This is a genomic window from Amycolatopsis sp. NPDC049252 (genome assembly GCF_043197175.1).
Lineage (GTDB): Bacteria > Actinomycetota > Actinomycetes > Mycobacteriales > Pseudonocardiaceae > Amycolatopsis.
Genome location: NZ_JBICSQ010000025.1, coordinates 55,886 through 107,636, shown reverse-complemented (window position 1 = coordinate 107,636; position 51,751 = coordinate 55,886). Strand labels below are relative to the sequence as shown.

Sequence of the window (51,751 nt, the reverse complement as noted above, 5' to 3'; positions counted from 1 at the left end):
GGGTATGGGGGCGGGGGGGCGCGGGTCGCCGACTGCCGCTCCGTGCGCCGCGCGGACGGCCCCCCCCGGGCGGGGGGGGCGCCCTTCCGCGCGTTCAGGCCAAGCCCGGTGGCCTGAGCCTCGTCAGCCCACGCGGATGCGGGGGTCGAGGATCCCGTACATCAGGTCGGCCACCAGGTTCGCCACCACGACGCTCGCCGCGATCACCACCAGCCAGCCCATCAGCACCTGCGGGTCGTTCTTGCCGACCGCCTCCACCAGCAGCGTGCCCATGCCGTGCCAGTTGAAGACCGTCTCCGTGATGATCGCGCCCGTCACCGTGGCGCCGAAGTTGACCGAGAACAGCGTCATCACCGGGATCAGCGCGTTGCGGAACGCGTGCCGCCAGATCACGCGCGTGTTCGTGACGCCCTTGGCGCGCGCTGTGCGCACGTAGTCGGCGTCCAGCACCTCCAGCATCGACGCGCGCTGGAACCGGCTGTAGGCGGCGAACGTGATGGCCATGATGGACAGGGTCGGCAGCAGGAACGCGCCGACGTACTTGGCGAGCGCGTCACCGACACCGGTGGCCGAGAGGCTCTCTGGGCTCGTCGTGCGCAGCCACGGGTCGCCGAGGACGTCCGCGAGGCCCAGGTCGCGCACCCAGCCGTTGGCGCGGATCGCGTAGCCCTTGAGCACGATGGCGACGCAGAAGATCGGCATCGAGAACATCAGGAACGCCACCGTCGTGGCGAGGTAGTCCCAGAGCGAGTACTGCTTGACGGCGGCGAGCACCCCGACCAGCACCCCGAAGACCAGCGCCAGCACCGAAGCCGCCAGCACGAGTTCGAGCGTCACCTTGAAGGCCGCCAGCACCTTCGGCTGCACCGGGGCGAGCGCGTTGCCCTGGGCGATCGAGATGCCCCAGTCACCGGTCAGGAAGTGGCCGAGCCACGTGAAGTACCGGGCGAACACACCCTGGTCGAGCCCCAGCCTGTGCTCGCTGTCGGCGATCGCCTGGGCGCTGATGCCGGGCTTGCCGCGCAGCTCGCCGAGCGGGTCGCCCGTGTTGGAGACCATGACGAAGCAGAGGAACGTGCCGACGAGCAGGACCGGGACCGAGATGACCAGCCTGCGGAGCACGTAGAGCACGAGATTCATCCGTAACCCCCACCACCGTCAGGCCCGCGAACAGCATCCGGCTCCGTCACGTCCGGGCCAACGTTTCGGCAGCCGCCGAATCCTCGAACGCGGTTGCGTCACCCTTCGCCCGGGGAGGACGATTCCCCCATCCAACGGCGGGTCGAGGGCCTGTGATCACTTTTGTGCTGAGTCCGGACGTGCTCGGGCGGACGCGGTTCTGCTTCTCACCGCTGGCCGAGGCGACGTCGAGCCTGCGGTTGCTGGGCCTGCCCCATCCCGCCCACGTGCACACGCCCTGGCTGCGGGAGGCCCGGACCCGGCTGGACGGCGTCGACCTGGCGCTGTTGCTGGCCGTGGTCCCGCCCGGGCGCTACATCGCCTCGTGCCTGGTGCCTCGTGGGCGGATCCCCCAGCCGTCGCTGGAGGATCAGCTTTCCGCGCTGACCGCCGTCACCGCCGACGAGCTGGAGCGCGACTTGCGCGAAGTCTGGTCCGGCCGGACCCCGCCCCGGCAGGTGGCCGACCTGATCGCGTCCGGCGCGCGGGCGACGGCCCGGCTGGCCGAGGCCCTCTGGGACTACTGGGACGCGGTGATCCGGCCGCACTGGCCCCGCATGTGCGCGGTGCTCGAGGACGACGTGAGCCGGCGGATGGCCGCGCTGGTCGACCACGGGTTCTTCGCGCTGTTGCGGGACCTTCATCCGGAGATCAGCGTCGAGGGCAACCTCCTGCGCATCGACAAGCCGCACTTCGCCGACGCCGTGTACGAGGCGTCGGAGATGATCCTCACCCCGTCGGTGTTCACCTGGCCGGGCCTGATCCTCGAGGACGGGGAGACGGGCTGCTTCGGGCTGACCTACGCCGCGCGCGGCATCGCCCGGGTGTGGGAAGGGGCCGACGCCCTGGCGCCGAAGACCGCCGAGCCGCTGGCCACGCTGCTCGGCCGGACCCGGGCGGCCATCCTGCGCCGCACCGACGTGCCGATGTCCACGACCCGGATCGCCCGCGAGCTCGGGCAGAGCCCGGCTTCGGTCAGCGAGCACCTCGCGGTCCTGCGCGACGCCGGCCTGGTGACCAGCCGGCGGTCGGGCCGCAGCGTCCTGTACCGCCAGACCCCGCTGGCCGAGTACGTCCTGCGCGCCCAGCTCGGCGGCACCCGGGACGAATCGGCCGGACCCTGAACGCGAACGCGGGGGTGACCGATCCGGTCACCCCCGCGTCGCTCGTTCGGGCCTTCAGGCCTTCATCCTCCGCTGGCGCGGGTCGAAGGCGTCGCGAAGACCGTCACCGATGAAGTTGATCGTCAGTGAAATCAGCACGAGCACGACGAACGGCCCGAAGAACAGCGCCGGCCGCGTCTGCAGCTGGGCGTAGTTCTCCAGGATGACGCGGCCGAGCGAGGTGTCCGGCAGCTGCACGCCGAGGCCGATGAACGACAGCGCGGCTTCCGCCAGCACGGCCTGCGCGACCGCGAGGGTCGCGTTGACCGTGATGCTGCCGACCATGTTCGGCACCAGGTGCTTGAAGATGATCCGGAACGTGCCGGCACCGGAGGCGCGGGCCGCGTCCACGAACTCACGCTGGGACAGCGACATGGCCTCGGCCCGGGTGATCCGGGCGATCTGCATCCAGCCGAACGCCGCCAGCACCAGCGCGACGATGTACCAGGAACCACCGCCGAACACCTTGGCGAGGATGGCCGCCGCGGCGATCTGCGGGATGATCAGGAACAGGTCCGTCACGCGCGAGATCGCCGAGTCGGAGAACCCGCGCAGGTAACCGGCGACCGCGCCGAACACCACGCCGATGACGGTGGCCAGGATCGACACCGTGAGCGCGATGAGCAGCGAGTACTGCGTGCCGCGCAGGACCTGCGACACCATGTCCTTGCCGACCTGCGTCGTGCCCAGCGGGAAGTCCCCGCTCGGCTTGGCGAAGGACGGGAAGGAGCTGTCCTCGTAGTTGTGCTTCCAGACGAGCGGCAGCACGATGCTGAGCAGCACGATCAGGATGAGCACCGCGGACGACGCCATCGCCAGCTTGTGGTGCAGGAACTTGCGCAGGACCAGCTTGCCCTGGCTCCGCGGCTCCGGCAGGGCCTCCGGCGGCAGCGTGCCGTCGGCCGTCTTGGTTTCGCTCGCGAGAAGAGAGTTCAAGTCAGCCAACGCGAATCCTCGGGTCCAGGATGCCGTACATCATGTCGGCGATCAGGTTGGCAACGATCACGCTGCTGGCGATCACCACGAGCCAGCCCATCATCACCTGAGTGTCGTTCTTGCCGACGGCTTCGACCAGCAATGTGCCCATACCGTGCCAGTTGAACACCGTTTCCGTGATGATCGCGCCGGCGAGGACCGACCCGAAGTTCACCGAGAACAGCGTCGTCACGGGGATGAGCGCGTTGCGGAACGCGTGCCGGAAGATCACCCGGCCGTTCGGCAGGCCCTTGGCGCGCGCGGTGCGCACGTAGTCGGCGTTCATGACCTCGAGCATCGACGCGCGCTGGAACCGGCTGTACGCGGCGAAGCTGATCGCCATGATCGAGAGCGTCGGCAACAGGTACGCACCGATCGTGCTCGCGATGAAGTCGCCGACTCCGTCGGTCTTCAGCTGCTCCGGGCTGGTCGTGCGCAGCCAGGGGTTGCCGAGGATGTCGGTCAGTCCGAGGTCGCGCACCCAGCCGTTGATCTCGATCGCGTAGCGCTTCAACACGATCGCGACGCAGAAGATCGGCATCGAGAACAGCAGGAAGGCGAGGGTGGTCGCGATGTAGTCGATGATCGAGTACTGCTTCACGGCGGCCAGGACACCGACGATGATGCCGATGATCAGCGCGAGGACCTCGGCGCCGACGACCAGCTTGAGCGTGACGCCGAACGCGGCCATCACCTTGGGGGCGACCGGCGCGAGGGCGTTGCCCTGGGCGATCGAGATCCCCCAGTCACCGGTGAGGAAGTGCCCGAGCCAGTCGAAGTAGCGGGGCACGATGCCCTGGTCCAGACCGAGCTTGGAGGCCGTGGCGGCCAGTGCTTCCTTGCTGATCAGCGGGTTGCTCTTCAGCTCGCCCAGCGGGTCGCCCGTGCCGGCGACCATGACGAAACACAAGAAAGTCCCGACCAGCAGGACGGGAATCGATATCGCCAGACGGCGAAGGATGTAGATCACCAGGTTCAACGAACTGCTCCTCATCCGGGCCTGGTCTTCAGAAGTGCGCTGGACCGCTACCCGGTTGTCTACCGTAGTGGGGGTCACCCTACGGTCAACAGCTACTTCCGGTGGGTACCGGGGCCCGGCTCGTGGCCGGGCCCCGGTACCCCCAGGTCATCTGGAGCGAGGGGAAAGAAGAGGCGGGCAGAGCCCTACTTCTTCTGCTCCCACTCGCCGGCGTTCCACAGGGCACCGTCGTACGACTGCATGTACACGCGGTCGATTCCCTTGAACGCCCACATGCTCGGCGTCTGGAACAGCGGCAGCGTCGCGTACTGGTCCGCGATCGCCTTGTCGACGTCCTGGTAGGCCTTGAGCTTGACAGCCTCGTCGGTCGCCTTCACCGCGATGTCGTAGTTCTTGTCGATGTTCTGGTCGCAGAGACCCTGGTAGTTCTGCTCACCACCGTTGGCCTTGCAGACGTAGATCGACCGGGACTCCGACTTGCTCGGCGAGGAGGACCAGCCGAACAGCGCGACGTCGTAGTCACTGGCGGCCAGGCGGCCACCCTTCAGGAAGTTGGCGTCGGTCTCGTCCTTGACCTCGATGCCGGCCTGCTTCGCCTGCGAGATGATGATCTCGACGGTCTGGCTGCGCCGCGCGTTCTGGTTGTGCGTGATCTTGAACGAGGCCCGCTTGCCGTTCTTCGCGAAGATGCCGTCGCCGCCCTTGACCCAGCCGGCGTCGGTCAGGGTCTTGGCCGCCGCGTCGGCGCCCAGGCCCGCCTTGCTGCTGTACTGGTCCTGGTAACCCTCTTCACCCTGGAAGAACTCGATCGAGTTCAGCGGCGAAGCGTCGGCCTGGACCTCCTTGAGCAGCTTGTCGGTGATCTCCTTGCGGTTGACCGACTCGAAGAACGCCTTGCGCAGGTCCTTGTCGGAGAACATGCGCGCGTAGTTCAGGTCGAGGTGCTCGAAGGTGAGCTGCGGAGCGGAACCGTAGGTCACGCCCTGGGCCGCGAGGCCCTTCAGGGTCTGGGCCGCGGTGGCGTCCGGCTGGGTCGACGCCGCGACGTCGATCTCGCCGTTCTGCAGCGCGGTCGCCATGGCCTTGGTGTCTTCCATCGCCCGGATGACGATCTTCGACGGGCCACCCTTGCCGCCCGACCAGTTCGGGTTCTTCTCCAGCGTGACGGCCTTCTGGTTGGCGTCGAACGCGGTGATCTTGTACGGGCCCGACGACGGCATGATGTCCGCCTTGAAGCCCTTCCACTCGTTCGTCCAGAAGTCACCGGCCTTCTTGAGCTGCGCCGGGTCGCCGGTCGGGGCCAGCTTGGTGATGTCCGCGATGCCGGTCTTGGCCTCGAGGACGTGCGCCGGCATGATCGCCGCGCTGTTGAACAGGCCCTTGTAGTCCAGGTACGGCTGGTCGAAGTCCGCCTCGAAGGTGAGGGCGTCCTTGCAGGTGGCCGTCTTGATGCTGGAGTACCCGGTGGTCGACGCCGCGTTGAACGGGGTCTTGCCGTCCGGGCCCTTGGCCAGGCCGCTCTGCGACAGCCACGCCAGGTACAGGTCCTTGCAGTCGAAGGCCTGGCCGTCGGACCACTTCTGGTTCGGCTTGAACTTGTACGTGACGATCTGCGGGTCCTTGGAGGTGACCTCCGCCGACTCGAACACGTCGCTGTTCAGCAGCTGCTTGTTGTTGCCGTCGAGCTTGAAGACGCCGGAGAGCACGGACGTCAGGACGTAGTTGTTGTACGACGTGTTGGTGTCGGTCGTCTGGTTGTTATACCCAGAGTAACCGTCATCGATACCAACAGTGACCGTGCCGTCGTACCCCGGGGTGTCCGCGAGCTTGAACTGGTCAGCGGTTTCGGCCTTGCCGACAGCCATCGCCTTGACGTCGGTGGACGATCCGTTCTGGTCGGTGTTGCCCGAACCCGAATCGCCGCCGCTGCAGGCGCTCAGCAGCAGTGAAGCGCCGGCGACGAGCGACAAGGCGGAGACAGCTTTGGATCTCCTCATGAAGTGTGCCCTCCTAGCACTGAACCCTTGAATATCGGGACAAGGGCCCACACCGCTCCGGTTTGGATGGGCCGGAGCCTACGACACGCCAAGCGACACTCAACTGGCGCACTGCGGGAGCACGCTAGAAAGGAAAAGCACCGACAGTCACCAGTTCAGGGTCGATCGTGACCAAAGGGTGACTTCCAGTGGACATCCAGAAATACGACGGTTACCTCATGGAATCAATGCCCCCCACCCGAAGGCGTCGGTAAAGATCACTCGGTAGTACTGAATGCGTAGCCGAGTGATTACTTCGGGCCGCGAGTCCAGTTCACGGCGGACCCGAACGGGCCCACCATGGGGGGACCCGGCGTGACGCCCGAGATGCCCGAACCAATCGCCAGTGTGTCAGCCATCTGGAACAACGGAATCACCACGTTCTGACGCCAAAGTTCAGGCTCAAGGGTGGTCAGGGCTTCGGCGATGGGGGTCGCGCCGGAGAGCGCGGCGTCGATCGAGGGCTGCAGCGCCGGGTCGCAGAACCCCGCCGAATTGCCCGGAACAACCGGTTTGTTCTTGTCCGCGCCCACCGCCGTCTGCTCGGGGCGGCAGCCGAAGGTCGACGCGAGCACCGACGCCGTGTCGCCGCCGACCGCCTGCGGCACCACCGCGATGTCGACACCGACGTTGCCGGCCGAGTCGCCGGCCGGCTGCTGCACGCCACCGGCGACCGGCATGGCGAGCAGGCCGCTGAACAGGTCCCGCGGCGGCGGCGTGATCGCGTTGACCTCGATGCCCTGCGCGACCAGCTCGCCGGTGAGCTCCTTGGCGATCGACGCGTACGGCTCCTGGGTGGCGGGCGAGGCGATGACCAGCGAAAGCGCCTTGCCGTTCTTGCGCCAGGTGCCCGCGGTCTTGGTGTACCCGGCCGCCTTCAGCGACTCCTCGGCCTTCGCGACGTCGGGCGCGGTCGGCGGGCCGGGCGGGATGGTCGCGGTGTACCCGGCGACCGACGGGGCCTTGACCTGGGCGTCGGCGTGCAGCGTCGCCGACGGGCCGCCGTTGACGCCCTCGGTGATCAGCTTGGTCCGGTCGACCAGCGCGGCGATCCCGGCGCGGACCTGCGCGTCCTGCAGCGTGGCGCTGACCGGGCGCAGCAGCACGTCGGCGACCAGCGGCCGGGCCACGGTGTGCAGCTGGACGGCCGAGCCGAGCTCGCCGAGCAGCTTGAGCTCGTCGCCGGTGGTCCGGGCCAGCGCGAACTGGTCGTTGCCGCTGCGCAGCGCGGCCAGCAGGGTGCTCTGGTCCGACCGGCGCAGCACGATCCGGTCGACCGCGGCCGGCTTCTCCCAGTAGCGCTCGTTGCGCTCGAGGATCACCTCGCCGCGGGCGGTGTCGAGGCTCTTGATCGAGAACGGGCCGGCGATGGCCGGGAAGTTCGAGGCCAGCGCGCCGCGCCAGCCGTCGGGGGCGTCCTTGAGCAGGTGGGCGGGCAGCAGGTCCGAGAACAGCGTCTGCCAGCCGGGGTAGGGCTTGGCGAAGGTGACCTCGACGCGCTTGCCGCCCTCACGGGACTGCAGGTCGGTGATCTGCCGGTAGCCGGCCGGGCCGATCACGCCGGGCTGGTCGCGCAGCTGCGTGCGCAGGTAGTCGAAGTCCTCGGCGGCGATCGGCGCGCCGTCGGACCAGGAGGCGTCCGGCCGGATCTCGTAGGCGACGACGAACGGCTGCTGCGAGATCACCTGCGCGGACTTCATGAGGTTCTTGTCGAGCTGGGTGCTGCCGTCGTCCTTCTGGCGGAACACCGAGGGCAGCAGCAGCTGCGAGAGCGCCGAGGTCACCTGCGAGGAATCCGCGAGGTTGTGCGGGTTGTACCCGCCGAGCACGTCGTCGACGCCGACGACGATCTGCGACGGCGTCTTGCCGGTGGTCGAGGCCGGCGCCACCGACGACGACACGACCGGGGGTGGCGGGGTGTTCGAGCAGGCGGCGAGCAGTACGGCCGCGAGTGCCAGTACCGGCCCCACCTTGCGATTCACCCGCACGCCCTGTTCCTTCCGGATTCTCACCGATCGGGTGAGCCATGCTCCCATGGCCCCCTCCGCCGCCGGAACCGAGATTCCCATACCCGGATCGGCCGGGTCCGGCGCCCCTTGGTGGCGCTATGGAAAAGGACGCGCGGACCGCCGTCCGGGTTCCCGGACCGTTCCGGAACGGCGGAACGAACACGGGCCGGACACGGGACGGCGCCGGGCGGAGGTGAACACCAGGCGGGTCGCCTATAAAGATATAAGGAGAAGCTCGGTCGTTTCGGTGACGCTGGGCCCCGGTATATCGGACACAGGGTCACGGGCGCAATCGAAAAAGGGCCTCCCGGCGGTCACCGGGAGGCCCTTTTCGGATTCGGATCAGGCGTTGTCGCGGCTCTTGGCGCGCGAGCGCTCCTTGGCCCGGGTGTTGATGTCCAGCGTGACCTTGCGGACGCGGACGACCTCCGGGGCCACCTCGACGCACTCGTCGACCGAGCAGAACTCCAGGGCCTCTTCCAGGCCCATCTTGCGCGGGCGGGCCAGCGTCTCCATCACGTCGGCGGAGGACTGACGCATGTTCGTCAGCTTCTTCTCCTTGGTGATGTTGATGTCGAGGTCCTCGAAGCGCGGGTTCTCGCCCACGACCATGCCCTCGTAGACGTCGGCGCCCGGCTCGACGAAGAACGTGCCGCGGTCGGCCAGCTGGATCATCGCGTACGCGGTGACCGGGCCGGTCCGGTCGGCGACCAGCGAGCCGCTGTGGCGGGTGCGGATCTCGCCCGCCCACGGGAAGTAGCCCTCGAACACGTGGTTCGCGATGCCGGTGCCGCGGGTCTCGGTGAGGAAGTCGGTGCGGAAGCTGATCAGGCCGCGCGACGGGAGCACGTAGACCAGCTTGATCCGGCCGGTGCCGTTGCCGCTCATGTCCTCCATGCGGCCCTTGCGGGACGCGAGGAGCTGCGTGATCGCGCCGAGGTGCTCCTCCGGCGAGTCGATGTACAGGCGCTCGAACGGCTCGTGCAGCTTGCCGTCGATCGTGCGGAGCACCACCTGCGGCTTGCCGACGGTCAGCTCGAAGCCCTCTCGCCGCATCTGCTCGACGAGGATGGCCAGCGCCAGCTCGCCACGGCCCTGGACCTCCCAGGTGTCGGGGCGCTCGGTCGGCAGCACGCGGATCGAGACGTTGCCGATCAGCTCGACGTCGAGGCGGGCCTTGACCAGCCGCGCGGTGACCTTGTCGCCGCCGTTGCGCCCGGCCAGCGGCGAGGTGTTGACGCCGATGGTCATCGAGATGGCGGGCTCGTCGACGGTGATCCGGGGCAGCGCCACCGGGTTCTCGGAGTCGGCGAGGGTGTCGCCGATGGTGATCTCCGGGATGCCGGCGATGGCGACCAGCTCGCCCGCGCTGGCCTCGGTCGCCGGGACGCGGGTGAGCGCCTCGGTGACCAGCAGCTCGGAGATCCGGACGTTCTGCACGGTGCCGTCTTCGCGCATCCAGGCCACGGTCTGGCCCTTGCGGAGCCGGCCGGCGTGGATGCGGATGAGCGCGATGCGGCCGAGGAAGTTCGACGCGTCGAGGTTCGTGACCAGGGCCTGCAGCGGCGCGTCCAGGTCGGCCGCGGGCGGCGGGACGTGGCGGAGCAGGGTGTCGAACAGCGGGTCGAGGTTCTCGCTGTCGGGCAGGCCGCCGTCCTCCGGCTGCGCCAGGCTCGCCTTGCCGGCGCGCGCGGAGGCGTAGACGACCGGGAGGTCGAGGATCGCGTCGAGGTCGGCGTCCTCGATGTCGCCGGCCAGGTCCAGCAGCAGGTCGTGGGTCTCCTCGACGACCTCGGCGATCCGGGCGTCCGGCCGGTCGACCTTGTTGACCAGCAGGATCACCGGCAGCTTGGCCTCGAGGGTCTTGCGGAGCACGAAGCGGGTCTGCGGGAGCGGGCCCTCGCTGGCGTCCACCAGCAGGACGACACCGTCGACCATCGCCAGGCCGCGCTCGACCTCACCGCCGAAGTCGGCGTGGCCGGGGGTGTCGATGACGTTGATCGTCACCGAGCCCTCGGGCGTCTGGCGGTGGATCGAGGTGTTCTTGGCCAGGATCGTGATGCCCTTTTCCCGCTCGAGCTCACCGGAGTCCATCACCCGGTCGACGAGCTCGGCACGCTCGGCGAAGGCGCCGGACTGGCGGAGCATGGCGTCGACCAGCGTGGTCTTGCCGTGGTCGACGTGGGCGACGATCGCGACGTTGCGCAGGTCGGGCCGGGTCTTACCGGTCGGCCGGCCGGTTTCGACGGTAGCGCTTACTGCGGGCACGCGAAGACTCCTGAACTTCAAAGGTGTGGGTGGCCGCGTAAGCCCGTTCGGCATCCCGTGACCGGCTCTGGTCACACGCGGACCTCACCCAGGATACCTGCACCCCCATTGTGAGCAGCCCCACGCCCCACAAACGGTTAGGCTCTCCTAACCTGGAGAACCGGTCAGCGTCGCCGATCCGAGGAGCATGCGCGTGGGCAAGAAGCCGCCGGACGACCCCCGCAAGGTCGTGCGCAAGCTGATGAAGGCCGGCAAGGTCAAGAAGAAGTGCTGCCGGTCCAAGCCGCGCTGCAAGAAGTGCCCGGTGCTGGCGCTGAAGAAGGCGAAGCTCGACCTGGCCGCCTAATGCGGGATGGCCTCGTTGAGGTCCCGTAGCTCCGGCGCCGTCTTGGTCGGCGAGAACTCGATGACCTCGTACTTCGCGAGCTTCCGCACCGCGAAGGGGTCGCTCGCCAGGATGGCGTCCAGCTTCCCCTGCGACATCGGGCGCGTGATGATCACGCCGCCGACGCGCGGCTTCCGCGCCCCGGACGCGAGGAAGAGACCGCGCTCGTACTGCCGGTCCAGCCACTCGACGTGGTCCGGCAGCGCCAGGTCGACCTCTTCGATCGGGGCGGTGTAGGTCAGCACTACGGCGAACATGGTTACGACGGTAGTCCCGCTCGGTTATAGTCGCCGTGTGCATGCGCAGACGTCCCAGTGGTGGCCGCCCCCGGCGGCCCACTGACCCTGCGCTGAAACCAGCAGCGGCCGCCCCGGACGGGCGGCCTTTTTCGTGCCTTCGCCGGGGTGGTCCCCGTCGAAAGGACCCACGATGAGCAAGCTGTCCGGGATCACCCCGTCCGGTCACGTCCACCTCGGCAACCACCTCGGGGCCGTGCGCCGCTGGGCCGCCGAGGGCGGGCCGGAGGACCTCTACTTCGTCGCCGACCTGCACGGCATGACGACGTCGCACAACCCCGCCAAACTCCGATCTTTGGCGGGTGAGCAGCTCGCCGTCCTCATCGCCGCCGGCATCGACCCCGAGCGGGTGTTCGTCCAGTCCGATCTCGCCCGCGAGCTCGGCGCGCTGACCTGGGTCCTGGAGTGCACCTGCAACTACGGTGAGGCGGCCAGGATGATCCAGTTCAAGGAGAAGTCCAAGGGCCAGGCCGGGGTGCGGCTGTCGCTGCTGACCTACCCGGTCCTGATGGCCGCGGACATCCTGCTGCAGGGCGCGGACGAGGTGCCGGTCGGCGAGGACCAGCGCCAGCACGTCGAGCTGGCCCGGACGCTGGCCAAGCGCTTCAACGGCACCTACGGCGACGTGTTCACCGTCCCCGAGGCCGTGCTCCCGCCCGCCGGGGCGCGGGTGAAGGACCTCACCGACCCGACGCGCAAGATGTCGAAGTCGACGCGCGACGAGGCCGGCGTGGTGTTCGTGTTCGACGAGCCCGACCAGATCCGCCGCAAGATCCGCCGCGCGGTCACCGACGGCGGCTCGGTGCCGGTGCACGCGCCGGACACCCGGCCGGGCATGGCGAACCTGCTGGAGATCCTCGCCGCGTGCCGGGGCGGTTCGCCGGCGGACCTGGCCGAGGAGTTCTCGTCGTACGGCCAGGTGAAGGACGCCGTCGCCGACGCCGTCATCGAGGAGCTGCGGCCACTGCGCGAACGCGCGTCGACGCTGCTCGAAGACGTCGCGGAGCTGGACCGGATCCGCAAGGCGGGCGCGGCCCGCGCCGCCGAACGCGGCTCCCACCGGCTCTCGGCGGCGTTGCGGATGATCGGCGCGAATTGAAGAGCCGTGAATGTCGCATTGAGGGACTTGAAGTCCCTCAATGCGACATTCACGGACTTTTCAGGAGAGCAGCTGGCGGAAGGCCGGCAGGAGGATGCGGTCGGCGGGCAGCCAGTCGACGTCGTCGAGGTCGTCGGGCCCGAGCCACCGCACGGCCAGGTGCTCCACCGCCCGCGGCTCGTCCCCCGGTGAGACCAGCGACGCCGCGTAGATCCGCAGGACCTTGTCCCCGGGCAGCGGGATCTCCTGCCCGACCCGTTCGCCGACCTCGATCACGACGTCCAGCTCCTCGCTGCACTCGCGAGCCAGGGCGAAGGCGTCGGACTCACCGTCTTCGACGCGCCCGCCGGGCAGCTCCCACTGCCCCGCGTGCCCCGGTGGCCAGGCCCGCTGCTGGGCCAGCAGCTTCCCGTCGCGCACCAGGGCGGCACCCACGATCACACCGTTCACAGCCCCGGAATCTACCCGGAAGCCCGTACGGGGCCGCGCCGTGCCGACCCTCCGGACACGCCTTCCGCCGGTCGTGCGTGTTCGGCCGGGTCAGAACCCGGCCAAACCCTCACGAGACCGGCGCCGCACGCCAGGTGACCTGAAAGCGAGCCCCGCCGTCCGGCGACTCGCCCACCTGGACCCGGCCGCCGCGACGGCGGACCGTCTCCGCCACCATCGCCAGCCCCAGTCCCGTTCCCCCGGTGATCCGGGCCCGGTCGTCCGACACCCGGTAGAAGCGGTCGAACACCTTCTCCCGATGCTCGGGCGCGATGCCAGGGCCGTCGTCGTCGACCACGACACGCACCGACGAGCGGGACGCCAGCACCGAGACCACGATCTCCCCGCGCGCGTAGCGGCAGGCGTTGCGCAGCAGGTTGTCCAGCACCAGCTCGACCTCGCCGTGCTGCGCCCACGCCCAGGCCTGCGCGACCGCGTTGCTCACCCGCGTCTCCGGCGCTCCCGCCGGAAGCCGGCCGACCGCCGCGCGGACCTCGCTGACCAGCTCGACCGGCTCCGCGGGCGGCACCTCCCCCGCGTCCGAGCGGGCCAGCGACAACAGGCCGTCCAGCAGCGACGAGAGCCGCTCGGCCTCGGTCAGGATGTCGCCGAGGGTCTCCTGGGCCAGCTCCGGATCGGGGTTGGTGACGGCGACCTCGGCCTGCACCCGGATCGAGGCGACCGGCGAACGCAGCTCGTGGGCGGCGTCGCCGGTGAACCGCCGGAGCCGTTCGCTCGCCTGTTCCTGCCGCTCCAGCAGCGCGTTGAACTCGTCCGCCAGCGCGCGCAGCTCGTCGTGCGAGTCCGGCAACGGCAGCCGCGCGCCCGGCGGCAGCACCCGCACCGTGCCCCGCATCCGCGCCACCGGCCGCAGCGCCAGGCGCACCACCAGCCACGTCGCCAGGCCCGCGACCAGCGCGCCGACCGACGCGACGACCACCAGCCACACCCCGCCGTAGTGCACGGCGGCGGCGAACCCGACCAGGCCGGCGCCCGCGACGACCAGCCGCTGCGTCCCGTCCGGCGTGCTGACGACGGCGCCGAGATAACGGGCGCCGTCCTGCTGGACCGGCTGTCCCGCCTTGAGCAGCCCCACCTCCGCGGGGTCCAGCCCGGTCGGCGTGCCGCCGTCGACCGGCGCGCCCGAGATGTCGAGCACCCGGACCGTCACCGGCGCGGAGCCCGGCAGCGGACGTCCCGCGCTCACCTCGGCACTCGCCGGGCCGAGTGCGCTCGTCAGCTCGCGGTCGACCGACTCGATGAGCAACGGCGACAGCCGCGCCGCGGCCAGCGCGGCGAGCCCGAGCAGGCAGGCGAGGGTGATCGTCGCGGCCAGCACGGTGATCCGGGCCTGCAGGGACCGCCCGCGCCACCAGCCGATCACGGGGTGATGACCTCGTCGAGCTGCGCGTCGGAGGCCAGGTAGCCGTGCCCGCGCACGGTCCGCAGCAGCGCGCCGGCGCCGACGGCGTCGAGCTTGCGCCGCACGTACCCGACGTACACCTCGACGAGGTTGCGCGTCACGGCCTGCTCCTCACCCCAGACCGCGCGCAGCAGCTCGTCCTTCGTGACGACCGTGCCGGCGCGGCCGACGAGCACCTCGAGCAGCGCGAACTCGCGGGGGCTCAGGCCGACCTCCTCGCCGTTCCAGTGCACCTGGCGCAGCCCGCGGTCGACCTCCAGCGCGCCGAGCCGCAAGGTGCCGCGGCTGGCCTCCGGCCCGGCGCGGCGCAGCGTCGCGCGGACCTGCGCGACCAGCACGACGAAGGAGAACGGCTTGACGAGGTAGCCGTCGGCGCCGAGGTCGAGGCCGTCGGCCTGGTCGACCTCGCCGTCCTTGGCCGAGACGAGCAGCACCGGCGTGGTGACGCCGTCCTTGCGCAGCCGCTCCAGCACGCGGTAACCGGACAAGCCGGGCAGCATGATGTCGAGCAGCACGACGTCGAACGAGCCGGTGCTCGCCAGCTGGAGCCCGGTGGGGCCGTCCGCGGCGGTGACCACGTCCATGCCCTCCGCGCGCAGCCCGCGTTGCAGGGCCTTCCGCACGCCCAGCTCGTCGTCGACCACCAGAACCCGAGGTTTCACGATGCTCATCATGGCGGGTTTGCCCAGGTCCCGCGGGATCTCTCAGCACGATCTCAGCGTTCGGGGGAGAACCTTCAGGGGTATCTCAGCCTCGAGAGGGAAGCGTCGGAGCCGGGAACCGAGCACACTCGGGTTCGGGAACACAGGGAGAGACGCATGAAACCGAAGACGAAGGGCATCACCGCGGCGGTCGTGGGCACCGCTCTCGGTGCCGGCGGGCTCGCGTTCATCGCGATGCCGGCCAGCGCCGACGACAAGCCGGCCTTGCCGCAGGTGAGCGCCGAGGACCTGGTCCAGTCGGTCATGAAGGCGAAGCCGGGCGCGTTCGACGGCACGCTGAAGGTCAGCAACGACCTCGGCCTGCCGGCGGTGGGGAACGCGATCCCGGGGGCGTCCGCGCTGAACATCGACTCGGCGCACATCTTCACCGACGGCGCCGGCAAGAGCCGGCTGGCCGTCACCCAGGGCGCGGGCCAGGAGACCGTGGTCCACGACGGGACGACCGTCTGGGATTACAGCTCCAAGACCAACACCGCGACCAAGGTGACCATCCCGGCGGACGTGGCCAAGCAGAAGGGCGCGGGCAGCGAGAAGACGCCCGACCCGGTCGCGACGACCACCGAGCTGCTGGCGAAGGTCCGCGAGAGCAGCACGGTGTCGGTCGACGGCACCGCGACGGTCGCCGACCGCCCGGCCTACGAGCTGGTCCTGACGCCGAAGCCGACCGAGCGCACGCTGCTGCGCGAGATCCGCGTGGCCGTCGACTCGCAGACGCGGATGCCGCTGCGGGTTTCGGTGCTGAGCAACGGGACGTCGACGCCGGCCCTCGAGGTCGCGTTCACCGACATCCAGTTCACCCAGCAGCCGGCCGACCTCTTCGCCTTCACCCCGCCGAAGGGCGCGAAGGTGCAGGAGAAGACGCCGACGGTCGACCAGAAGGACAAGAACCTCGCCGACCAGGCCAAGCAGGACACCAAGGTCGTCGGCGACGGCTGGGACACCGTCGTCACCGGCAAGGTCCCGGCCGACGCGCTGAACGCGGCGCCGAAGCAGCAGGGTGACCGCCAGGGCCGCACCACCGACCCGCAGGCCCTGCTCGACCGGTTCACCAAGAAGGTCAGCGGCGCCTGGGGCAGCGGCCACCTCATCACGACGAAGGTGGGCAGCGCGGTGCTGACCGACGACGGCCGCTTCGCCGCCGGTGCGGTGCCGGAGCAGGTTCTGTACGAAGCGCTGGGTCAGAAGTGACCAGTACGACTGTCGAGTCCGGGGCGGACGTCTCCACGGAGGCGTCCGCCCCGGCGGTTCCCCTGGCCGCGCGCACCAGGGGGCTGCGCAAGGTCTACCGCGGCACGGTCGCGGTGGACCACGTCGACCTCGACATTCCTGAGGGCGCGGTCGTCGGGATGCTCGGGCCGAACGGCTCGGGCAAGACGACCACCATCCGGATGCTGCTGGGCCTGGTGCGCCCGACCGAGGGTGAGGTCGAGCTGCTCGGCCGCAAGATGCCCGAGTCGGCCGCGCACGCGCTGCCGGACGTCGGCGCGCTGGTCGAGGGGCCGGGTTTCCACCCGTTCCTCTCCGGCCGGGACAACCTCCTGCGGTTCGCCGCCGCCGAACCGCGGCTGGCGTCGTCGGGGATCCCCCTCGCGGTGGACTCCGCGCTCGAGCGCGTCGGGCTGACGGTCGCCGCGCGACGGCGGTACAAGGGGTACTCGCTCGGCATGAAGCAACGGCTCGGGCTCGCTTCGGCGTTGCTCGTGCCGCGGAAGTTGGTCGTGCTCGACGAGCCGACCAACGGCCTCGACCCTGCTGGTACCAGGGAGATCCGCAGGATCGTGGCCGAGCTGCACGCCGAGGGCGTCACCGTGCTGGTGTCGTCGCACCTGCTGGCCGAGGTGGAGGCGACCTGCACGCACGTGGCCGTGCTGCAGGCCGGCAACGTCGTCGCGCAGGGCGAGCTGGCGGAGCTGCTGGAGTCCGGGAACGCGGCCCTGCTGGTCCGCACGCCGGACGCCGAGCAGGCCGTGGAAGTGCTGCGGGAGAACCGGATCGGCGCGCGGCTGACGCCGGACGGGATCCGTGCCGACCTCACGGCGACGGAAGCACCGCGGGTGCTGCAGGTCCTGGTGGGCGCGGGGGTCGCGGTCCACGAGGCGACGCGGGCCCGCACCGGGCTGGAAGACCTGTTCGCCCGGCTGACCGAGTCTTCTGTTTCCGAGGAGGGATCGCCATGACCGCCGTCCTCGACGCACCCGCGGTCCGCACGGGCCACGACTCGGTGCCGCTGCCCCGGCTGCTGGCCGCGGAGCTGCGCTGGATCTTCCGCCGTCCGCGCACCCTGGCGGTGCTGGGCCTGCTGGCGTTGATTCCGGTGGTGATCGGCATCGGCCTGACGCTGGTCAGCGACAACGCGCAGGCGGGCGGCGGCCCGGACGACGGCGGCGGCGCGCTGCTGGCGTCCGCGGTGAACAACGCCTTCGTGTTGCCGATCGCGGCGATCGTGATGACGCTGACCCTGCTGCTCCCGCTGGCCTCGGCCATGGCGGGCGCGGACGCGATCGCGGGCGAGACGTCCCACGGCACGTTGCGCGGCTGGCTGATCGCGCCGGTCGGCCGCGGCCGGCTGCTCGCGGTCAAGGCGTTCGGCGTCGCGACGGTGTCGGTGGTTTCGGTGCTGGCGATGTGCTTCACGGGCGTGGTGACCGGCCTGATCATCAACGGCACGGACTCCCTGTTCACGCTGTCGGGCACGACGTTGTCCCTGGGCGGCGCACTGGCGCGGATCCTGCTGGTGGCGGCCTGGGTGGTCCTGCAGCTGTGGGCGGTCGGCGCGGTGGCGCTGGCGCTCTCCAGCTGGACCGAGCACCCGATGCTGGTGGTGGCGTCCGTCCTGGCGGCGGACATCGTGTTCACCATCCTCGGGTTCCTGACGTCGCTCGACTGGCTGCACCCGTTCCTGCTGACGCAGAATTGGTCCATGGCCCCGGCGGAGGTGCTGCAGGACCCGATGGGCACGCAGATGCTGGGCGAAGGGGCGCTGCGAGCGGCTTGTTACATCGTGATCGGGCTCTCGCTGGCCTACGCGCGGTTGTCCACCCGCGACGGCTGACCCTGGTCGGCTGGTTTCCCGGACCAGGTCGGTAGCCTGGCCCGGGCAACCAGCACGAAACGAGGAGCGGGATGGCTTCGGACCAAGCTGCCGCCGCCCGGCTCGCCCGGTTTCTCGACTGGCGAACGGAACCGGCGCCGCAGCTGACGTGGGAGCAGGTCGAAGGCCGGCTGGCAACTGACGTGCCCAGCGGTATCAAGGAGTTGTCCCGCCACTTCCCGACCGGTTCGTTCGGCGGCTGGATCCACTTCTACAACCCCGTTCAAAGCGAACGGTCGCTGGAAATGTTCCTCGGCACCGCCAAGAGCAAGAGTGAGACCTTCAGGCACGCACGGCAGATCGACCACTCTTGCTTTCCCCACCCCTTCCATCCCGAAGAAGGCGGTCTCGTCGCCTGGGGACACGGCGACCAGCACACCTACTTCTGGAGTTCTCTGCCCAGCACCAAGGGTGTCCTGTACTGCGACAACCACGGCGACGGCTGGGGACACCACCCGGGCACTGCTCCGGAGTTCTTGCTCGCGCTGTTCAAGGACGAACTCGAGACCGAGGTCCTCTACGACCAGTGGGCCGGCTGCCGTTTCTTCTCGCAGTTTCCGGACTACGGCTCCTAGCCCACCAAAGCCACACCATCCGGGTCCAGCTCCAACGTCACCGCGTCCCCCGCCCGGAAGTCAGCCGCCGCCGGGGCTACCGCGTCCACAGTGGACTCCGCCAGCCGGACCACCAGCCGGACCACCAGCCGGACGTGCTCACGCCGGTGCACCGCCGCCACCACTTCGCCCGTGACACCGGAAGCGGCCACCCGCAGCGCGTGCGGGCGCAGCCCCAGCCGCACCGGACCGTCCTCGACGTCCGGCACCGCGACATCCCCCAGTGACGTCCGGACCACGCCGCCCGTCGCGGCCCCGTCGGCGAAACCGGTCACCCCGAGAAAACGCGCCACGTCGTCGTCCACGGGATTGCGCCACACCCGCCGGACCGCGCCCTCCTGGCGGACTTCGCCGGCGTCGAGCACCGCGACCCGGTCGGCCAGGGTGAACGCCTCCTCCTGGTCGTGCGTCACCAGCAGCGCCGTGATCTTGCTGCGCCGCAACAGGTCCGCCAGATCCATCGCCAGCTGCTCGCGCAGCCCGGCGTCCAAACCGGACAGTGGCTCGTCGAGCAGCAGCAGCCGCGGCTCCGGCGCGAGCGCGCGGGCCAGCGCCACCCGCTGCGCCTGCCCACCCGACAGCTCCGTCACCCGCCGGCGCTCGAAGCCGGACAGGCCGACCAGCTCCAGCAGTTCGGCGACGCGCGGTGCCCACGCGGCGCGTGGCACGCCGTGCATCCGCAGGCCGAACGCGATGTTCGCGGCGACGTCGCGGTGGCCGAACAGCTGGCCGTCCTGGAACACCAGCCCGAACCCGCGCCGGTGCACCGGCACCGCGCCGAGGTCCTCGCCGTCCCAGCTCACCGTGCCGCGCGCCGACGCCTCCAGGCCGGTGATCGCGCGCAGCAGCGTCGACTTCCCGGAACCGGACGGGCCGAGCAGGGCCAGCACCTCGCCGTCGGCGATGTCCAGCCGGACATCGCGCACCGCCGCGAACGATCCATAGTGGACGGTCAGGTCCCGCACCGACAACGCCATCAGAACTCTCCCACCCGGCCGCGCGCGGCCCCGAGCCGGTCGATCAGCGCGACCGCCAGCACCGTCACGAGCATCAGCAACGCGCACGCGGCGTACGCCATCTGGTTGTTCAGCTCTCCCGGGCGCCCCATCAGCGACGCGATCGCGACCGGCAGCGTCGGCGCCGTCGGCCGGGCCAGGAAGCTCGTCGCGCCGAACTCGCCGAGCGCCACGACGAACCCGAACCCCGCGGCCGCGACCAGCGGGCGCAGCGCCAGCGGCAGGTCGATCTCGCGCCAGACGCGCAGCGGGCTCGCGCCGAGCGTCGACGCGGCCTGGCGCAGCCGGACGTCGACCGAGCGCAGCACCGGCAGCACCATCCGCACGATCAGCGGGATGATCACCAGCGCCTGCGCCAGCGGCACCAGGTAGGGCGACGTCCGCAGGTCGCCGGGCAGCGCGTCGAGCGTCACCAGGTACCCGAACCCGACGGTCACCGCGGACACCCCGAGCGGCAGCATCAGCGCGGCGTCCAGCGTCTCCCCGAGCCCGCGCGCGGCCCGCGCGGGCGACCGCCGCAACGCCACCAGTACCACGGACGCGAGCACGGCGACCAGCAGTGCGAGCAGCGTCGCGTCGATCGCCACCTTCAGCGAGTTCAGCGCGGCGTCCCAGCCGGACACCTGCAGCGCGCCCTTCTCCCCGGTACCCGAGAGCGCCCGGTATCCCGCGAGGCTCCAGCCGTCCGAAGTGGACACCGATTCGGCGAGCAGGGCGACGATCGGCGTCAGCAGCAGGACCAGCACGACACCCGCCGCGCCGACGACCCACCACTCGCCGCCACGAGGACGTCGTGCGGCACCGGAACCGATCCTGGCGCCTTCCTTGCGCCGCCGCGCCAGCCCGCCGACGACCAGCGCCGCGACGACGGCCGCGAACTGGATCAGCGAAAGCGCCGACGCGCCGGAGAGGTCGAGCAGGTCGACCGTGCGCAGGTAGATCTCGGTCTCGAGCGTCCGGTAGCGCGCGCCGCCGAGGATCAGGACGACACCGAAACTGGTGGCGCAGAACAGGAACACCACGGCCGCGGCGGACGCGATCGCGGGCGCCAGCGCGGGCAGCGTCACCGACCGGAAGGCCCGCCACGGCGACGCGCCCAGCGCCCGCGCGGCGTCGGTGGTCCGCGAGTCCAGCCGGGCCCACAGCCCGGCGACGGTCCGCGCGACGACGGCGACGTTGAAGAACGCGTTGGCCAGCACGATCGGCAGCACCCCGCCGTCCGGCCACAGCGCGCGGAACGCCAGCCCGACCACGACGGTCGGCAGCACGAACGGCACCAGCACGAGCGTCCGGACCAGGCCGACGCCCGGCAATTTCACCCGCGCCAGCAGGAACGCCACCGGCAGCCCGGCCAGCACCGCGACGACCGTCGAGCCGGCCGCGGTGGCCACCGTGAAGGCGGCCAGCTGCCACGTCTGCGCCTCGCCCAGCACGATGTCGAGCCCGCCCGCGGCGAACCCGCGGCCGATGATCGCCAGCACCGGCCAGGCGAAGAACACCACCAGGAAACCGATCGGCGCCACGCCGAGCAATGCCAGGCCGAGGCCGCGAGCCGTCCGAGGTGGGGTTACGACTGCTGCTTTTCGGGGGCTCCGGGTGGCGGAGCCCCCGGACCGGGGCGGAGGCCCGGATGTCACTGCACGAGCGTGCGCCATTCGCCGATCCACTTCTCACGCCCGGCCTGCACCTGGTCCGGGGTCAGCGCCTGCGGTTTCTGCGGCAGCGGCGCGACCTGCGCCCAGCCCGCCGGCAGGTCGACCCCCTGGCGCGTCGGGTAGACGTACATGTTGGCCGCCACGGTCGCCTGGAACTGCTGCGAGAGCAGGAAGTCGACGACCTTGCGCGCGTTCTCCTCCTGCTTGCCGCCGGCCAGCACCCCGGCGTACTCGACCTGTCGGTAGCAGGTGTCGAGCAGCGCCTTCGTCCGTGGCTTCCCGTCGTCACCGACCTCGGCGGCCGGCGACGACGCGTACGACACGACGATCGGCCGCGGCCCCTTGCCGGACGAGCCCGAGAAGTCCTTCGTGTAGGCCTCTTCCCAGCCGCTGACCACCTTGAGCCCGTTGGCCTTCAGCTTAGTCCAGTAGTCCTTCCAGCCGGCTTCGCCGTACTTGGCCACCGTGCCGAGCAGGAAAGCGAGCCCGGGTGACGCCGTCGCCGGGTCCTCGGCGACCAGCAGGTCCTTGTACTTCGGGTCGGCCAGGTCGTCGTACGACTCCGGCGCCGGGATCCCCTTGGCGGTGAAGTAGTTCGTGTCGACGTTGACGCAGACGTCACCGACGTCGACCGCGGACAGCCGGTGCTCCGGGTCGACGGCGTAGCGCTGCGGCCCGCGGTCGGCCTCCGGGCTGGTGTAGGGCTCGAAGACGCCCTCGGCGAGCGCACGCGAGGCGAAGGTCGAGTCGACGCCGTACGCGACGTCGCCGACCGGGTTCGCCTTGGTCAGCACGAGCTTGTTGGTCAGCGAACCGGCGTCGCCCTGCTTGAGCACGGAGATCTTGATGCCCGACTGCTGCTGGAAGGCGTCGAGCACCTCCTGCGGCGCCAGGAAGGAGTCGTGCGTCACGAGGGTGACGGTGGGCGTCTGCTTCGCGTCACCGGAACCGTCCGACAGCGAGCACGCCGCTGTGACGACGCCGACGACGGTGATGGCCGTCGCGGCGCGAACAGCACTGCGTTTCATCTACCCTCCTGCACTTCGCCGGACGAGGAGGGAAAGCCCTCCCTTCGCCGGCATGATCCGGGATCAGGTGCTAACGGTCGCGGGTCACCCCGCCTCTCAGCCCGGCTCACCGGACTCCCGTGGCAACCGTGCAGCGTAGTCCAGGACGTTGGACGATGGAGGCATGACGGAAATCTTGAGCGACGACGAAGCCGACCGGGCCCTGCTCCACGGCTGGGTCCGCACGGGCAAGGTCATCCGGCGCGAGGTGGAGCTCCCGAGCTTCCCGAAGGCGATCGAGGTGGTGGACCGCGTCGCGGTGCTGGCCGAGGCCGCCGACCACCACCCGGACATCGACATCCGCTGGCGCACGCTGACCTTCCACCTCAGCACGCATTCGGCCGGTGGCCTGACGGAGAAGGACTTCGCGCTGGCCAAGCAGATCAACGAGACCCTCGACGGACTGTGATCCCGGCTACTCTGAGTGCACGAAAGCCCGCGTTCGGCGTCTCTCGGTAAAGGACTTCGGACTCGAGAGGCAGAAATGACGCAGGCGATCGTGGTCGGCACAGTGGCATTCGCGACGATGGTGGCGGCGGCCGGCGGGGTGCTCTGGTTCACCGTCCGCAGCCACCGTCACTCGGACGGCTGAGTGCCGTTTCCGCTGGTCAGCAGCATGATCGGGTGAGCTTCGTCACAGCTGTTAACACTCGGCATGGTCAACGCGCTGAACCCGCGGAAGCATCGGCCCGCCCGTAGGGAAATCGCCATGAACAGCACCCCCGCCACCGCCGCCCTGACCGCCACCCAGCGCGCCTGGATCAACGCCCTCGCGCCCGCGGTCGTCCTGATCGCGATCGCGCTGATGGGCCTCCTCGGCTAGTCCGCCCGGTCGTAGGCCTGCCGGGCTTCGAGCAGGCTCGGCAGGTACTCCTCGGCCCATTCGCGGCAGCGTTCCATGGGCTCGAACAGCGTCCGGCCCAGGTCGGTCAGCGCGTACTCGACGCGCGGCGGGTTCTCGTCGTAGGACTTGCGGGTGATCATCCCGTCGCGCTCCAGGGACCGCAGCGTCTCGGTGAGCACCTTCGGACTGACGTTTCGAAGCGGCACCCGCAGCTCGGAGAAGCGGCGTGGCCCGTCCTTCAGGCAGATGACCACCATCCCGCCCCACTTGTCCCCGATCCGGAACGGCGTTTCGGCGGACGGGCATTGCGGCGCGAAGAGATCAGCGGTCAGCGGCTCCACCAAGCCGACGTTAGGCCACGCCGTCGACGAGCAGCAACCGCCGCCGCAGCGCGGTCTTACTGAGCTCCAGTGCCTCGGCGTACTCGGCGGAGGCGTACCAGCGTTCGGCGGTCTTCCGGTCGGGGAACTCGACGACGACCACACGCTGGCGTTCGTCGAAAGTGCCTTCGAGGACCGCGGGCGCCGCGCCCCGGACGACGTAGCGCCCGTCGTACCGGGCGATCGATTCCTGGGCGAGTTCGCGGTACCGCTGTCCGTGCACTTCGTCGAGGATTTCGACCTCGGAGATGACGTAGACGCTCACGACTCCGAGGGTGGCAGAACGCCGGGTCCCTCACGTGGTGCCGTCACTACCCGGATGTCCTCGGGCGGCGGGAACTCGGCCGGGGTCTCGTCGCCCACGCTCCAGTATTCGAGCCCGGACAGGCGCCCTTCGTCGGCGAACACGATGAGCCCGCCGTCCGCGACGTCGACCTCCACCGCGACCCGGTCCTCGATGCCGGCGACGGGTGCTGTTTCGTCCACCGCCAGGTCGATCGTGGGACACCCGCAGGCACAGCGGCCGGTCACCCGGGCCGTGTGCGCCTGGATGCGAAGCTCCGCCGCGCCGGGAAAGTCCTTGCCCAGCAACAGGTCCAAGACCGCTCTCTCGCGCGGAGTGAGCGCCCGGCGTTCGGCGGTCAATAGCGTGACATGTTCGGGATCGCCTTTTCGGCGACCTCGATGAGGGCCTCGACCTTCACGACGTCGGAGGTCACGTCCTCCACGGTCACCGCGGGCGCCTCCGACGACCGGTAGGCGACTTCGTTGCGCCGGGCCCGCATCCGGTTGAAGGGCCGCAAAACCGGCCCCAGCGGCGGATCCAGCTGAGCGAGAACCGCTTCGTAGACGGTGACGTGCCCGCCCCGGCTCGTCACCCGCAGGCCCTGGTTCTGCAGCACGGCGGCCAGGGCACGCCGTGCGCTGTCGTAGGCCAGCGTGTAAGCGCCTTCCGGATCCGTCTCCTGCAGCTGCCGCGCCGAAGCGAGGTGCGTCCGGGCCCGGACGAGCTCGGCCTCGGCGGCCTCCCGCGACGCCGGGACGTGCTCGATGGCGCCGCGCGCGATGAACGCGTCGATCCGTTCGCGGCCTTGGTTCCACCGGGTCATCGAGCCTCCTGGCTGAGTTTCACCAGTGGACGCTCGCGCACGCTGGTGAGGAACGGATCGGTGGTGCTCGCGGCCCACGACTCGGGCGACACCCGGTGGACGTTGACCTCGCGCCCCAGCCGCCGGGAAACCCGTTCGGCCGAGTCGAAGAGCGCGTCCGGATCCGGCGAGCCGACCACGAGGACGTCGACGTCGCCGGGGGGTGGCCCGGGTTCGCCGTTGTAGCGCGCGGCCCACGAGCCGTAGATGTAGGCCTCGCGCACGCCCGCCAGCCCGGACAGGGCCTCGGCGAGCAGCGGCATCGGCCCGAAGGTGACCGCCATGAGATCGCTCAACGGCTGGTAGAGCGGGGTGTCCGTGCGGGCTTTGACCAGCCGGCTCCGGCCCACGCGCCGGTCTTCGAGAATGCCCCCACCGGTCAGCCGCTCGACCTCCCGCAGCACGGCGGTGGCCGTGACACCAGTAGCCTCGGCGAGCTCGGTGAGGCTGTACTCGCGGTCCGGGTGCAGGAGAACGAGCGCGAGCAGCTCACCCTGCATGCGCGAACGCAGCAGGGGCAGCAAGCTCGGCGAAGCTTTCATTGGACGCAGCATATCCTGCGTCCAATGAAAACAACAACCAGTGACTGACGGTCACTCAGACGTTGAAGCGGAACTCCACGACGTCGCCGTCCGCCATGGTGTAGTCCTTGCCCTCCATGCGGACCTTGCCCGCCGCGCGGGCCGCCGCCATCGAGCCGGCGGCCATCAGGTCGTCGTACGAGACGATCTCCGCCTTGATGAAGCCACGCTCGAAGTCCGTGTGGATGACGCCCGCGGCCTGCGGGGCCGTCGCGCCCTGGGGGATCGTCCAGGCGCGCGACTCCTTGGGGCCGGCGGTCAGGTACGTCTGCAGGCCCAGGGTGTGGAACCCGGCGCGGGCCAGCGAGTACAGGCCCGGCTCCGGCTGGCCGACCGACTCGAGCAGCTCGCGAACCGACTCTTCGTCGTCCAGCTCCAGCAGCTCCGCCTCGACCTTCGCGTCGAGGAACACCGCGTCCGCCGGGGCGACCAGCTTGGTCAGCTCCTCGCGGCGGGCTTCGTCGGTGAGGATCGCCTCGTCGGCGTTGAACACGTACAGGAACGGCTTCGTGGTGAGGAGGCTGTGCTCGCGAAGCAGCTCGAGGTCGACGTCCTTCTGCGCGGAGAAGAGCGTGCGACCGCTGTCGAGGATTTCCTTCGCCTTCTGCGCGGCCTCGAGCGCGGGCTTCGCTTCCTTCTTGGTCCGCGCTTCCTTCTCCAGGCGCCAGACGGCCTTCTCGAGCGTCTGCAGGTCGGCCAGGATCAGCTCGGTGTTGATCGTCTCGATGTCGCTCAGCGGGTCGATCCGGCCGTCGACGTGGATCACGTCCGGGTCGTCGAACACGCGGATGACCTGGCAGATCGCGTTGGCCTCACGGATGTTCGCGAGGAACTTGTTGCCCAGCCCGGCACCCTCGGAGGCGCCCTTCACGATGCCCGCGATGTCCACAAAGGACACCACGGCCGGCACGATCTTCTCCGACTTGAACAGCTCCGCCAGCTTGTCCAGCCGCGGGTCCGGCAGCGGCACCACGCCGACGTTCGGCTCGATCGTCGCGAACGGGTAGTTCGCGGCGAGCACGTCGTTGCGGGTCAGCGCGTTGAACAGGGTGGACTTGCCGACGTTGGGCAGGCCGACGATACCGAGGGTGAGGCTCACGACCCCGAAGTCTACGTGGCCGGTCCGCGACCGCCGCCAGGGCTCACGACCAGGGCGAACGCCGTGTCGGATTTTCGCCAGCAACGGCGTTGACCTGCTGGCATGCTCGGATTCATGGTCACCACAACCGAGGCGCCCGGGCTCTGGCGGGACGCGGAACGCTGCTACCGCGTGGTCACCGCCCGCGACCCGCGCTTCGACGGCCAGTTCATCATGGCGGTCCGCACCACCGGCATCTACTGCCGCCCGTCGTGCCCGGCGTCGACGCCGAAGGTGCAGAACGTGCGCTTCTACCCGACCTCGGCGGCCGCGCAGGCCAACGGTTTCCGCGCCTGCCGCCGCTGTCTGCCCGACGCCGTGCCGGGTTCGCCGGACTGGAACCTGCGCGCCGACCTCGCGGCGCGGGCGATGCGCCTGATCTCCGACGGGACCGTCGAACGCGAAGGCGTGCCTGGTCTCGCACGACGCCTCGGCTATTCCGAACGTCAGCTCGGCCGGGTGCTCACCGCCGAGCTGGGCGCGGGCCCGCTGGCGCTCGCCCGGGCGCACCGCGCGCACTCGGCGCGGCTGCTCATCGAGATGTCCGGGCTGCCGCTGACCGACGTCGCGTTCGCAGCGGGGTTCGCCAGCGTGCGGCAGTTCAACGAGACCATCCGCGAGGTGTTCGCGACGACGCCTTCGCAGCTTCGCGCGGCCAGCCTGCGACGCGGACGCCGTGACGCCGACCAGGGTGCGACGCGGCTCAGCCTGCGGTTGCCGTTCAGGGCGCCTTTCGACGCCGCCGGGCTGCTTCGCTTCTTCGCGGACCGTGCGGTGCCGGGCGTCGAGAACGTCACCAACGGGTCGTACGCCCGGACGCTGCGGCTCGCGCACGGCACCGGCGTCGTGCGGCTGACGCCGGAACCGGACCACGTGCGCTGCGAGCTGCACCTCGCCGACCTGCGTGATCTCAGCAGCGCGGTCAGCCGGGTGCGCCGGCTGCTGGACCTCGACGCCGATCCGGCCGCGGTCACCCGGGTTCTCGGCGCCGACCCCGCGCTGGCGCCGGTCGTGGCGGCGGTGCCGGGGATCCGGGTGCCCGGCTCGGTCGACGGGGAAGAGCTGCTGCTGCGTGCCTTGCTCGGCCGAGACGTCACGGCCGTCCTCGGCGACGAGGTGCCGGCGGAAGCGGGTGTCACGCGGCTGTTCCCGACGGCGGCCCGGATCGCGACGGCGGATCTGCCGGGCGAAGTCACCGGCGTCGCGACCGCGCTGGCCGAGGGCCGGCTGGACGTGCACGTCGGCCGGGACGCGGCGGAGCTGCGGGCCGAGCTGCTCGCGTGCCCGGGCATCACCCCGTGGACGGCGGACTACGTGCTGATGCGCGTCCTCGGCGCCCCGGACGTCCTGCTGACCGGCGACGCCGCCCTGGGCCGCGGCGCGGCGGCGTTGGGCATCACCGACGTCGCGGACCGGGCCCGGCGGTGGACGCCGTGGTGTTCCTACGCCGGCATGTACCTCTGGCGCGCGAACACCTAGCCCTGCTCGCCTTGCCAGAGCAGGGCTTGCGCGACGATCACCTGGTTGCCGTCGAAGGTCGCCGCCGGTGAGCCGTGCAGGCGGTAGCCGAGTTCCAGCGCCTCGCTCACCCGGTGACAGAACTTCGCGTCGTCCGGACCGGTGAGCAGGCGGTAGCGGGGCAGGCCCTCGGGCGACTGTTCCGTCATGCCTTCATCTTGGCCGAGCGCTCAGCCCGCGCGCACCTCCAATGTCGAGCCCGTGCGGGCCTTGCGGACCCGCAGCCGGGTCGGGATGCGCTGCCGCAGCTCCTCGACGTGCGACACCAGCCCGACCACCCGGCCGCCGGCGCGGAGCTCGTCGAGGATGTTCATGACGACGTCCAGGGTCTCGGCGTCCAGCGTGCCGAAGCCCTCGTCGACGAACAGCGTGTCCAGCAGCGCGCCGCCGGTCTCCCCGGCGACGACGTCCGCCAGGCCCAGCGCCAACGCCAGCGACGCCAGGAACGACTCGCCGCCGGACAGCGTCTTCGCCGGGCGGATGGTGCCCGAGTAGTCGTCCAGCACGTCGATGCCGAGCCCGCCGCGGGTGCCGCGCGCCCCGGCCGCGTCCGAGTGCACGAACGCATAGCGCCCCTGGCTCATCGTGCGCAGCCGGTGCGTGGCGGCGACCGCCACCTCCTCCAGCCGCGCCGCCAGCACGTACGAGCGCAACGACATCTTCCGGCTGTTCTGCCCGCGCCCGTTGACGACCTCCGCCAGCGCGCGCAGCTCGGTGTATTCGGCTTCGGCCGGCGCCAGCCCGGCGAGCGCCTTGCGCAGCAGGCCCGCCAGCCGGGCCAGCTCCTCGTGCTGGGCCGTCGCGACCCGCAGCGCCGCGTACGCCGAGTCGGCGCGCGCCCGCGCCAGCTGCGCCGCGTCGGTCGCACGGCCGACGTCCGCGACGTCGTCCGGTGAGATGCCGAACAGGTCGGGCTCGGACAGCAGCGCCCGCGCGCCCGCCGCGGCCGCTTCGGCCTCGGCGATGCCCTGTTCCAGCTTCTCGATCTGCTCGTCCGGCAGCATCGCCGAGCGCGCCTTCTTCAGCGACGCGAAGCCCTTGGCCTGCACCGCTGCGTCGACCAGCGCGCGCTGCTGCGCGACCCGTTCCCGCGCTCCCGCGACGGCCGTCCGCGCTTCGGCGACGGCTTCGAGGGCCTCGGCCAGCCCGATCAGGTGCGTCCGCCGCGCGCCGACGTCCGCGAACTCACCCCGCCCGGCGACCAGCCGGCGTTCCCGCTCGGCCAGCCGTTCGTCCAGGGCCCGGACGTCGGCGGCGGCCTCGGCCACCGCCTGCTCGGCCCGGTGACGCCGGTCCGTCCGCAGTTCCAGGTCCCGCTCGAGCAGCACGACCTGCTGGCCGAGTTTCGCCTTGCCCGCCGCCTGCTGGGTCAGCGCCGCGACCGCGGTGCGGGCTTCGGTCAGGTCGGCCGCGACGGACTCGGCCGTGCGTCCGTCAAGCCGCTCGATCAGCCCGGCCAGCCGTGCTTTCGCCTCTTCCAGCGCTTTGACGACCCGCTGCCGTACCGCGTCCGCCGCCTGCTCGGCTTCCTCTGCGGCCCGCTCTTCAGCCGGGTCGACCAGTTTCGCGTCCCGGTTGGCCGGCGCCGGGTGCTCCGCCGAACCGCAGACCGGGCAGGGCGCACCCTCGGGCAGCGCGGCGGCGAGTTCGGCCGCCATCCCGTCGAGCCGCCGCTCGCGCAGGTCGAGCCGCCGTTGCCGGGCGGCCTGGTGCGTGTCGACGACTTCGCGCAGCTTCGCCTCGCCGCGGCCGACTTTCGCCTGCGCCTCGGGCAACTCCGCCGCGTCGCGCGCCACGATCGTCAGTTCGCCGACGCGGGCGCGGGCCCCGTCGAGCTTGGCTTCGGCTTCGGCCGCCGCGAGCGCGTCCGCCCGCAGTTTCGCCAGCTGGCCGGGGATCGCGGCCAGCTCGGCGGTGAGTTCTTCGACCTGCTTAGCCGCGGTGACGGACGCCAGTTTCAGGTCGTCGCGCCGCATGACGTCGATCTGCTGCTGCTCGGCCTCGGCGACCAGCTCCGCGACCGCGCCCGCTTCTTCGCGCGCGGTCGCCGCCCGCGCCTTCAGGTCGCCGGTCGCGCGAGTGCCGAACTGCCGCAGCTCCGCACCGCAGGCCTTCTCCGCCTGCTCGGCCTCGGTCAGCTCCGCGGTCCGCCGGTCCAGCAGCTCCGATTCGACGGCCACGCCCGCCGCCCGCCGCGCCGCCGCGACCTCCTGGGCCCACTCGGCGCGCTGCGGCGCCTGCTCGGTGATCTCGAGCAGCCGCAGGTGCGCGGTGCGGACCCGGCGGATCTTCTCCGCGCCGGCTCGCTCCTCCTGCAGGTAGACGTCCGCCCGCTGCGCCGCCGACCGCGCCCGCTCTTCCTCGGCGGTGACCTGCCCGACGCGTTCGGCCGCCGCCGCCAGCACCGCGTCCACCCACTCGGCCGGCTCCGACTCGGGCGGGTCTTCCTGCGCCTCCTGCGCGTACCGCGCCAGCAGCTCGCGCACGGACTGCTGGCGTGCCTCCAGCTCCCGGCCGCGCTCGGCCCGCAGGTCGGCGAACCAGCGTTCGACGTCGGCGAAGCGCTCGGTGCCGAACAACCGCTCCAGCAGCTTTTCGCGCTCGGCGGTGTCCGAACGCAGGAACCGGGCGAACTCGCCCTGCGGGAGCAGCACGACCTGGAAGAACTGGGCCGCGGTCATGCCGAGCAGCCGTTCGACCGTGCGCGCGACCTCTTCGATCCGGATCAGGCCCTCCGGCGCCAGCCCGGCCGGTGCGGTGCCGATCCAGCTCAGTGACACCTTCGCCTGCTGCGTCGTCGTGCCCTCGCCGCGGCGCTTCGGCCGCTGGTACTCGGGGTTGCGCACGATCTTCAGCCGGTGCCCCTGCACGGTGAGCTCCAGCGCGACCTCGGTGACCTGGTCGGGCTCGGCCAGATCACAGCGCAGCCGCTTGGCTTCGTTGCGCGCGCCGGGAACCACGCCGAACAGCGCGAACGCGATCGCGTCGAGCAGCGTGGTCTTGCCGGCGCCGGTTTCGCCGTGGAGCAGGAAGAGCCCGTCCGCGCCGAGCACCTCGAAGTCGACCACTTGGCGCTTGAGGTACGGCCCGAAGGCTTCGACCTCCAGCCTGTGCAGCCTCATTTCGCGAGCGCCCCCCGGTCGGCCGCTTCCAGGGCGTGGAACAGGAGTTTCTCCTCGCGCTCGCTCGGTGGGGCGCCGCGGCAGTCGTCGAGGAAGCTGCGCGAGATCTCGATGTCGGAGCGGCCGCGGACGGCGTCGGAGTACCGCAGTGGTGCGCCGGTGTATCCGCCTTCGGGCTCCCACTCCAGGTGCACCGCGTACGGGAACCGCACGCGCAGCCGCCGCATCGCGTCGACCGGGCGCACCCGGTCGGTGACCGTGACCGACAGGAAGTGCGCGAGGACCGCGTCGTGTTCCGGGGCCACCAGCAGGTCTTCGAGTTCGCCGCGCAGGGTGGCCAGCGCCCGCGGCACCGGCAGCTCGTGCCGGCGGACCTCGGCGAGCCCGCCGGCGTCCACGTCGACCAGCCAGACCGATTTCCGTTGCCGTGCCTCGGAAAACGAGTACGCCAGCGGGCTGCCGGAGTAACGCAGGTGCTCGGCGAGGGTCTGCGGGCCGTGGAGGTGGCCGAGGGCGACGTAGTCGACGCCGTCGAAAACCGAGCCCGGCACCTGTTCGACGCCGCCGACGGCGATGGTGCGCTCGGATTCGGTCGGCTCGCCGCCGGTGACGAACGCGTGCGCGAGCACGACCGACCGGACGCCGGGGCGGGTGGCGAGGTCCGCGCGGATCCGGCGCATGGCCTCGGTCAGCACACCCGTGTGGCCACGGGCGTCCGGCACGCCCAGCGCGTGCCGCGACGGTTCCGGTTCCAGGTAAGGGATTCCGTAGCAGGCGACCGGGCCGTGCTCGTCCGCCAGCAGCACCGGTTCGGCCAGCCCGGCCACGGTGGTGCGCAGGTGCAGCCCGCCCGCCGCGGCGAACTCGGCGAACGCGCCGAGCCGGGGCGCGGAGTCGTGGTTGCCGGGCGTGACGATCAGCTGCGCGCCGGCCGCGCGGATCCGGGCGACCGCCGCGGTGGCCACCCGCACGGCCTCGGCCGAGGGCACCGCGCGGTCGTAGATGTCGCCTGCGACGAGGACGGCGTCGATCGCCTCGCCGGCCACGAGGTCGGCGAGGTGCCCGAGCACCGCTTCCTGTTCCGCCAGCAGGTCGGCACCGTGGAAGGTGCGCCCGACGTGCCAGTCGGAGGTGTGCAGGAATCTCACCGGGCCAAGGTACGACCCGGCCCCGACGAAGTCGCGAAGGCTCGCCGCTTCCTCACTCGAACGTGTGTACTAACACGACAGTGCCCGAGCTTCGCAAGATCGGACACGCCCTGCGCGAAGACGAAGTGTTTGCAGGTCAGCTACCCAGAGCGACGGGTCGGGTGCGTTTTTTGTCGGTGGGGTCCGCCATGATGTCTCCGCGGTCCGATCCAGACGGCCCGGAGGGAGGAGAAACAGGTGGCGACGGTGCTGACCACCGCGGCGGTCGTGCTCGCGGTCCTGCTGCTGATCGCGGTCGCGGTGCTGTGGCGGCTGTACAACGACGGGATGCGGCGCGCGGACGCGGCGGCCCGGCTGGTGGCGGCCGAGCGCGCGAAGGCGGATCAGCAGCAGCTCGCGCTGCGCCGGTACGAGGTGGCGTTCGCGTCGATCAGCGGACGCGGCGAACTGGGCGAGCAGGTGCTGGTCGAAACGGCGCGGGCGCTCGGGTTGCGCGAGGACCTGCACTTCACCCTGCAGACGGACCTGGCCGGCGGCGGCGCGGCGAAACCGGACATGGTGCTGAGCGTGGGCGGCGGCCGCACGGTGCCGGTCGACGCCAAGGCGAGCATGGCGACCTGGGCCGAGGCCATCGAGACGGACAACCCGGAGGAACGGCTGGACGCGTTGCGCGCGCACGTCCGCCAGATCCGCTCCCGGGCGGCCGAACTGGCCGGCAAGGGCTACCAACGCTGGGCGGACGCGATCTACGGCACGATCATGTTCGTCCCGTCCGACGCCGCGGTGGTCGCGGCGCTGGACACCGACCCGGAACTGCTGCGCTGGCTGATCGACCGGCGGGTGTTCCTGTGCGGCCCCACGGGTTTCGGCGTACTGGCATCGGCGGCCCTGTTCGCGGCGACCGACCGCACGCTGGAGGCGGACGTCGAGCAGGTCCGGGCCGGCGCGGCCGCCGCCCACCGGGCCGCGGGCGGCGCGGTCGAGGCCCTCAACCTGTCCAGCACCCACCTCCAGCGCTTCCTCTCGGCCCGTCGGCGGGAGCTGGAGGCCCTGGAGACGTTCCGGGCGACGGTGGCCCCCCTGTCCGAGGCGTCCGGCAGCCCGGCGGCGGTCCCTCCGGTGCGGAAGGGAGACGAATTGGCAGCAAGCTGAGAGGACTCGTGCCATCAAGCCGCTTCACGGCGAGAGGCGCCGGGGAAGGCGCGCCATCGACTTGCCGACCTGATGAGCATGGCCCGCGGCGATCGAGTGGCACCGTGCGCAACGACCGCGAGGGCGCGTGGCGAAGAGCGGGGCCTGGCGGTGTCGAGCTGACTCACGGTCACGGCGGCGCGCCCTGGTCGGCACGGCGAGACGCGCCAGAACGGGCCGCGATCGCCTGGCCGGATTGGTGAGTGAGGCCACCGGCGGGCTACCGGAACCGAGGCGGAGCGACCTCGGCGGCGGCCATGGGAACGGGCCTGTTCGGCAGGCGTGAGACCCGGGCAGGCGGAGTCGGACAGCGTCAGCGGCCTGACTTGGCGCGGTTGACGCTGCCTCGGACGGGTATACCCGAGCAGCAGCGTCACATTGCTCGGCACGGTTACCTGCGGCGTAGGTGAACACGGCCGTTCGGCCCACCCGGCCGAGCGCTGTCCGGAAGGTGGCCAACGGGTGACCAGAACCCGTCTCACCAGCAACGATGCCCTCAACGGTGAGCGACGTCCCACCTCGGTAGAGCACGCTGGGAGATGGCCCGGCGGTCGTTGCCCGCAGCCGTTCGGCTCATGCCGTCCGGTGGCAGTACAACCATGTCAGCGGCGGTGCTAGCAAGATCTTCACAACCACGAGATACGGTGTTGTCTCGTGACCGCGATTCGCGATCGCCAGAGCGATCCAGATGCCGACGACGTCCCCGTGCCGTGGGACGAGCGTCCAGTCGTCGGTGCGAGGCGTGGACTGCCCTGGTGGGCTGCTGTCCTGGTCGGCCTCGGCCTGTCGGTCGTCGGCGCCCTCATCGGCAAGCCGAGCCAGGCCAACATCCCCGTCATCTTCACGGTCTGTTACGTCCTGGGCGCGGTGATCGCGGTCTGCGCGGTGCGGCGCCGGGGCATCTTCGGGCCGATGGTGATGCCACCGCTGGTGCTGGCCGTGACCGTGCCCGGCGTGGTCCTGCTGACCTCCGGGTCGCAGGGCGGCGACGACATGCTGTCGAAGGCCCTGAGCATCGGCACCCCGCTGATCAACGCGTTCCCGATGATGGCGATCACCACCGGCGTCACGCTGCTGATCGGGTTCGTCCGGATCTTCCGCGAGAAGGACCCGGACGCCCCGGTGAAGATCAAGGGCGGCAAGCCACGCGCGGGCGAAGACGACGAAAAGCCCCGTTCCGCGACGGGTGGACGGCCGCGTCCGGCCGGGTCGCGGACCGGTCAGACGCCGCTGCCGCAGGGCGCCCGTCGTGGCCGTGAAGGCGAGCCGCCCCGCCGGCCGCGCCCGCCCGCGGACGGTGAGCGCCGCACGCCCCGCGCGGGCGCGCCCGCCGAGCGCGATCCCGGCACCCGCGGCACCCGCAAGCCCCCGCCGGCCAACCGGCGTCCCCGTCCGGACGAAGGCGACCCCCGTCGCCGGGAGCCGCGCAGCGGTGACACGCCCCGTCGGCGACCACGCCCGCCGGGCGAAGACGGCCGTGACACCCCACCGCCCCGCCGCCCGTCGTCGGGTGGGCGAAGCACCCCGCCGCGGCGGAACCGTCCTTGGGACGACGAAGAACGTTGACGAACAGCTGAAGGCGGTCACTTCCCGTGGGAAGTGACCGCCTTCAGTCGTAACTCAGACCTTGCGAAGCTCCTTCGGCGGCGCGAAGGTGATCTTCTCGTTCGCCGTGGTCACCTCGTCGACGTCGCCGTAGCCGCGCTCGGACAGCCAGTCGAGGACCTCCATCACCAGCACGTCGGGCACCGACGCGCCGCTGGTCACGCCCACCGTCGTGACGCCATCCAGCCAGGCTTCGTCGATCTCGCGGGCGAAGTCGACCAGGTACGACGTCCGCGCGCCCGCCTTCAGGGCCACCTCGACCAGGCGCTTCGAGTTGGACGAGTTCGTCGACCCGACCACCAGGACCAGGTCGCACTCGGCCGCCATCGCCTTGACCGCGACCTGGCGGTTCGTGGTGGCGTAACAGATGTCGTCGCTCGGCGGGTCAGCCAGCCCCGGGAAGCGCTCGCGGAGCTGGTCGACGCGCTCCATCGTCTCGTCGACCGACAACGTCGTCTGGGACAGCCAGATCACCTTCGACGGGTCGCGCACCTCGACCTTGTCGACGTCCTCGGCCTTGTCGACCAGCTGCACCTTGTCCGGCGCCTCGCCGGCGGTGCCCTCGACCTCTTCGTGGCCCTCGTGGCCGATCAGGAGGATGTCGTAGTCGTCCTTCGCGAACCGGTTGACCTCCTTGTGCACCTTCGTCACCAGGGGGCAGGTCGCGTCGATCGTGCGCAGGTTCCGGTCCGCCGCCTCCGCGTGCACCATCGGCGAGACGCCGTGGGCGGAGAACACCACGAGCGCGCCCTCGGGCACCTCGGACGTCTCGTCGACGAAGATCGCGCCGCGCTCGCGCAGCGTCTCGACCACGTGGCGGTTGTGGACGATCTCCTTGCGCACGTACACCGGGGCGCCGTAGACCTCGAGGGCCTTCTCGACGGCGATCACCGCGCGGTCCACGCCGGCGCAGTAGCCACGCGGCTTCGCGAGCAGCACGCGCTTCTTGCCGGAGGCGGTTCCGGTGATCGTCGGGGTACCCGCGGGCTCGATTCCGGGACTCGCTGAAGTCATGGCACCCAGGGTACGGGCTGCCCGCCGACGAACCCGCAGTCCCTTTCGGGTGAGCTTCGTCCCCCTGCCGTGTTGTGCGCGGGGTCACGCAACGCGCCCGATCCCACCCTTTCGGTTGGGCAGGATGGCGTAAATGCGGCAGGCTAGACGCATGAAGCCATTCCCGCTCCCCCTCCGGGTCGCCGCGGGCCTCGCCGTCAGCACCGCCGAGCGGGTTCGTGAGCTTCCCCGGCAGCTCGCCGGGCTCCCGGTGACCGTCGTCAGCCAGGTTCTGCAGGCCTCCATGCGGGTGCAGCAGCACGTCACCGAGCTGGCGATCAAGGGCGACAACGCCCTGTCCACCCTGCGGCCCGTCGAAGACACCCCCAGCTGGGCGACCTTCGACGAGGACCTCGACGTCCCACCCGTCCGGCCCAACCTCACGCCGGTCGCCGACGTGCCCGAACCCCGTTCGGAGGTCAACGGTCACGTTCCGTCACTGTCCGATCTCGAAGCGGAACTGGGTGACCCGTGGGCCGAGGAAGAGCGCGCGCTCGCCGAGGACCACGCCGACGGCGAGTTCGACGCCCCCGAAAGCGCCCCCGAGAGCGCCCCGGGAAACGACGCCGAAAAAGCGCCCGAAAAGGCCCCGGGAGCCGAGGCCGCCAAGCCGAAGCCGGGCACGCCCAAGATCGACAAGAAGGCCAAGGCCGAGATCCCCAAGACCAGCGCCGCCGGGTACGAGGGTCCCGCCGGGCTGACCGGCTACGACCAGCTCACGCTCCCGCAGCTGCGGGCCCGGCTGCGCCAGTTCTCGATCCCCCAGCTCGAGACGATCCTCGACTACGAGCGCGCCCACGCCGACCGCTCGTCGTTCACCGGGATGCTGGCCCGCCGCATCGCCAACGCCCGCAAGGCGCAGGAGTCCGGCGACGGCACGGAAGGCTCGTGAGCACCGAACCCGCACAGGCCCCCTCGAGCACCGCCGAAGCACCCTGGCCGGTCCGCACGGTCGCCCGCAAGATCGGCGACTGGGTCCACCGGCTCGGCTCCGTCTGGGTCGAAGGCCAGGTCACCCAGGTCAACTCCCGGCCGAACACGCAGACCGCGTTCCTGACGCTGCGCGACCCGTCGGCGGACGTGTCGATGTCCGTGACCTGCCCGAACTGGCTGATCCGCGAGATGGAGCCGCCGCTGCGGGAGGGCGCCAGCGTGGTGGTGCACGCGAAGCCGTCGTTCTTCTTCGGCCGCGGCACGATCAGCCTGCGCGCCGACCAGATCCGCGCGGTCGGCATCGGTGAGCTGCTGGCCCGGATCGAACGCCTGAAGAAGCTGCTCACCGCCGAAGGCCTCTTCTCCGCGCAGCGCAAGCGGCCGATCCCGTTCCTGCCGAAGGGTGTCGGGCTGATCACCGGCCGCGCGTCGGCCGCCGAGCGGGACGTGCTGGTCAACGCCCAGACACGCTGGCCGCACGTCCGGTTCAAGGTCTTGAACACCGCGGTGCAGGGCTCGCAGGCCGTGCCGCAGATCATGCGCGCGCTGCGCATCCTGGACGCCGACCCCGACATCGACGTCATCGTCATCGCCCGCGGTGGCGGCAGCGTCGAGGACCTGCTGCCGTTCTCCGACGAGGCGCTCTGCCGGGCCGTGTCGGCCACCGGGACGCCCGTGGTCAGCGCGATCGGGCACGAGCCCGACACCCCGCTGCTCGACTACGTCGCCGACCTGCGCTGCTCGACGCCGACCGACGCGAGCAAGCGGATCGTGCCGGACGTGCGTGAGGAGTCCGAGCGCGTCCGGCAGATGCGCGACCGCGGCCGCCGCGCGCTGCACGGCTGGGTCGACACCCAGGCCCGGCTGCTAACGCAGCTGCGCAGCCGCCCGTCGCTGGCCGACCCGCTGGGCCCGGTCCAGCGCCGCCAGGACGACGTCGACGTGCACCGCGAACGCGCGCGCCGCGCCATGCTGACCCTGCTCGCCAAGGACCAGGCCGAAATCGCCAGCGCGCGGGCCCGGCTCACGGCCCTCGGACCGGCCGCGACCCTGGAACGCGGCTACGCGGTTGTGCAATTCCTCGATTCCGAAGGCAACCTCCAGGTACTCCGCTCCGTCTCCGAAGTCGAGGCCGGTGCCCAGCTGCGCGTGCGCGTGGGTGACGGCGCGATCACGGCGGTGGCGGAAGGAGAACAGGCGTGAGCCCTCGGGCGGCGACGTTCCTCCCGCTCACCATGGACGCGGCCCGGCGCCTGGGCGCGCGCCCCCTGCTGGACCAGGCGATACGCACCGACCGCGCGGCCGCCGAGTGCTGGACCGCGCTGCTCGCGGGCTGCGGCACCGCGGCCCGCCGCGACCTGGGCCCGCAGCTGCGGCGGCTGTCCGAGGCGACGTCGATGCAGGTCGGCTCGCGCTGGTGGTTCGCCGAGGGCGCGGGGCACCGGCGGCGGGTCGCCGGGGCGCAGGAAAACCTCGAAGAGGCGATCGCGGAGGGTGACGGACAGGAGTTCGCGCTGGCGTTCGTCGGGTACGACCACGCGATGGCGAGCGCGGTAGTGTGCGCCAACAGCCCATCCCGGAAGGTCGGAGAACGTCCAGCGTGAGTGAGACAGCCAGCGAAGAACTCGGCTACGAGCAGGCCCGCGACCGCCTCGTCGAGGTCGTCCGCGAGCTCGAGGCCGGCGGGCTGTCCCTCGAGCAGTCGCTCGCGCTGTGGGAGAAGGGCGAGAAGCTCGCGAAGGTCTGCGAGCGGCACCTCGAAGGTGCGCGAGAGCGCATCGAGGCCGCGCTGGCGTCGGTGGAGGACGAAACCGGCAACGGCCAGTGACGTTTGCCATGCCGCGCTTGGCTGGACCGACCCGCGGTATCTGAGAGACTGGGCGTCCGCCGAACTCCGCATTCCGGGAGGCCCGCATGACCACCCCCAGCGCCCCACAACGCCGTGAAGCGCCCGACCGCAACCTCGCGATGGAGCTGGTCCGGGTGACCGAGGCCGCCGCGATGGCGGCCGGCCGCTGGGTCGGCCGCGGCGACAAGATCGGCGGGGACGGCGCGGCCGTCGACGCGATGCGCCAGCTGGTGTCGACCGTGTCGATGCGCGGGGTCGTGGTGATCGGCGAGGGCGAGAAGGACGAAGCGCCCATGCTGTTCAACGGCGAAGAGGTCGGCAACGGCGACGGGCCGGACTGCGACGTCGCCGTCGACCCGGTCGACGGCACCACGCTGATGGCCAAGGGCATGCCCAACGCCCTCGCGGTGCTGGCGGTCGCCGAACGCGGCGCGATGTTCGACCCGTCCGCGGTGTTCTACATGGAGAAGCTGGCCGTCGGGCCGGAGGCGGCGGGCAAGGTGGAGCTCGGCGCGCCGATCGCGGAGAACATCCGGCGCGTCGCCAAGGCGAAGCACAGCAGCGTCGGTGACGTCACCGTGTGCATCCTCGACCGCCCGCGCCACGAGCAGCTCATCAAGGAGGTCCGCGACGCCGGCGCGCGGATCCGCTTCATCTCCGACGGCGACGTCGCGGGCGCGATCGCCGCGGCCCGCCCGACCACCGGAGTCGACATGCTGATCGGCATCGGCGGCACCCCCGAGGGCATCATCGCGGCCTGCGCGATGAAGTGCCTCGGCGGCGAGCTGCAGGGCCGGCTGTGGCCGAAGGACGACGCCGAGCGCGAGAAGGCCATCGCCGCCGGGCACGACCTCGACCGCGTCCTGCTCAACGACGACCTGGTCACCGGCGACAACGTGTTCTTCTGCGCCACCGGCGTCACCGACGGCGACCTGCTGCGCGGCGTCCACTACCGCGAGGGCGGCGCGACTACGCAGTCCATCGTGATGCGGTCCAAGTCCGGGACCGTCAGAATGATCGACGGTTACCACCGGCTCAACAAGCTGCGGGCGTACTCGTCGGTCAACTTCGACGGCAACCTGGACGTCGCCGACGACGACGTGGTGCCCCCGCTGCCGTAAGCGAAGGAGATCCGTGACCAGGCGACTGCTGGCACTGCTGTCGGTCCTCACCCTCGTCCTGGTCCCGGGCACCGCCTCGGCCGAACCCGGCATCGTCGGCGGCGCCGTCGCCGACCAGCCCTACCCGTTCGCGGTGTCGCTGCACTCGACGTCCGGGAAGCTGTTCTGCGCCGGCGCCCTGATCGCCCCGAGCTGGGTGGTCACGGCCGCGCACTGCGTCTTCGACAAGGCGCCGTCCGCGGTGTCGCTGCGGCTGGGGTCGAACGACTCCGGGCAGGGCGGCGAGGTCACGCAGGCGGGCGAGATCATCGTCAACCCGGCCTTCGACACGCAGAACCCGGCGGGCGACATCGCGTTGCTGCGGCTCGCTTCGCCGGCGAAAGCGGCCCCGATCGCGCTGGCCACGACGGCGTCACCCGGCACGTCCACGCGGATCCTCGGCTGGGGCCAGACCTGCCCGAAGGTCAACTGCGGCCAGATCCCGACGACGCTCCAGCAGCTCGACACGCACATCGTCGAGGGCGCGAAGTGCACGTCGGTGTTCGACGGCACGGCCGAGCTGTGCACGGACAACCCGGGCGGCAAGGCCGGGGCGTGCTTCGGCGACTCCGGCGGCCCGGAGGTCGTCCGCGACGGCGATCACTGGCTGCTGGCCGGCGTCACGAGCCGCCCGGGCAACGACGACCCGGTGTGCGCGACGGCGCCGTCGATCTACACGTCCGTCGTCGCGTATGCGCCGTGGATCGCGGAGAAGACGAAGGCCTGAGTCATTCGGCGTTGCTGGAGTGGCCCGGGAACAGGTGCGCGTCCGGGTCGAGCGCGACGGCGATGTTGTTCACGGCTGTCGCGGCCTCGCCGAAGCCGGTCGCGATCAGCTTGACCTTGCCCGGGTACGCGGCGACGTCGCCGGCCGCGTAGACGCGCTCGCGCGGGGTCGCCATCGTCGAGTCGACGGCGATGGCGCGGTGGTCGATCTCCAGGCCCCAGCTCTCGATCGGCCCGAGGTCGGCGGTGAACCCGAGCGCCGCGACGACGGCGTTGGCCGGCAGCCGTTCCTCGCCGGTGGCCTTCACCGAGACGTCGACGGCTTCGAGCGCGCCACTCGCGTCTTCGACGAACGCCGTGACCTCGGCGTCGGTGATGATCCGGGTGCCGAGCTCGCGCGCCTGCCGCACGATCGACTCGGCGGCGCGGAACTTCGCGCGGCGGTGCACGAGCGTGACGCTCGCGGCGACCGGGTGCAGCGCGAGGATCCAGTCGAACGCCGAGTCGCCACCGCCGACGACCACGACGTGCTGACCCGCGTGCGCCTGCAGCGACGGCACGAAGTGCACCATCCCCCGCCCGAGCCAGCCGTCACCGGCGGGCAGCGGGCGCGGGGTGAACTCGCCGATGCCCGCGGTGATCAGCACGGCGCCGGCGCGCAGGGTCCCACCACCGTCGAGGGTCAGCTCGACGCCGTTTTCGAGCGTCTCGAGTTTTTCGGCCTTGCGCCCGAGCAGGTAGGTCGGCTTCCACGGCGCGGCCTGCCGGACGAGCCCGTCGACGAGGTCGCGCCCCTTGACCGCGGCGAACCCGCCGACGTCGTAGATCATCTTCTCGGGGTACATCGCGGTCACCTGCCCGCCGGGCTCCGGCAGCGAGTCGACGATGGCCATCGACAGGCCGCGAAACCCCGCGTAGTAGGCGGCGAAGAGGCCGGTCGGGCCCGCGCCGATGATCACGAGGTCGTAGGAGTCCCCCGAAGCTTCAGTCATGCTCGCTCCAGCCAGTGGTGGATGGCGGTGATCGAGAACACATCCGATCCTAGCGTCGCCGGGCTCCGGAGGTGGTCGACGCCACCACGCGGCCGGCTTCGGACGGGCTCGCGCGCGGCGCGAACGGGCCGCTCGTGCCGGATCGGGTGCGAGCGGGCCGCTCGTGACGAGTGGCTCGGGCGCGAACGGGCCACTCGCGCGGGTCTGCTGGCGCGGCGCGAACGGGCCGCTCGCTGCTTTGTCGGCACGAATGGACCGTTCGCGCCTCATCGCCGGGTTGCCGACGGGCCGTTCGCGACCGAATCGGCACCAACGGACCGCTCGCGCCACCTCTGCTCGAAGACGACACCACGCGGCAGGCTTCGGTCGGGCTCGCTCGCGCGGCGCGAACGGACCGTTCGCGCCGGATCGGGTGCGAAAGAACCGTTCTCGCGGGGTCGGTTCATTGGCGCGGGCACATCTGCAACGCGGCCTGAACCGACCACTCGCGGCGGGGCATCCACAGGTCACCTCGATTGTGGACAACCCGGCCCCCCAGGGTCACGAACGCCGGTTCGGTCGCCGCCCGCCGATAAACTGGACGTGGGGACGCCCCCCTCGGGAGGGTGGGGGCCGCTCGCCGGGGCCCGGGCACACCCGCGACATCGCGGCGCGCGACCTCCGGCCACTCGGCAGGCGGACCGGCCCGGCAGAGGTGCGCAACGCCACCACGCGGCAACCCGCGAACAGGTCCAGAATCGGTGGCATGGCTGACCAGGAATACCGGATCGAACACGACACGATGGGCGAGGTCCGCGTACCGATCGACGCCCTCTACCGGGCGCAGACGCAGCGGGCCGTCGAGAACTTCCCCATCTCCGGCCGGGGCCTGGAGCGCGCCCAGATCCGCGCGCTCGGCCTGCTCAAGGCCGCCGCCGCGCGCGTCAACCTCAAGCTCGGCGTGCTCGACGCCGAGGTCGCGGAGGCCATCGCGAAAGCCGCCGACGAGGTCGCCGAAGGCGCCCACGACGCGCACTTCCCGATCGACGTCTTCCAGACCGGCTCGGGGACGTCGTCGAACATGAACGCCAACGAGGTCATCGCCACCCTGGCGAGCAAAACCCTCGGCCGGGACGTGCACCCCAACGACCACGTGAACGCGTCGCAGTCCTCGAACGACACCTTTCCGACGACCATCCACGTCGCCGCGACCGAGGCCGTCCTGACGGACGTCATCCCGGCGCTCGAACACCTCGCCGGCGCCATCGAGACGCGCGCCGCGGAGTGGGCGGACGTCGTGAAGTCCGGGCGCACGCACCTGATGGACGCCGTGCCGATCACGCTGGGCCAGGAGGCCGGCGCGTGGGCTTCGCAGGTCCGCTTCGGCATCGAACGGCTGAAGTCCGGCCTGCCGCGCCTCGGTGAGCTGCCGATCGGCGGCACCGCCGTCGGGTCCGGGCTGAACGCGCCCGACGGCTTCGGTGCGGCCGTCGCGGCCGAGCTCGCCGACGTCACCGGACTGCCGCTCGTCGAGGCCCGCGACCACTTCGAGGCGCAGGCGACGCAGGACAGCGTCGTCGAGACGTCCGGGCACCTACGCACGCTCGCCGTGTCGCTCAACAAGATCGCGAACGACCTGCGCTGGCTGGGTTCCGGCCCGCGCACCGGCCTGGCCGAGCTGGCGCTGCCGGACCTGCAGCCGGGCTCGTCGATCATGCCGGGCAAGGTGAACCCGGTGATCCCGGAGGCGACGCTGCAGGTCGTCGCGCAGGTGATCGGCAACGACGCGGCCGTCGCGTTCGCCGGCGCCGCCGGCAACTTCCAGCTCAACGTCAACCTGCCGGTGATCGCCCGCAACGTCCTCGAGTCGGCCCGGCTGCTCGCCGCCGTCTCGCGGCTGCTGGCGGACAAGGTGTTCGACGGCGTCACGGCGAACGTCGAGCGCACCCGGCAGTACGCCGAGGGCTCGCCGTCGATCGTGACGCCGTTGAACAAGTACATCGGCTACGAAGAAGCCGCCGCGGTCGCGAAGCAGGCGTTGAAGGAGCTGAAGACGATCCGCGAGGTCGTCATCGAGCGCGGCTACGTGAAGGACGGCAAGCTCACCGAAGAGCAGCTCGACGAGGCCCTCGACGTGCTCCGCATGGCCCGCGGCGGCAAGTGACCGGCTACCGCCGGCGCAGGCGCTCGTCCGCCAGCGCCGGCGGGGTGTAGTCCTTCTCCGCGGAGTTCAGGTCCGTGCCCGGCGGGACGATCTCGTCGATCCGGTCCAGCACGTCGTCTTCCAGCTCCAGGTCGGCGCCCGCGAGCAGGTCGTCGAGCTGGGCCGGGGTGCGCGGGCCGATGATCGCGGACGTCACGCCCGGGTGCGCCCGGACGAACGCCGTCGCCAGGTGCGTGAGCGGCCGGCCCAGGTCGTCGGCGATCTTCTTCAGACGGTCGATCGCCTCGAACTTGACCGCGTTCGCGGGCAGCGCCGGGTCGAACTTGTGCGCCTGCAACGTCCGGCGGCCCTCCGAAAGGTCCACATCGGACGGCTTCAGGTACTTCCCGGACAGCCAGCCGCTGGCCAGCGGGCTCCACGTGAGCACGCCCATGCCGTACTTCTGCGCGGTCGGCAGCACGGCGGCCTCGATCGCCCGGTTGAAGATCGAGTACGGCGGCTGCTCGGCGCGGAACCGCACCAGGCCGCGCTTTTCCGCCACCCACTGGGCTTCCACGATCTGCTCGGCCGGGAAGTCCGACGACCCGACCGCGCGCACCTTCCCGGACCGCACGAAGTCCGAGAGCACCGAGAGCGTCTCCTCGATGTCGGTCGCCGGGTCCGGCCGGTGGACCTGGTAAAGGTCGACGTAGTCGGTGTCGAGCCGCCGCAGGCTGTCGTCCAGCGCGCGGGTCAGCCAGCGCCGCGAAAGGCCGCCCTGGTTGGGGTCCGAACCCATCTGGAAGAAGCCTTTGGTGGCGAGCACGACGTCGTCGCGTCGGCCCTTCAAAGCCTTTCCGACGATCCGCTCGTTCTCGCCGTGGGAATACATGTCAGCGGTGTCCCAGAAATTGATTCCCGCGTCGAGCGCGGTGTGCAGCATCCGGACACCCTCTTCGTGGTCCCGGTTTCCCCACTCGCCGAGCATCATGGCGCCGAACGCGTACTCGCTGACCGAGATCCCCGTGCCACCCAGAATTCGTCGTTTCATGCCTCCACCCTGCGAGCGGTTCCGGGGCCGAGCCAGGCCGCCTCCTGCCTGGGTCCGGCAGTACCAGGCTGAACGCCGCGCCCCGGGGATACTGGAGGACATGAGTGACGCAGCCGAGCTCGGCGCCTTCCTGAAAGCGCGTCGCGCCGCCCTCGAGCCGGACGAGGTCGGCCTGCCGCAGGGCATCACCCGGCGCCGGGTGGCCGGGTTGCGCCGCGAGGAGATCGCGCAGCTGGCGGGTATCAGCGTCGACTACTACACGCGGCTGGAGCAGGGCCGCGCGAAGAACGTCTCGGAGGCGATCCTCGACGCGCTGGCCCGCGCGTTGCGGCTGCGGCCGGACGAGGAGTCCTACCTGCGCAACCTCGCCGCGCCGAAGCGCCGCGACCGGCGCGGGCCCCAGCAGGTCCGGCCCGAGCTGCAGCTCCTGCTGGACGCCGTCCAGGCGCCCGCGTTCATCTTCGGCCGCTACCTGGACGTGCTGGCGTGGAACGCGCTCGGCGGCGCGGTCGCGTTCGACTTCGGCAACCTCGACGAGCGCAACATGGCGAAGCTGTTCTTCCTGGACGAGCGCGCGAAGCAGCTGCACCCCGAGTACGACTCGGTGTGCCGCGAGCTCGTCGCGAACCTTCGCGCCGAGAGCGGCCGGCATCCCGGTGATCCGGAGTTCGCCCAGCTGATCGGCGAGCTGTCCCTGGCCAGCGCGCGGTTCCGCACGCTGTGGGCCGAGCACCACGTGCAGGAAAAGGCGCAGGGCTGGAAGCGCATGATGAACCCGGTCGTCGGCGAGCTGCGGTTGCGCTACGAGACGCTGCGCCTGCCCGACGACCCGGACCAGGGTCTGGTGATCTACCACGCCGAGCCGGGTTCGGAGTCCGAACGCGCACTCGGGCTGCTGGCCAGCTGGATCGCCGAAGCCCCGGCCGGTGAACGACCGGTGAACACTCGGCCGTCCCACCCCCACGGTCTGTGACGGCTGCCTACGCTGCTTCACCTGGGGAGTCGGGGGTAGAGGAGCGGCACGGTGGGCGTCGGCGCGACGATGCAGTCACTCGCCGAGATCCTCAGCTCGGATTCGGGCAGTCTCGTCCTCGGTCTCGCCGCGCTGGTCGCGATGGCCGCGCCGTTCGTGGACCGCTACTTCATCCGGCGGCGCCGGCTGGCGTTCCGGGTGCTCTACAACTCGAAGATCGGGCTCTCCCCGATCGACCTGCACGACGGTGAGAACGGTTCGGCGCAGGCGGATCCGCAGCTGGAGCGCACCGCGCGGCTGTTGAGCCGGATGAGCGTCGTGGTGATCCGGGTTCGCAACACCGGCGGGTTCGACATCGCGCCGGAGGACTTCGAGATCCCGCTGTCGTTCACCTTCGGCAGCCGGATCGTCTGGGACGCGCGGGTGTCCGACGCCACCGACGACGGCCTGCGCCAGCACGTCCGCGACGGCCTCGAGTTCTTCACGCGCGAGACCCCGCAACGGCCGGTGGAGGGCGCGAAACTGGCGAGGGTGCGTGCCTGGCTGCCCAAGCGGTTCGCGGAGACGCCCGCACCCGAAGCGCCCGAGTGGCACGGCGTCCGGTTCGCCCGGCTTTCCTTGAAGCGCAAGGAAAAGTTCAAGCTCGTCGTCGTGCTGCGCGAGTCCGACGGGCACGACGGCGAGATCAGCAAGGAGATCGAGCACCACGCCCGGCTCGCCGCCGGCCGGATCAAGGACGACCGCAAGCAGCGGCGGGTCACCTGGCCGGTCGTCACGACGGCGGTCGGCGTGCTGCTGACCGGCGCCTTGCTGGCGACGCTGCTCGTGTCGTGGTCGCGGCCGTCCGGCGAGACGGCGCTCTGCGCCACGGGGAAGCTGTCGGTCGAGGGGTCGAGTGCGTTCGTGCCGATCATCGATCGCGTCGCCGCCGAGTACCACGCCCAGTGCGACGGCGCGGCCATCACGACCCGCGCGACCGGCAGCGTCACCGGCGTCCGCGCCCTCGCCCCGGTCGACGCGGCCGGCAAGAACGAACTGGCCGTGCTGTCGGACGGCCACTCAGGTGAAGCGGGCGCGGACCTCGAGGCGAAGGCCGTCGCGGTGATCGTCTACACCCTGGTCGTCAACCGCGCGGCCGGCGTCGACCGGCTGACGACGCAGCAGGTCAAGGACATCTTCAGCGGCCGCGTGCGGAACTGGGACCAGATCCGGCCGGGGCCGTCGGTGCCGATCGGGATCGTCGGGCGCGGGCAGGAGTCGGGCACGCGCAAGACGTTCGAGCAGAAGGTGCTCGGCGGCGCCGAGGATCGGCTGACGTCGGACTCGTGCCGCAAGCCCGAGCGCGACCCGTCGGCGGCGACCACGCGCTGCGAACGCGGGACGACGGCCGAGGTGCTCACCGAGGTCAGCGCGGTGCCGGGGGCGATCGGGTACGCCGACGTCCCGGCGGCCAAAACCGCAGCCGCTCGCGACCAGCAGCTGGGTGTCGTGCAGCTCGACGGCCACTACCCCGACGTCACGACGGTCGACGCCGGGTACCGGTTCTGGACCGTCGAGTACCTGTACACGAAGGGCGTGCCGGACAACGGCAGCGTGCTGAAGGGGTTCCTGGACTACCTGGCGAGCCCGACCGCGCGGGCCGAGCTGCAGGACGCCGGGTACACGCCGTGCGTGGCCAAGGACGGCCTCCTCGACCCCCTCTGCACCAGGCCGGACATCTGACCGAGAAGAAATTGTCGGTGGTTCGGGTCATGATGTCCGGGTGCTGCTCACCGAGATGGTCCGGGCGTCCGCCGACCTGGCGGCGACGAGGTCCAGGAAGGCGAAGATCGCCCTCCTGGCCGAACTGCTGCGCGCGGCCGACGTCGCGGAGCTCCCGGTGGTGATCGCGTACCTGACGGGGCAGACCGCGCAGGACAGGCTGGGTGCGGGCTGGCGCACCCTGGCCGGGCTCGGCGCGTCACCCGCTCCGGAACCGGTGGTGACGGTGCTGGAGGTGGACGCGGCGCTGACCGAGGCCGCCGGCGTGGCGGCGGGCACCGGCTCTTCGACGCGCCGGCAGGAGGTGCTGCGCGCGCTGTTCGTCAGGCTCACGAAGCCCGAGCACGACTTCCTGTTCCGGCTGGTCACCGGCGAGCTGCGGCAGGGCGCGCTCGAGGGCGTGATGGTCGACGCCGTCGCGGTGGCGGCCGACGTCCCGGCCGTGGACGTGCGGCGGGCGTTCATGCTGTCGGGCAAGCTCGGCACCACCGGCGTCGCGGCGCTGACCGGCGGGCAGGCGGCGCTGGCGGAGTTCCGGCTGACGCTGGGCACGCCGATCCGGCCGATGCTGGCGTCGCCGGCGGAGTCGCTGGACGAGGCCGTCGCCGAACACGCCGAGGCGATCGTCGAGTACAAGATGGACGGCGCCCGGATCCAGGTGCACCGCTGGGGTGACCAGGTGCACGTCTGGACGCGGACGCTGCGCGAGATCACCGCCAGCGTCCAGGAGCTGGTCGAACTGGTGCGGGCATTGCCGTGCGAATCGGTGGTGCTCGACGGCGAGACGCTGGCGCTGACCGACGCCGGTCGGCCACGGCCGTTCCAGGAGACCCTGAGCCGGTTCGGCAGCACCCGCGACGAGCAGGTGAAGGCGCTGCTGCTGCGGCCGTACTTCTTCGACTGCCTGCACCTCGACGGCGTCGACCTGCTGGACGCGCCGCTGTCGGAGCGCAACGCGGCGCTGCGCAAGGTCGCCGGGACGCACGTGATCCCCGGCGAGGTGGGCGTTTCGCGCGCGGCCGAGGTGCTGGAGGCGGCGATGGAGGCCGGGCACGAGGGCGTGATGGTCAAGGACCTGGCGTCCACGTACGCGGCGGGGCGGCGCGGGCGGGCGTGGCTCAAGGTCAAGCCGGTGCACACGATCGACCTGGTGGTGCTCGGCGCGGAGTGGGGTCACGGCCGGCGCACGGGCTCGCTGTCGAACCTGCACCTCGGCGCCCGCGACCCGGACGGCGGGCCGCCGATCATGGTGGGCAAGACGTTCAAGGGCATGACCGACGAACTGCTCGCCTGGCAGACGACGGCGTTCCAGGAGATCGAGACCCACCGCGACGACTGGACGGTGTACGTCCGCCCGGAGATCGTGGTGGAGATCGAGCTGGACAGCGCCCAGATCAGCACCCGCTACCCGGGCGGCCTCGCGCTGCGCTTCGCCCGGGTGGTCCGCTACCGCCCGGACAAGGAGGCGGCGGACGCCGACACGATCGACACGGTCCGCGGCCTGCTGCACGGCGACCGCTCGGAAGGAGCCTGACGACGAGCCGACCCCCAGGCAAGCGAGTCGTCCGTCCAGGCACGCGAGTCGTCCGTCCAAGTACGCGAGTCGTCCAACCAGGTACGCGAGATGCCCGCTCAATCACAGCTGATGCCCCAACCCGCCTCCGGAAGGAGCGTGACGACGAAAGTAGCGATCACGACATCGAGCGTCTTCGCGGTGCTTTCCTCCTAAAAGGAAAGACGAAAGTCGATGTTGCCTTCTCCCCGCCGTGACCAGAGTGGCTGACGGAGTTTCCTTCAGCCCAGGGAGAAAGCATGAGACTGCGCGCTGCCGCCGGCTTGCTCGCGAGCACCACCCTGCTCGTGACGGCGTTCGCGGCACCCGCCGGCGCGACGCCGGTGCCGAGCACGCCGAACGCCGGGCACCAGCCGTCGAAGCACCACTTCTCGGCGGCCGCGCAGTCGTTCGTCGGCGCGGACACCGTGCAGAAGCGGGTCGCGAAGCTGGAAGCGGCGATGGCGACGCTGCCGAAGGAGAGCACCGCCTACAACGCGACGAAGCTGTGGAACGACGGCATCACCGGCGCGGGCAGCACCGTCGCGACGCTGGTGTCGTTCGGCGACGACCAGGTCAAGCAGGTGCTCGACACCTACTCGAAGAACCACGGCCTGCCGCCGGCGAACGTCGAGGTCATCCAGCCGTCCGGCCCGGTGCCGGCGTGCACCGACCCGGGGGTCGACACCGCGACCTGCCAGGGCTGGGGCGGCGAGACCGACCTCGACGTCACGATGATGCACGCCCTGGCGCCGAACGCGAAGATCATCGTCGCGGCCACGCCCGTCGCCGAGACGCAAGGCTTCACCGGCCTGCCCGAGATGATGCACGCGGTCGACTACATGACCGAGCACAAGCTGACCGACGTCATCTCGATGAGCTTCGGCACGACCGAGGAGAACTTCCCGTCGTTCGACTCGATCAAGACGCTCGACCCGGCGCTGGAGCGCGCGAGCAAAGCCGGCATCACGATGGTCGCCTCCTCCGGTGACGACGGCCCGACCGGCGGATACCTCTACGGCCCGGGCAACTACCCGTACCGCGTCGCGAGCTGGCCGGCGTCCGACCCGCGTGTCACGACGCTCGGCGGCACCCAGCTGCACCTCGACTCCGCCGGCGCGCGTACCAAGCCGGACGACGTCGTGAACGTCGCCGACAACGGCTTCTCCGAAGGTGCGGGCCTCTCCAAGACGTACGCGCGGCCGAACTGGCAGGACGGCGTCAAGAAGATCACCGGCAGCAAGATGCGCTCGTTCCCGGACATCAGCATGGAAGGCGTGTACGGCACGTCGCAGTCCGCGCCGCTGTTCGCCGGCGTGCTCGCGCTGGCCGTCCAGGCCAAGGGCGGCAAGCTCGGCCAGATCAACCCGGCGCTGTACACGAAGCTGGGCCCGGCCGGCACCAAGGCGGGCATCATCGACGTGACCGAAGGTGACAACAGCCAGGACGGCGTCACCGGCTTCACCGCGGCGAAGGGCTTCGACATCGCGAGCGGCTGGGGCACGGTCGACGCGTCGGTCTTCGTCCCCGCGCTGGTCAAGGCGCTGAAGTAGGCCACCGGGCGCGCCCCGGACGCACACCGCCCGGGGCGCGCTCGGCATCACTCAGTAACAGCGATCCGACTTGATCGCGTACGTGTAGTTGTTGGACAGGTTGGACGTCACCTCGAAGCGGATCCGGTGGCCGACCGGCGGGTCGCCGAGGATGCCGTGCGAGACGGTGTGCTCCTTGCCCGGGGCGATCGCGCCGCTCCAGAGCCCCTTGTCCCAGACGTCGTCGATGATCTGGACGAGCAGCCCGCGGTAGTCGTGGTTGTGCACCGTGATGTCGATCTTCTGCCCGGCGCTCACCGAGACGACCTTCGTGGCCCCGCCCATCAGCGGGCCGCCTTCGCACACCTTCGTCGCGGCCGACGCCGACGGCGCCGCCAGCAGCGTCGCGGCCAGTGCCACCGGGACGACGGCGATCACCTTGCGCATCAGCGGTTCCCCACCTTCGTCTTGACCACGTTGGACGTCTCGGCGATGTCGATCCCGAACTTCATCGAGCCGCCGCAGTAGGCGTGCTTGCCGTTCTTGAAGTAGAGCGTCAGGTCGCCCGCGCACTCGAACACGCGGATGTCCCAGGTGCGCTCGCCCGGCCACAGGCAGATGGCGTCCTTGCCGGCCCGGCGCATCCAGCCGTGGTAGCCGGAATCGCAGGTGATGATCGGATCACTCGCGATGGTCCCGGCCGCCGAAGCCGGTGCCGCGCCGGCCGGCAGGAGGCCCGCGACGAGCGCGGCTCCCGTGACGGCCGCGACCTTCGGATACGGACGCATGGATTCCCTTCCCCGCAACGAAACTGAATCGGATTCACCCGGGAGATCCGGGCACCGACGACGTTAAGGGCGATTCGCGCGACGGCGGAAGGCATGCGGTGGCCAGACCGGACCGAAA

Annotated in this window: 49 protein-coding genes and 1 riboswitch; of the genes, 22 read left to right on the top strand and 27 right to left on the bottom strand. The window is 70.9% G+C overall.

Going from position 1 to position 51,751, the window contains the following annotated elements:
- Positions 1 to 123: 123 nt before the first annotated feature.
- On the bottom strand, positions 124 to 1,140 hold the full coding sequence (locus ACGFMK_RS25590; protein WP_392767943.1) for an ABC transporter permease: 1,017 nt from the start codon (positions 1,138 to 1,140) through the stop codon (positions 124 to 126).
- 164 nt (positions 1,141 to 1,304) lie between these two features.
- Between ACGFMK_RS25590 and ACGFMK_RS25585 the strand changes: the two genes are divergently transcribed.
- Positions 1,305 to 2,303 (top strand): helix-turn-helix domain-containing protein, encoded by a 999-nt coding sequence (locus tag ACGFMK_RS25585; RefSeq protein WP_392767940.1) that lies wholly within the window; start codon positions 1,305 to 1,307, stop codon positions 2,301 to 2,303.
- Between the two features lie 54 nt (positions 2,304 to 2,357).
- Here ACGFMK_RS25585 and ACGFMK_RS25580 read toward each other — a convergent pair whose 3' ends face one another.
- The 5 genes from ACGFMK_RS25580 to typA all read right to left on the bottom strand — a co-directional run bounded on the left by ACGFMK_RS25580 (position 2,358) and on the right by typA (position 10,609).
- Positions 2,358 to 3,287 carry an ABC transporter permease gene (locus tag ACGFMK_RS25580; protein WP_392767937.1) on the bottom strand — a complete coding sequence of 310 codons (930 nt, stop codon included), beginning with the start codon at positions 3,285 to 3,287 and terminating at the stop codon, positions 2,358 to 2,360.
- A complete protein-coding gene (locus tag ACGFMK_RS25575; protein ID WP_392767935.1) occupies positions 3,280 to 4,296 on the bottom strand; it encodes an ABC transporter permease in 1,017 nt (338 codons plus the stop codon). The genes ACGFMK_RS25580 and ACGFMK_RS25575 overlap by 8 nt, the downstream gene beginning before the upstream one ends.
- 185 nt (positions 4,297 to 4,481) lie before the next feature.
- Positions 4,482 to 6,293 carry an ABC transporter family substrate-binding protein gene (locus tag ACGFMK_RS25570; RefSeq protein WP_392767932.1) on the bottom strand — a complete coding sequence of 604 codons (1,812 nt, stop codon included), beginning with the start codon at positions 6,291 to 6,293 and terminating at the stop codon, positions 4,482 to 4,484.
- A 290-nt stretch (positions 6,294 to 6,583) separates the two neighbouring features.
- Positions 6,584 to 8,320, bottom strand: a complete 1,737-nt coding sequence (locus tag ACGFMK_RS25565) for an ABC transporter family substrate-binding protein (protein WP_392767929.1) — start codon at positions 8,318 to 8,320, stop codon at positions 6,584 to 6,586.
- A 363-nt stretch (positions 8,321 to 8,683) separates the two neighbouring features.
- Positions 8,684 to 10,609: a translational GTPase TypA gene (gene typA, locus ACGFMK_RS25560; RefSeq protein WP_392767927.1), complete on the bottom strand. Its 1,926-nt coding sequence runs from the start codon at positions 10,607 to 10,609 to the stop codon at positions 8,684 to 8,686.
- Positions 10,610 to 10,802: 193 nt separating this feature from the next.
- On the opposite strand from typA, the gene ACGFMK_RS25555 reads away from it, so the two are divergent.
- Positions 10,803 to 10,955 (top strand): hypothetical protein, encoded by a 153-nt coding sequence (locus tag ACGFMK_RS25555; protein WP_247057556.1) that lies wholly within the window; start codon positions 10,803 to 10,805, stop codon positions 10,953 to 10,955.
- On the opposite strand, the gene ACGFMK_RS25550 is transcribed toward ACGFMK_RS25555, so the two are convergent.
- The gene (locus tag ACGFMK_RS25550; RefSeq protein WP_392767924.1) at positions 10,952 to 11,251 is read right to left on the bottom strand and encodes a YciI family protein; all 300 of its coding nucleotides are present in this window, start codon (positions 11,249 to 11,251) and stop codon (positions 10,952 to 10,954) included. The genes ACGFMK_RS25555 and ACGFMK_RS25550 overlap by 4 nt on opposite strands.
- A 172-nt stretch (positions 11,252 to 11,423) precedes the next feature.
- Between ACGFMK_RS25550 and trpS the strand changes: the two genes are divergently transcribed.
- On the top strand, positions 11,424 to 12,389 hold the full coding sequence (gene trpS, locus ACGFMK_RS25545) for a tryptophan--tRNA ligase (RefSeq protein WP_392767921.1): 966 nt from the start codon (positions 11,424 to 11,426) through the stop codon (positions 12,387 to 12,389).
- A 60-nt stretch (positions 12,390 to 12,449) separates the two neighbouring features.
- Here trpS and ACGFMK_RS25540 read toward each other — a convergent pair whose 3' ends face one another.
- The 3 genes from ACGFMK_RS25540 to ACGFMK_RS25530 all read right to left on the bottom strand — a co-directional run bounded on the left by ACGFMK_RS25540 (position 12,450) and on the right by ACGFMK_RS25530 (position 14,975).
- Positions 12,450 to 12,839: a (deoxy)nucleoside triphosphate pyrophosphohydrolase gene (locus tag ACGFMK_RS25540; protein WP_392767918.1), complete on the bottom strand. Its 390-nt coding sequence runs from the start codon at positions 12,837 to 12,839 to the stop codon at positions 12,450 to 12,452.
- 109 nt (positions 12,840 to 12,948) lie between these two features.
- Positions 12,949 to 14,262, bottom strand: a complete 1,314-nt coding sequence (locus ACGFMK_RS25535; protein WP_392767915.1) for a sensor histidine kinase — start codon at positions 14,260 to 14,262, stop codon at positions 12,949 to 12,951.
- On the bottom strand, positions 14,259 to 14,975 hold the full coding sequence (locus tag ACGFMK_RS25530; protein WP_392767912.1) for a response regulator transcription factor: 717 nt from the start codon (positions 14,973 to 14,975) through the stop codon (positions 14,259 to 14,261). Before ACGFMK_RS25530 ends, ACGFMK_RS25535 begins: the two co-directional genes overlap by 4 nt.
- Before the next feature lie 144 nt (positions 14,976 to 15,119).
- Between ACGFMK_RS25530 and ACGFMK_RS25525 the strand changes: the two genes are divergently transcribed.
- From ACGFMK_RS25525 to ACGFMK_RS25510, 4 genes are all read left to right on the top strand, one after another.
- On the top strand, positions 15,120 to 16,211 hold the full coding sequence (locus tag ACGFMK_RS25525; RefSeq protein ID WP_392767909.1) for an outer membrane lipoprotein carrier protein LolA: 1,092 nt from the start codon (positions 15,120 to 15,122) through the stop codon (positions 16,209 to 16,211).
- Positions 16,208 to 17,200, top strand: a complete 993-nt coding sequence (locus ACGFMK_RS25520; RefSeq protein ID WP_392767906.1) for an ABC transporter ATP-binding protein — start codon at positions 16,208 to 16,210, stop codon at positions 17,198 to 17,200. Before ACGFMK_RS25525 ends, ACGFMK_RS25520 begins: the two co-directional genes overlap by 4 nt.
- Entirely contained in the window at positions 17,197 to 18,075 is an 879-nt protein-coding gene (locus tag ACGFMK_RS25515; protein ID WP_392767903.1) for an ABC transporter permease, read from the top strand. The genes ACGFMK_RS25520 and ACGFMK_RS25515 overlap by 4 nt, the downstream gene beginning before the upstream one ends.
- Positions 18,076 to 18,146: 71 nt before the next feature.
- A complete protein-coding gene (locus ACGFMK_RS25510) occupies positions 18,147 to 18,689 on the top strand; it encodes a hypothetical protein (protein ID WP_392767900.1) in 543 nt (180 codons plus the stop codon).
- On the opposite strand, the gene ACGFMK_RS25505 is transcribed toward ACGFMK_RS25510, so the two are convergent.
- From ACGFMK_RS25505 to ACGFMK_RS25495, 3 genes are all read right to left on the bottom strand, one after another.
- Positions 18,686 to 19,705, bottom strand: a complete 1,020-nt coding sequence (locus tag ACGFMK_RS25505; RefSeq protein ID WP_392767897.1) for an ABC transporter ATP-binding protein — start codon at positions 19,703 to 19,705, stop codon at positions 18,686 to 18,688. The two genes, ACGFMK_RS25510 and ACGFMK_RS25505, sit on opposite strands and share 4 nt — an antisense overlap.
- Entirely contained in the window at positions 19,705 to 21,267 is a 1,563-nt protein-coding gene (locus ACGFMK_RS25500) for an ABC transporter permease (RefSeq protein WP_392767894.1), read from the bottom strand. The genes ACGFMK_RS25505 and ACGFMK_RS25500 overlap by 1 nt, the downstream gene beginning before the upstream one ends.
- A 110-nt stretch (positions 21,268 to 21,377) precedes the next feature.
- Positions 21,378 to 22,427 (bottom strand): thiamine ABC transporter substrate binding subunit, encoded by a 1,050-nt coding sequence (locus ACGFMK_RS25495; RefSeq protein ID WP_392767891.1) that lies wholly within the window; start codon positions 22,425 to 22,427, stop codon positions 21,378 to 21,380.
- A gap of 21 nt (positions 22,428 to 22,448) precedes the next feature.
- Positions 22,449 to 22,558: riboswitch (TPP riboswitch) on the bottom strand.
- 32 nt (positions 22,559 to 22,590) lie between these two features.
- Between ACGFMK_RS25495 and ACGFMK_RS25490 the strand changes: the two genes are divergently transcribed.
- The gene (locus ACGFMK_RS25490) at positions 22,591 to 22,875 is read left to right on the top strand and encodes a 4a-hydroxytetrahydrobiopterin dehydratase (RefSeq protein ID WP_323323360.1); all 285 of its coding nucleotides are present in this window, start codon (positions 22,591 to 22,593) and stop codon (positions 22,873 to 22,875) included.
- A gap of 410 nt (positions 22,876 to 23,285) precedes the next feature.
- Here the strand turns inward: ACGFMK_RS25490 and ACGFMK_RS25485 are convergent, their stop codons facing one another.
- From ACGFMK_RS25485 to ychF, 6 genes are read right to left on the bottom strand one after another with little or no spacing between them, the layout of a single operon-like run.
- Positions 23,286 to 23,654 (bottom strand): winged helix-turn-helix transcriptional regulator, encoded by a 369-nt coding sequence (locus ACGFMK_RS25485; RefSeq protein WP_392767888.1) that lies wholly within the window; start codon positions 23,652 to 23,654, stop codon positions 23,286 to 23,288.
- 7 nt (positions 23,655 to 23,661) lie between these two features.
- Positions 23,662 to 23,955 (bottom strand): DUF1330 domain-containing protein, encoded by a 294-nt coding sequence (locus tag ACGFMK_RS25480; RefSeq protein ID WP_392767885.1) that lies wholly within the window; start codon positions 23,953 to 23,955, stop codon positions 23,662 to 23,664.
- Positions 23,952 to 24,290 (bottom strand): hypothetical protein, encoded by a 339-nt coding sequence (locus ACGFMK_RS25475; protein WP_392767882.1) that lies wholly within the window; start codon positions 24,288 to 24,290, stop codon positions 23,952 to 23,954. Before ACGFMK_RS25475 ends, ACGFMK_RS25480 begins: the two co-directional genes overlap by 4 nt.
- A 41-nt stretch (positions 24,291 to 24,331) precedes the next feature.
- Positions 24,332 to 24,799 (bottom strand): hypothetical protein, encoded by a 468-nt coding sequence (locus ACGFMK_RS25470; RefSeq protein ID WP_323323365.1) that lies wholly within the window; start codon positions 24,797 to 24,799, stop codon positions 24,332 to 24,334.
- On the bottom strand, positions 24,796 to 25,380 hold the full coding sequence (locus ACGFMK_RS25465; protein WP_392767879.1) for an ArsR family transcriptional regulator: 585 nt from the start codon (positions 25,378 to 25,380) through the stop codon (positions 24,796 to 24,798). Before ACGFMK_RS25465 ends, ACGFMK_RS25470 begins: the two co-directional genes overlap by 4 nt.
- A 55-nt stretch (positions 25,381 to 25,435) precedes the next feature.
- Positions 25,436 to 26,518 carry a redox-regulated ATPase YchF gene (gene ychF / locus ACGFMK_RS25460; RefSeq protein ID WP_392767876.1) on the bottom strand — a complete coding sequence of 361 codons (1,083 nt, stop codon included), beginning with the start codon at positions 26,516 to 26,518 and terminating at the stop codon, positions 25,436 to 25,438.
- A 114-nt stretch (positions 26,519 to 26,632) separates the two neighbouring features.
- On the opposite strand from ychF, the gene ACGFMK_RS25455 reads away from it, so the two are divergent.
- Complete coding sequence (locus ACGFMK_RS25455; RefSeq protein WP_392767873.1) at positions 26,633 to 28,036, top strand: DNA-3-methyladenine glycosylase 2 family protein; 1,404 nt, start codon at positions 26,633 to 26,635, stop codon at positions 28,034 to 28,036.
- On the opposite strand, the gene ACGFMK_RS25450 is transcribed toward ACGFMK_RS25455, so the two are convergent.
- From ACGFMK_RS25450 to ACGFMK_RS25440, 3 genes are read right to left on the bottom strand one after another with little or no spacing between them, the layout of a single operon-like run.
- The gene (locus tag ACGFMK_RS25450; RefSeq protein WP_392767870.1) at positions 28,033 to 28,224 is read right to left on the bottom strand and encodes a DUF1737 domain-containing protein; all 192 of its coding nucleotides are present in this window, start codon (positions 28,222 to 28,224) and stop codon (positions 28,033 to 28,035) included. The genes ACGFMK_RS25455 and ACGFMK_RS25450 overlap by 4 nt on opposite strands.
- A 21-nt stretch (positions 28,225 to 28,245) precedes the next feature.
- Entirely contained in the window at positions 28,246 to 31,197 is a 2,952-nt protein-coding gene (locus tag ACGFMK_RS25445) for an AAA family ATPase (RefSeq protein ID WP_392767868.1), read from the bottom strand.
- Positions 31,194 to 32,345, bottom strand: a complete 1,152-nt coding sequence (locus ACGFMK_RS25440) for an exonuclease SbcCD subunit D (protein ID WP_392767866.1) — start codon at positions 32,343 to 32,345, stop codon at positions 31,194 to 31,196. The genes ACGFMK_RS25445 and ACGFMK_RS25440 overlap by 4 nt, the downstream gene beginning before the upstream one ends.
- Positions 32,346 to 32,582: 237 nt before the next feature.
- Here ACGFMK_RS25440 and rmuC point away from each other — a divergent pair, with 237 nt between their 5' ends.
- Both rmuC and ACGFMK_RS25430 read left to right on the top strand, forming a co-directional pair.
- Positions 32,583 to 33,497 (top strand): DNA recombination protein RmuC, encoded by a 915-nt coding sequence (rmuC, locus tag ACGFMK_RS25435; protein ID WP_392767863.1) that lies wholly within the window; start codon positions 32,583 to 32,585, stop codon positions 33,495 to 33,497.
- A gap of 693 nt (positions 33,498 to 34,190) precedes the next feature.
- Positions 34,191 to 35,102 (top strand): DUF6542 domain-containing protein, encoded by a 912-nt coding sequence (locus tag ACGFMK_RS25430; protein ID WP_392767860.1) that lies wholly within the window; start codon positions 34,191 to 34,193, stop codon positions 35,100 to 35,102.
- A 54-nt stretch (positions 35,103 to 35,156) separates the two neighbouring features.
- Here ACGFMK_RS25430 and ACGFMK_RS25425 read toward each other — a convergent pair whose 3' ends face one another.
- The gene (locus ACGFMK_RS25425; RefSeq protein ID WP_392767858.1) at positions 35,157 to 36,155 is read right to left on the bottom strand and encodes a 4-hydroxy-3-methylbut-2-enyl diphosphate reductase; all 999 of its coding nucleotides are present in this window, start codon (positions 36,153 to 36,155) and stop codon (positions 35,157 to 35,159) included.
- Positions 36,156 to 36,306: 151 nt separating this feature from the next.
- On the opposite strand from ACGFMK_RS25425, the gene ACGFMK_RS25420 reads away from it, so the two are divergent.
- The 6 genes from ACGFMK_RS25420 (at position 36,307) to ACGFMK_RS25395 (ending at position 40,863) form a co-directional block, all read left to right on the top strand.
- Positions 36,307 to 37,086, top strand: a complete 780-nt coding sequence (locus tag ACGFMK_RS25420; RefSeq protein WP_392767855.1) for a lipid droplet-associated protein — start codon at positions 36,307 to 36,309, stop codon at positions 37,084 to 37,086.
- A complete protein-coding gene (gene xseA, locus ACGFMK_RS25415; protein ID WP_392767852.1) occupies positions 37,083 to 38,330 on the top strand; it encodes an exodeoxyribonuclease VII large subunit in 1,248 nt (415 codons plus the stop codon). The genes ACGFMK_RS25420 and xseA overlap by 4 nt, the downstream gene beginning before the upstream one ends.
- A 32-nt stretch (positions 38,331 to 38,362) precedes the next feature.
- Positions 38,363 to 38,731, top strand: a complete 369-nt coding sequence (locus ACGFMK_RS25410) for a hypothetical protein (protein WP_392767947.1) — start codon at positions 38,363 to 38,365, stop codon at positions 38,729 to 38,731.
- Complete coding sequence (locus ACGFMK_RS25405; protein ID WP_392767850.1) at positions 38,728 to 38,955, top strand: exodeoxyribonuclease VII small subunit; 228 nt, start codon at positions 38,728 to 38,730, stop codon at positions 38,953 to 38,955. The genes ACGFMK_RS25410 and ACGFMK_RS25405 overlap by 4 nt, the downstream gene beginning before the upstream one ends.
- An 86-nt stretch (positions 38,956 to 39,041) precedes the next feature.
- Complete coding sequence (gene glpX, locus ACGFMK_RS25400) at positions 39,042 to 40,097, top strand: class II fructose-bisphosphatase (RefSeq protein WP_392767848.1); 1,056 nt, start codon at positions 39,042 to 39,044, stop codon at positions 40,095 to 40,097.
- Between the two features lie 13 nt (positions 40,098 to 40,110).
- The gene (locus ACGFMK_RS25395; protein ID WP_392767845.1) at positions 40,111 to 40,863 is read left to right on the top strand and encodes a S1 family peptidase; all 753 of its coding nucleotides are present in this window, start codon (positions 40,111 to 40,113) and stop codon (positions 40,861 to 40,863) included.
- A gap of 1 nt (position 40,864) precedes the next feature.
- Here the strand turns inward: ACGFMK_RS25395 and ACGFMK_RS25390 are convergent, their stop codons facing one another.
- Positions 40,865 to 41,854 (bottom strand): NAD(P)/FAD-dependent oxidoreductase, encoded by a 990-nt coding sequence (locus tag ACGFMK_RS25390; RefSeq protein WP_392767843.1) that lies wholly within the window; start codon positions 41,852 to 41,854, stop codon positions 40,865 to 40,867.
- Positions 41,855 to 42,599: 745 nt separating this feature from the next.
- Between ACGFMK_RS25390 and ACGFMK_RS25385 the strand changes: the two genes are divergently transcribed.
- Positions 42,600 to 43,997 carry a class II fumarate hydratase gene (locus tag ACGFMK_RS25385; RefSeq protein WP_392767841.1) on the top strand — a complete coding sequence of 466 codons (1,398 nt, stop codon included), beginning with the start codon at positions 42,600 to 42,602 and terminating at the stop codon, positions 43,995 to 43,997.
- Positions 43,998 to 44,001: 4 nt separating this feature from the next.
- On the opposite strand, the gene ACGFMK_RS25380 is transcribed toward ACGFMK_RS25385, so the two are convergent.
- Positions 44,002 to 45,027, bottom strand: coding sequence for an aldo/keto reductase (locus tag ACGFMK_RS25380; RefSeq protein ID WP_392767838.1), 1,026 nt, complete (start codon positions 45,025 to 45,027; stop codon positions 44,002 to 44,004).
- Positions 45,028 to 45,127: 100 nt separating this feature from the next.
- On the opposite strand from ACGFMK_RS25380, the gene ACGFMK_RS25375 reads away from it, so the two are divergent.
- From ACGFMK_RS25375 to ACGFMK_RS25360, 4 genes are all read left to right on the top strand, one after another.
- The gene (locus ACGFMK_RS25375; RefSeq protein ID WP_392767835.1) at positions 45,128 to 46,000 is read left to right on the top strand and encodes a helix-turn-helix transcriptional regulator; all 873 of its coding nucleotides are present in this window, start codon (positions 45,128 to 45,130) and stop codon (positions 45,998 to 46,000) included.
- Positions 46,001 to 46,051: 51 nt separating this feature from the next.
- Positions 46,052 to 47,722: a PstS family phosphate ABC transporter substrate-binding protein gene (locus tag ACGFMK_RS25370; protein WP_392767833.1), complete on the top strand. Its 1,671-nt coding sequence runs from the start codon at positions 46,052 to 46,054 to the stop codon at positions 47,720 to 47,722.
- A gap of 40 nt (positions 47,723 to 47,762) precedes the next feature.
- On the top strand, positions 47,763 to 49,295 hold the full coding sequence (locus tag ACGFMK_RS25365; protein WP_392767830.1) for an ATP-dependent DNA ligase: 1,533 nt from the start codon (positions 47,763 to 47,765) through the stop codon (positions 49,293 to 49,295).
- Positions 49,296 to 49,573: 278 nt separating this feature from the next.
- Positions 49,574 to 50,866, top strand: a complete 1,293-nt coding sequence (locus ACGFMK_RS25360; RefSeq protein WP_392767828.1) for a S8 family serine peptidase — start codon at positions 49,574 to 49,576, stop codon at positions 50,864 to 50,866.
- 51 nt (positions 50,867 to 50,917) lie between these two features.
- Here the strand turns inward: ACGFMK_RS25360 and ACGFMK_RS25355 are convergent, their stop codons facing one another.
- Both ACGFMK_RS25355 and ACGFMK_RS25350 read right to left on the bottom strand, forming a co-directional pair.
- On the bottom strand, positions 50,918 to 51,292 hold the full coding sequence (locus ACGFMK_RS25355; protein WP_392767825.1) for a hypothetical protein: 375 nt from the start codon (positions 51,290 to 51,292) through the stop codon (positions 50,918 to 50,920).
- Positions 51,292 to 51,633, bottom strand: a complete 342-nt coding sequence (locus ACGFMK_RS25350; RefSeq protein ID WP_392767822.1) for a hypothetical protein — start codon at positions 51,631 to 51,633, stop codon at positions 51,292 to 51,294. Before ACGFMK_RS25350 ends, ACGFMK_RS25355 begins: the two co-directional genes overlap by 1 nt.
- Positions 51,634 to 51,751 lie beyond the last annotated feature (118 nt).

Coding starts and splice junctions, on each gene's coding strand:
- ACGFMK_RS25570 (WP_392767932.1), bottom strand. CDS start 6,293: ATGAGGAGATCCAAAGCTGTCTCCGCCTTGTCGCTCGTCGCCGGCGCT.
- ACGFMK_RS25355 (WP_392767825.1), bottom strand. CDS start 51,292: ATGCGCAAGGTGATCGCCGTCGTCCCGGTGGCACTGGCCGCGACGCTG.
- glpX (WP_392767848.1), top strand. CDS start 39,042: ATGACCACCCCCAGCGCCCCACAACGCCGTGAAGCGCCCGACCGCAAC.
- ACGFMK_RS25350 (WP_392767822.1), bottom strand. CDS start 51,633: ATGCGTCCGTATCCGAAGGTCGCGGCCGTCACGGGAGCCGCGCTCGTC.
- ACGFMK_RS25465 (WP_392767879.1), bottom strand. CDS start 25,380: ATGAAAGCTTCGCCGAGCTTGCTGCCCCTGCTGCGTTCGCGCATGCAG.
- ACGFMK_RS25590 (WP_392767943.1), bottom strand. CDS start 1,140: ATGAATCTCGTGCTCTACGTGCTCCGCAGGCTGGTCATCTCGGTCCCG.
- ACGFMK_RS25425 (WP_392767858.1), bottom strand. CDS start 36,155: ATGACTTCAGCGAGTCCCGGAATCGAGCCCGCGGGTACCCCGACGATC.
- ACGFMK_RS25360 (WP_392767828.1), top strand. CDS start 49,574: ATGAGACTGCGCGCTGCCGCCGGCTTGCTCGCGAGCACCACCCTGCTC.
- ACGFMK_RS25495 (WP_392767891.1), bottom strand. CDS start 22,427: ATGAAACGCAGTGCTGTTCGCGCCGCGACGGCCATCACCGTCGTCGGC.
- ACGFMK_RS25510 (WP_392767900.1), top strand. CDS start 18,147: ATGGCTTCGGACCAAGCTGCCGCCGCCCGGCTCGCCCGGTTTCTCGAC.
- ACGFMK_RS25420 (WP_392767855.1), top strand. CDS start 36,307: ATGAAGCCATTCCCGCTCCCCCTCCGGGTCGCCGCGGGCCTCGCCGTC.
- ACGFMK_RS25390 (WP_392767843.1), bottom strand. CDS start 41,854: ATGACTGAAGCTTCGGGGGACTCCTACGACCTCGTGATCATCGGCGCG.
- ACGFMK_RS25445 (WP_392767868.1), bottom strand. CDS start 31,197: ATGAGGCTGCACAGGCTGGAGGTCGAAGCCTTCGGGCCGTACCTCAAG.
- ACGFMK_RS25505 (WP_392767897.1), bottom strand. CDS start 19,705: ATGGCGTTGTCGGTGCGGGACCTGACCGTCCACTATGGATCGTTCGCG.
- ACGFMK_RS25490 (WP_323323360.1), top strand. CDS start 22,591: ATGACGGAAATCTTGAGCGACGACGAAGCCGACCGGGCCCTGCTCCAC.
- ACGFMK_RS25470 (WP_323323365.1), bottom strand. CDS start 24,799: ATGACCCGGTGGAACCAAGGCCGCGAACGGATCGACGCGTTCATCGCG.
- ACGFMK_RS25410 (WP_392767947.1), top strand. CDS start 38,363: ATGGACGCGGCCCGGCGCCTGGGCGCGCGCCCCCTGCTGGACCAGGCG.
- ACGFMK_RS25455 (WP_392767873.1), top strand. CDS start 26,633: ATGGTCACCACAACCGAGGCGCCCGGGCTCTGGCGGGACGCGGAACGC.
- ACGFMK_RS25450 (WP_392767870.1), bottom strand. CDS start 28,224: ATGACGGAACAGTCGCCCGAGGGCCTGCCCCGCTACCGCCTGCTCACC.
- trpS (WP_392767921.1), top strand. CDS start 11,424: ATGAGCAAGCTGTCCGGGATCACCCCGTCCGGTCACGTCCACCTCGGC.
- ACGFMK_RS25375 (WP_392767835.1), top strand. CDS start 45,128: ATGAGTGACGCAGCCGAGCTCGGCGCCTTCCTGAAAGCGCGTCGCGCC.
- ACGFMK_RS25530 (WP_392767912.1), bottom strand. CDS start 14,975: ATGATGAGCATCGTGAAACCTCGGGTTCTGGTGGTCGACGACGAGCTG.
- ACGFMK_RS25515 (WP_392767903.1), top strand. CDS start 17,197: ATGACCGCCGTCCTCGACGCACCCGCGGTCCGCACGGGCCACGACTCG.
- ACGFMK_RS25550 (WP_392767924.1), bottom strand. CDS start 11,251: ATGTTCGCCGTAGTGCTGACCTACACCGCCCCGATCGAAGAGGTCGAC.
- ACGFMK_RS25525 (WP_392767909.1), top strand. CDS start 15,120: ATGAAACCGAAGACGAAGGGCATCACCGCGGCGGTCGTGGGCACCGCT.
- ACGFMK_RS25380 (WP_392767838.1), bottom strand. CDS start 45,027: ATGAAACGACGAATTCTGGGTGGCACGGGGATCTCGGTCAGCGAGTAC.
- ACGFMK_RS25385 (WP_392767841.1), top strand. CDS start 42,600: ATGGCTGACCAGGAATACCGGATCGAACACGACACGATGGGCGAGGTC.